This is a genomic window from Streptomyces filamentosus, assembly GCF_014654895.1.
Lineage (GTDB): Bacteria > Actinomycetota > Actinomycetes > Streptomycetales > Streptomycetaceae > Streptomyces > Streptomyces filamentosus.
The window spans coordinates 683898-739595 of the sequence record NZ_BNBE01000002.1 but is presented as its reverse complement, the minus strand read 5'-3'; the positions used below and the strand labels follow the sequence as shown (position 1 = coordinate 739595).

The following is a 55698-nucleotide window of genomic DNA, read 5'->3' as shown; positions in this document are numbered from 1 at the left end:
GGTCGGTCCGGTCTCCGCCTGGCGCACCTACCGCGGCGGCATGGACCTGCTCGCCACCCGCCTCGCCGTGGACCTGGACACCCGCTACGGCCGGCGCGTCGAGGAGGTCACCGACCACGGCGGCCACGCCAGGCTCACCGTCGACGGCACCACCCTCACCGCCCGGGCGGTCGTCCTCGCCGTGCCCGCCCCGGTCGCGCTCCGCCTCACCGACGGCGCCGACCCGGACGCCACCGGCTACCCCGCCGCCTCCACCTACCGGCCCATGTTCAAGGTCAGCTGCGCCCTCGACCGGCCGCTCGCCCCGCGCGGCGGCGCCTACGCCCTCCTCACCCCGGAGTGCGAGGAACCCCTGCTGTCCTGCCTCATCGCCGACCACCTCAAGTGCCCCGACCGGGCCCCCGCCGGACGCGGCCTGATCAGCCTGCTCGCCTCCCCGCGCCGCATCCCCGAACTCGCCGAGGCCGGCGAGGACGAGGCCGGCCGCCGGCTCGCCGCCGCAGCGGAACGCTACGTACCCGGCCTGGGCACGGCCCTCACCGCCACCCACGTGCACCACTGGCCCGAGGCCATGCCCGAGATCACCCCCCGTGCCCTCGCCCTGCGCGCTTCCTTCCTGCGCCGCCCCGCCCGCGCCGTCGAGTACGCGGGCGACTGGGTCGCCGCCCGGCCCTCCAGCGAGGGCGCCGCCCGCTCGGGAGCCTTCGCCGCCGCCCGCGTCCTCGCCCACCTCGCCCCGCACCGGGGCCGCACCGCCCGGCAGGAGACCGCCGCATGACCCCCCACGACCTCGGCGTCCTCTTCGACGAACTCGCCGACGCCGGCACCCCCACCCGCTTCCACCTCGACCGGCCCTTCGACCTGGCCCCCTCCGGGCCCGGCACCACCGCCACCGAGTGGACCGTGCCGGAACTCGCCCTGCTGGTCCGGGAGACCGCCGGGGCGCTCGCCGCCGCCGGCGCGGGACCCGGCGAACGCGTCGCGATCGCCAAGGCGAACCACTGGGACTACGACCTCATCGCCTGCGCCGCCGTCCGCACCGGCGCCGTCCCCGTGAAGCTCTCCGGCCACCTCCCGCCCGAGGCCCTGCGCGTCCTCCTCGACCGCTGCGCCCCCCGCGTCCTGGTCACCGACCGCGAGGTGCTCGGCCGCGACCCCGCGGCCGACCTCGCGGGGACGGCCCGCACCACCGTCGTCCTCGGCCCCGCCGGGGACCTCCCGCCCGGCACCGTCCACCTCGACGACCTGAGCGGCCACCCCGACCCCGGACCGCACCCCCGCGACGACGACGCGCCCCTGGTCGTCGTCCACACCAGCGGCACCACCGGCGTCCCGAAGCTCGTCTCGCACACCACCCGCACCCTGATCCACCACCTCGCCCGCTTCGAGACCAAGCCGGTGCCCCGCATCGGACTGCGCCGCGACGACACCCTCTTCAACGCCAGCTCCTACGCCCACGGCCGCACCATCTGCTGGACCGCCGTCGCCCCCGTCCGCGCGCCCCGGCACGTCACCCTCGACTCCCGGGGCCTGCCCGAGACCACCGACCTGCTGCTGCGCGCCCACCCGCCCACCGTCGTCGAGGCGCTGCCGTCCCGCTACGTACGGCTGCGCCCGCTGACCCGCCGCCTGGACAACCCCTTCCGGGACGTCCGGACCTACATCAGCACCTACGACGCCGTGCACCCCCCGGTCGTCCGCTCCTACCTCATGGCCACCTCCCACCGCAACCCGCTGTGGATGCAGGGCTGGGGCCAGAGCGAGACCGGGCCGCTCACCTTCGCCTTCCACACCCGGCGCTCCGTCGCCAGGGCCGCCGACGGCACCGCGACCACCGTCCGCGACCTCGGCCGCCCCGTCCCCCTGAAGACCCGCCTCAGGGCCGTCGACCCCGCCACCTTCCAGCCCGTGCCCGCGGGCACCCCCGGCCTCATCCTGTGCCGCACCAAGGCGCTCGCCCCGGACTACCCGGGGGAGCGGGAGCGCTGGACGGCCAAGCGGCACGGCGAGTGGTGGAACACCGGCGACATCGGGACGATCGCCCGCGACGGCAGCGTCCGGCTCCTCGACCGGGAGGTCGACCACCTCCCCGGCTTCAGCTGCCTGCGCGCCGAGGACATGCTGGAGGACCTGCTGCCCGAGGCCCTGGAGTGCGTCGTCCTCGCCCGGCCCGACGCCGCCCCGCTGCCCGTCGTGGTCACGGAGGACGGCACCCTGGACCCCGCGCGCTGGAAGCGGGCCGCCGAGGGCCTGTCGGCGCTCGACGAGCCCGTCGTGGTCGGCTGGGACGAGGTGCCGCGCACCGGCACCGGGAAGGTCCGCCGCGCCCCCCTGCTCGAACGGCTGACCGGCAGCACGGAAACCTGCGGCACCGGCCGCTGGACGTGACCGCGCCCCCGACCCCGCCGCAGGGGTACGTCTTCGACAACGACAGCCCGCACAGCGCCCGCCACCATGCCTCCCTCGAAGAGGCGCTCGACCCACTGACGCTCGGTCACCTCCGGGAGGCGGGCGTGGCCCCCGGCATGGACTGCCTGGAGGTCGGGGCCGGCGCGGGCAGCGTCGCGCGCGGCCTGCTCCGGCTGGTCGGCCCCGGCGGCACGGTCACCGCGACCGACGTCAAGCCGGGCCGGATCGCGCCGGAACCCGGCCTGACCGTCCTCGCCCACGACGTCGTCACCGACCCCCTGCCCGAGGCCGGGTACGACGTCGTGGTGGCCCGGCTCGTCCTCCAGCACCTGCCCGAACGGCAGGCGGTCCTGCGGCGGCTCGTCCGCGCCCTCAGGCCCGGCGGGCTGCTCCAGGTCGACGAGTTCGACGCCGGGCACGAGCCGTGCCTCCTCGTGCCCTCCCCGGCGGACGCCCGGCTGTACGAGCGCTTCACCGCGGCCAAGTCGGCGCTGATGCGCGCGGGCGGCGGCGACCCCACCTGGGGCCGCCGGGCGCCGGCGGCGCTGCGCGAGGCGGGCCTGACCGGCCTGCGGATCCGGCCGCACGTCCTGCTGCGCGCGCCCGGCACCCCCGCGCTCGGCCTCCAGCTCCACCACCTCGACCACCTCGCGCCCCGGCTCCTGGACGGCGGCTTCACCGCCGCCGAACTCGACCGGCTCCACGCGATGATGCGCGACCCGGAGTTCGCCGCCGCGACGGGCGTCCTCTACTCCGTGCAGGGCCGCCGCCCCCTCCGTACCCCCGCCGCCGACGGCACCCCCGCCGCGGCGCGCGCCACCCCCCGAGAGAACGACCCGAGTCCCGAGGCGACATGACCGACTCCACGCTCACGACGACCACCGCGCCCGCCGAGGAACGGCCCGCACCACCGCCCCCCGCCGACGGCAGGCTCACGACCTACGCGCGGCTCGGCAAGCTGGACGTCTACGACTACTACCTGGGCACCTTCATCGCCCTGTCCGCCGTGGTGCTGCCGCTCGGCTCGCTCACCGGCCGCACCGCCGCGCTCTTCGGCGTCTTCCTCGTCGGGCAGGTCCTCCTGCTCATGGCGATGACCGCCTTCGACGACGTCACGGGCTTCCGCGACGGCAGCGACATCACCAACTACGGCCCCGACCACCCGCTGCGCAACGTGCGGCGCAAGCCGCTGGTGTCCGGCGCGCTGACGGTGCCCGAGGCCCTGCGGTTCGCCTGGGCGAGCGCCGCCTCGGCGGCCCTGCTGTTCGCGGTGACCGCCGCCCTCGCCCCGCACCGCCCGGCCTGGACCGGGATCGGGCTGGTCGTCCTGTGGGTGGTGACCCTCCAGTACTCCTACGGCGTCAAGCTCAGCTACCACGGCTTCCAGGAGGTCTACCTCGTCGCCCTGGGCTTCGCCCTCGTCATCCTGCCGTACGGCATGGTCACCGGGCAGGCCACCGGCTTCCTCCTGGTCCAGGCCGTCCTCTTCGGCTTCGGGCCGCTGATGTTCGGCGTCTACTCCAACACCAACGACGTGGAGGGCGACCGCTCGGTGGGCCGCCCCACCGTCGCGGCGCTGACCTCGGAGCGCGGCAACGCCCGGTTCATCGGCGCGCTGTCCCTCGCCGAGTTCCTGACCATCGCCACCGCGAGCGCGGTGGGCGTCGCGCCGTGGTGGTTCGTCCTGCTGATGCTGCCGGCCTCCCTGCTGCGGATGCGGCAGTACCTGCTGGGCTTCCGCACCGGCGACATCATGCGGGCCCGGCGCACGGGCTTCGCCGTGCACCGGCTCGGCGTCGTCCTGATGATCGCGGGCAATCTGCTGGCGGCCGCCCTGGCGTGAGGGCGGGACGGTCCGGGCGGGCCGGGGAGCACGATGCCCCCGGCCCGTTTCCGTGCGTTTCCGGACGTTTTCGTGAGGTTCCGGCCGTCTTTCGTGTGGTCTCCCGTCCGCCTTCGTGCGGCTCCGTCCGGAGGGGGCGCCTCAGGGCTGCCGTGCGGAGTTGTCCGGGGCGACGTCCTGGACGTCGGCGGGGCGGGGGGCGAGGAGGGCGAGGAGGCCGGCGATCTCGTGGCCCGCTTCGGCGGGGTGCCGGAAGGGGGAGGCGGTGTCGATGCGGTACTGGTTGCGGCGGCCGTCGGCGGCCCGGGTGCGGGTGAGGTAACCGGCCGCCTCCAGGTCGGAGACGATGCCCTGCACGGTGCGCTCGGTGATGCCGCACTCCGCCGCGACGTCCCGCAGCCGCGCCCCGGGGTCGCGGGCGATCGAGAGCAGGACCCGCGCGTGATTGGTGAGGAGCGTCCACCCGGAGTGGTCGCCCCTGCGTGTGCGCATACCAGAGGCATCCCCCGTTCCGGTCCGATCATGCGCATTTCTTTTCGTGTAAATATTGACGCATATAGGGTGAAAGCGGACACTCATGGAGCAGGCTCTCCGACCCAGGAGGAGACCATGAACCCTTCCCCCGTGCTCCCCGGCCCCGAGGTCCGGACGAGGGTGCGGACGGAGCGGGACGGCGGGGGGACCGTCGTCCGCGCCGGCGGGGAGATCGCCCCGGACACCGCCGACGAACCGGAGGCGGTCCTCGCGCGGGCCCTGTCCGGAGGCGACGACGGCACCCCGCTCGCCCTGGACCCGTCCGAGGTCTCCCTCCGCGATTCCACGGGCCTCGACGCCCTGCTGCACCTGCGCCTGCACCCGCGCCTGCTCGCCCGGCGGCGCACCCCCTTCGCCGTCCCCTCGGCGAGCGCGCGGGTCATCCGGCCGCTCGGCCTCACCCGGACCGGTGGGCTCCTCGGCTTCCCCGTCCCGCCGGCCCGTCCCCCGGGACGGGACCCGTGAGGCCCGGCCCCGTCCAGCAGACCCGGAACGCCCCCTCGGGGGCCAGGTACGGATCCGGCGGAGGAAGTCCCATGTCCACCGACCACACCCCCCTCACCCCCGTGCGGTCCCGCCGCGTCCGCGGCGCCCGGTCGGGGGCCGAGATCCGGAGGCGGGCGCTCGGCGGCCTGTCGGCACCGGAGCGCCCGACCGCCGTCCCCACCGGCGAGGCCAGGACCCTCTCGGTGGCGCTCTTCGAACGGCTGCGCGCCCTCGACGAGGGGACCCCGGAGCACGCGTACGTCCGCAACACGCTGATCGAGATCAACCTCAGCCTCGTCCGGTTCGCCGCACGGCGCTTCCGGGGGCGGCCCGAACCCACCGAGGACATCGTCCAGGCCGGCACCATCGGGCTCATCAAGGCGATCGACCGCTTCGACCCCGGCCGGGGCGTCGACTTCTCCTCCTTCGCCCTGCCGACCGTCCTCGGAGAGATGAAACGCTTCTTCCGCGACACCGGCTGGGCCGTCCACGTCCCGCGCCGCATGCAGGAGCGCCGCATCGCCCTCGCCAGGGCCGCCGACGAGCTCGAACAGGACGTCGGCCACCGCCCCGGCCGGCCGGAGCTGGCGGAGCGCCTCCACCTCACCGAGGCCGAGGTGGCCGAGGCGGAGCGGGCGGCCCGGGCCCTCACGGCCCACTCCCTCGACACGCCGTCCGGCGAGGACGAGGAGTCCGACGGCCCGCGCGGCACGGACGACCGGCACATCGGCGTCGTCGAACCCGCCTACGAACTCATCGACGACCTGGAGTCCCTCCGGCCCCTGATGGACCGCCTCGGCGCGCGCGACCGCCGGATCCTCTCCCTGCGCTTCGGCCAGGACCTGACCCAGGGCGAGATCGGCCTCCGCATCGGCCTCTCCCAGATGCAGGTCTCCCGCATCCTCGCCCGCGTCCTCGGCGAGCTCAGGACGGGTCTGCTGGAGGACGGCGTCCCGGACGGGAACGGCGACGGCCGGCATCCGCGGTGAACCGCGGATGCCGGCCGGGACGGGACGGTCAGGCCGTCAGAGGCGCTGCCACAGGGCGGGGACGTTCGGGGGCTCCCAGCCCGGGTAGGCGGTGTGGCCCTGGAGGCAGCGGTAGCGGACGCCGTCGTACGTGACCACGTCCCCGGCGGCGTAGGTGCCGCCGAGCCGCCAGGTGGTCTCGCCGCCGCCGTCACCGGGGACGGTGAGGGTGTACGTGGTCTGGTGGACGGCCTCGCCGGTGCCGGTGAGGGCGAGGGTGTACGTGCCCGGGGCGGTGCCGGCGGCGACGGCGACCGTGGCCGTCGAGGACTGGCCGGAGGTGACCGACGCGGGGCTGAAGGACACGGTCACGCCCGACGGCAGGCCGGTGGCCGAGAGCCGGACGGTCTGGGCGCTGCCGCTGACGGTGGCGGTCGACACGGTGACCGCGGCGGACGAGCCGGGGGCGACCGTGCCGGCCGCGGGCGACGCGCTGACCGAGAAGTCGTTCACCGGGGTGGTCGTCTCGCCGACCGCCGTCTTCCAGATCGTGTGGGCGATGCCGTCCGCGCTGCGGTTCAGCGCGGTGGCGTTGACGTTGGCCGTGGTGTCGCAGGCCGAGTGGTAGCAGGGGTCGTACGAACGGCCCGCCGTGCCGCCCCACTTGGCGGCCTCGGCGGAGGACTTGGTCGCCGAGGCGCCGGTGGCGTAGCCCGAGGTGGGGATGCCGATCTGCTGGAAGGAGTAGTCGTCCGACCGGCCCTGGCCCTCGACGTTCTCCTGGGGGGCCAGGCCCAGCGAGTCCCAGTACGCCTTCATCGGGGCGGAGGCCGCCGAGTTCAGGTTGTTGATGAAGTAGCCGCCGTTGACCGAGGCGACCATGTCGAAGTTGTAGTACGCCCTGATCCGGGACCGCTCGGCGGAGGTGAGCGAACGGGCGTAGAAGTCGGAGCCGTTGAGGCCCTGCTCCTCGTCGGTCCACCAGGCGAACCGGACCCGGTTCTTCATGGTGGGGTCGGTCTTCGCCAGGGTGAGGGCGGCCTCCAGGAGCGCGGCGGAGCCGGAGCCGTTGTCGTTGATGCCGGCGCCGGCGGACACGCCGTCGAGGTGCGCGCCGAACATGTGGACGTTCGCCGCGTCGCCCTTGGGCCATTCGGCGATCAGGTTGTTGCCCGCGCCGACCGTGCAGCCGGAGGTGCAGGTCTGCTCGGTGACCGTGAAGCCGGCGGCCTGGAGCCTGCCCTTGACGTAGGCGAGCGAGGCCCGGTAACCGGCGGTGGTGGAACGGCGGTTGCCGCCGTTCTGCGCGGCGATCGTCGACAGCTGGGACAGGTGGGCCTGGACGGCGGCCACGTCGACGTCCGGCGGCGTGGTCGGGGTGCCGCCCCCGCCGACCCGCAGGGTGTACTGCGCGGTGTGGGTGTTGGCGCCGCCGCGGCCGGTGACGGTGATCGGGTACGTGCCCGCGGGGGTGCCGGCGGCCGTCGTGACGGTCATCGTGGCGGCCGAGCCGGAGGTGACCGTGGCCGGGCTGAAGGAGACGGTCGCCCCGGAGGGCGCGCCGGAGGCGCTGAGCGTCACCTGCTGGGCGCTGCCGGAGACGGTCGTGGTGCTGACCGTGGCGGTGGCGGTGGCGCCGGCCTGGACGTCGCCGGAGGCGGGGGAGAGGGCCAGGGAGAAGTCGGCCTGCTGCGAGGTGCAGGCCGGGTCGCCGGACTGCGCGGGCACGCTGATCGCGTCCCAGGCGGCCCGGGTGGCGGTGAAGAGGCCGCAGCTCGGGTCGAGGTTCTTCGCCGCCGTCAGGGTGGCGGTCCGGTAGCGCTTGTAGGTCATGCCGCTGGTCTTCAGCAGCATGGCGCCGTAGAAGACCTTCCCGGCGTTCTGGATGCCGATCCCGGTGACGGTGGAGCCGTTGCAGGTGGAGCTGGACGGCTTGCCGCCGCCCGGGTTCGAGCCCTCCGCCAGCAGGTAGAACCAGTGGTTGAGCGGGCCGGCGGCGGCGTGCTCCTCGGTGGTCGGGATGGAGGCCGAGTAACAGGCCGGGTCGCCGAGCGCCCCGGGGTTGTACATGTTGCGGATCGGGCCCCGGCCCTGGAGGTTGATCATCTCGCCGACGGTGTAGTCGGGGGTGTCGAAGGGCGCGGGCTGGTTGGCGTACGCCTCGGTGAGCGCGCCCATGATGTCGCCGGTGGCCTCGCCGAGACCGCTCTCGTTGTTGGCGCCGCCCGGCGTGTTGGAGTCCAGGCCGTGGCCGTACTCGTGGGCGACGACGTCCATGCCGGCGATCCACTTGTTGGCGGTGTTGCGGCCGATGGTGACGGTGGAGCCGTCCCAGTAGGCATTGAGCTCGTTGAGCCCCACGCGGGTCGGCCAGCTGCCGCCGCTGCCGTTGTGCCCGTTGCGGCCGAGCCACTCCTTGAGCATGTCCGACTGCTTCTGCGCCGCGTACATGACGTCGACGCAGCCGGTCTCGCGGCTGGTGGCGCTGCCCGTGCCCCAGTCGTCGGTGGCCTTGGTGAAGACGCCGCCGTTGTAGTCGGAGCACTGGAGGCCGGGCCGGGTGGTGTCGCGCAGGACGTACTGGCTGCCCGAGCGGGAGGTGTCGATGGCGAGCGGGCTCGGGCCGTTCCACTCGCTGCGGCCGGTGCCGGCCCGGACGTCGTCGTAGGAGTCGACGACCTCGCCGGTGAGCGCGTCGACGAAGACGTGCAGCCTGCTGGGCGCGTCCTCTGCGGTGCGGCCGGCGACCACGGTCTCCCAGGCGAGGACCGCCCGGTCCTCCTTGATCCGGACGACGAGGCGCGCCGGGTCGTTCTTCCCGGCCTTCGCCACCCGACCGCGGGCGGTGCGGACGGCCCGGCCGGCGGTGACCTCGGCGGTGGTGGTCACGGAGACGGGGGTCTCGGAGGCGGAGTGGACCGAGCGGACCCGGCCCTCGCCGTCGGCGAGGACCACCGCGTCGCCGCCCACCACGGGCAGGCCCCGGTAGGTGCGCTCGTACGCGACGGCGTACAGGTCGCCGGTCCAGGGGATGACCTGGTGCCGGTCGTACTGCTCGCCGGGGCCCTTGGTGAGGGCGTCGAGCCCACTGAGGGCCGCCCGGTCGGCGGCGACGACGGCCTTCGCGGCGGGGGTGGGCTGCGGGGTGCCGGTGGGGGGTGCGGTGACCGGCGCGGCCGTGGCGGCCGAGACCGGCGCCACCAGTCCGAGCGTCACGACCAGGGACACCCCGGCCACCGCCATCTTTCTCACCATCATGGCTCCTTGTGAGAGGTGATGAAGCCGCCCGGACTGTCGTGGCTATGACAAGCGCTTCTCCGGGTACGGACGCTCCCGTCGGGGGAACGCCGGTACGCCGGGCGCGTCGTGCCGCCGGGCTGGCCGCACCCTCACATCAGCCCGTGCCGGGGTCAACGCGTCCGGACGTGCCGTGCGGGGCTGGCAAATTCCGGCAAGCCGCGTCCCGCGCCCCGCACCCCGAGGTCGAGCAGCCGCTCGCGGTACTCGGCGACCCGGGGGACGTCCGGCCAGTCGCGCACCAGCCGGGCGTGCAGTCCGCCGAGCTCCGCGCGGACCAGGAGCTCGTCGGTGCCGGCCGCCTCGCCGAGCACCGGGGAGACGAGCGCGACCGCCGCCTCCGGGTCGCCGGCGCAGGCCCAGCCGTCGGCGAGCCGGAGCGTGAGCAGCAGATGGGTGTCGCGCATGAGCGGGGAGAGCCGGGCCCGGGAGCGGGCGACGGCCTCGACCGCCCGCCGTGCCGTCGTACGGTCCCCGGTCGCCGCCGCGAGGTCGCGCAGCGCCCCGCCGACGGCCGACTCCACGCGCATCTCGCCCTCGGCGCCGGTCAGCCAGGGGGCCTCCAGGGCGTCGTCCCGTCCCAGCCTGGCGAAGGCCCGCCGGGCCGAGGCGATGTGCCGCCGGCACGCGTCCGCGTCGTGGCGGAGCGCGTGGCCGCGCGCCTGGTAGAGGTGGGAGAGGGTTGCGATCCAGCGCCGCCGGGTGTCCACGGCGCCGATGGCCTCGGCATATCCGAGGGTCGGGCCGGGGTCGTCGTCGAGCCGGACCAGGGCGCAGATGTCGCTGAGGAGGGTGGCGCGGGCCGGGGTGTCGTGGGCGGCGTCCGCCCAGCGCAGGCCGTGGCCGAACCAGGCCATGCCGACGCTGCTCTGACCGCGCCGCATCCGCAGCCTTCCGGCGACCTGGGCGTACTGCGCGGCGATCCGCAGCTGGCCGTAGGGGGCGCGGCCGGTGGCGTCGACGGCGTCGGCCCAGCGGACCGTGGCGCGCAGCAGGCGTTCCGTGGTGGCCGTGCCGTCCAGGGCGGTCAGATGGAGGGCGCCCCGGATCACGCAGGCCAGGAACCCGGTGAGCGCGTGCAGCAACTCCGTCTCCACGGAGGCCAGTTCGACGTCGCGGGGAGCGGGGGCGGTCAGCCGGGCCAGCAGGTCCGCCGCGGCGTCGCGGTCCGGCGTCGCGCAGCCGGAACAGCCGTGCAGGGGGCAGGCGAGCCCTTCGGCGGGCAGTGCGGCGGGCCACGGCATGCCGTCCCACGCGGCTCGGGCGTCGCCGGTCTCCGTGCCCGGCGGCACGGCGAACAGGTCCGGCCCGGTGGGCAGTCCGCGCGGGCCCCGCGCCGGTCCGGGCGCCGGCCCGCACGGGTCGGCGAGCGCGGCCAGTTCGCCGCCGGCGCCGAGCGCCGCGTCGAGCCGGTGGACCAGGCCGGGCGGGGGCTCGCGGAGCCCCGCTTCGAGGCGGCTGATCTGGCTGTGGTGGTAGCCCACGGCCAGGCCCAACTGGCGCTGGGTGAGCCCGGACCGCCTGCGCCAGGACCGCAGGCCGTGCCCGAACTCCGCCCAGGACGCCCCGGGCCGTACCGAACCGTTCATGGTCCCTCCCCGGCGGAGGCGGTCGCCTCCGGCAGCGTGAAGCCCGGACTCCGTCCCAGACTGCCCGTCAGCACAGGGCAGACGGCGCGGAGCTGTCAATCGTGGTGGCCGAAAAATCGCCAAAATGGTCTGAACCAAGGGGCGTTGGTGGCTTCGGGGAGCGCGGCGAGTTGTGGTCGGGGGGCGGCGGGCCGCGGCCCGGGGGTGTGACGTGTCGTGGCCTGGGAGCGTGCGGGGTGGGTTCGCGAGGCGAGGGGCAATCGTTCGCGGGTGGCGGTGTCCGACCCCTTGACCGGATCCGGTGCGTCGCTAAGGTCTAGACCTGAGAGGGTGTGGCGCCCGGCCGCGTGCGGCCGGGTCCGGAGGCGCGTGGGCAACGGTGCCCGTTCGCGAGGTCGGAACCCCCGCCGTGCGGGCGGTCCGGCATCGTCGTGGCGCCGGATCCCGCTCCATGTCAGCAAGGCCCTCCCGGGCGAGGGACACGCCCCGGCGGGTCGACCGGACGGCATCACAGAGAGTGGAATGTCATGAACATGAAAAGGCGAACGGCCCTGATCATCGGGGCGCTGGTGTCCCCCGTGCTGGCCATCACCCTGCCGGCCGCCACGGCCGGCGCGCACGGCTGGGTCACCTCCCCGGCCAGCCGCCAGGACCAGTGCGCCGCGGGCACCGTCTCCTGCGGCCAGATCAAGTACGAACCGCAGAGCGTCGAGGGACCGCAGGGGCTGCGCAGTTGCAGCGGCGGCAACGCGGCCTTCGCCGAGCTCGACGACGACAGCAAGCCCTGGCGCGTCACCCCGATCGGCTCCACCTACACCTTCAACTGGCACCACACCGCGCGCCACGCCACCGCCAACTGGCAGTACTTCGTCGGCGACCGGCTGGTCGCCCAGTTCAGCGGCGGCGGCGCGCAGCCGGCCGCCGACGTCAGCCACACGGTGAACTTCGGCACCCTCACGGGACGGCAGAAGGTCCTGGCCGTCTGGAACGTCGCCGACACCACCAACGCCTTCTACTCCTGCATCGACGTCAACATCGGCGGTACGGGAGGCGGCGGGGGCGGCACCGGACCGGGCACCTGCGGCGTGACCGCCTGGGACCCCGCCCGCGTCTACACCGGGGGCGACACCGTCTCCTACGGCGGGCACACCTGGCGCGCCAAGTGGTGGGTGACCGGCGACAAGCCCGGCACCACCGGGGAGTGGGGCGTCTGGGAGGACCTGGGGGCCTGCGCGGTCTGACGCGCTCCCGCGTGCTGCGGGGCCGAACTCCGTCCGCCCGCTCGTTCCGGCTCGCCGGAGGACGGGCGGACGGATGCAGCCCCCCGTGTCAGGACCCCTCCGGGCGGAACGCGTAGGGGGTCACGAGCGCGGTGATCTCCTCGATCAGCTCCTCGCGCCGGACGGCGGGCCGGTCGAGGATCCAGCGCACGCTGAGCGCCTCCATCGCGGAGACCAGCACCCAGGCGCGGGTCGCCCCGTCCGGCCGGCCCGGCGCCCGCGCCGCGAGGTACGCCGCGCCCAGGTCGCGGACGCGCCGCCGGAGCCGGTGCAGGTGGTCCTCGTGGAAGCTCGGCGGCACCTCCTCGACCACGACGCGAAGGAGTCGCGAGTCCTGCTCCAGCGCGGACAGCAGCGCGTCGACCGCGTGGGGGACCAGGAGTTCGGGCGGCTCGGCGAGCCGGTCGGCGAGCGAGGCCGCCACGCGGTCCCCGGCCTCCGCCCAGTACCGCTCCATGAGCACGCCGAGGAGCTCTTCCTTGTCGCGGAAGTACTGGTAGAGGGAGCCCGGGCTGATGCCGGCCTCGGTGGCCACCCGGGTCGTCGCGAAGCGTGCGTAGCCGTCGCGCGCCAGGACCGTGCGCCCCGCCTCCACGATCCGCTCGACCATTTCCCGCGACCGCTCCTGACGGGGCGTCCTGCGCATACGCGAATTGTATGCGAACGATTATTCGCCTTACAACGGAATCATGACGCAGAGCAGCGAGTCCCCTGCCCTCGGTCCTTCCCCCACCCCCTCTTCCTCCGGTTCCTCCTCCGCTCCTTTCCCGAGCCGTTTCCGGGAGGCGGAGCGGCGCGGACGGGCGATCGCCCGCCCGCTCTTCCTCTTCGCCGACATCGGCAAGGACGTCGACGAGGCGCTCATGGAACGACTGGGCGCCGCCCTCCTCCAGGGCGACGAACTCGGCGCCGCCCTCGCCGGGGCGACACGGCTGCCCGCCGGGGACCCCGGCCGCGTCACGCGCTCCCTGATCGGCGAGGCGCTGCGCACGGCCCCCGGCGGACACCACGAACTTCCTCCCGCCTTACGGGATTTCATGGAACACGTCTCGACCGTCCCCGACTGGGTCGACTGGGAGCGGATCGAGCGGGGCGCGGCCGCCTACCGTTCTCTGGGCCGCAACAGCAGCGACGTCCTCCTGCTCCTCTCCCTCGTCGGCGGCTACCGCTTCGGCGGGCCGGCCGACCTGCTCGTGCTCACCGGCGGCCTGACCGGCGGGACGACCCTGCGGCGCCTCGGCGAGACGACCCTGTGGTCGCACGCCGTCACCCGTCCCGGCGGCCTCCGTCCCGGTGCCGAGGGCTGGCGCCTCACCGCCCACGTGCGCGCCATGCACGCCCTGGTCGACGCCCGCTTCGCACCCCGCTGGGACAGCGCGCGCTGGGGCCGTCCCGTCAACCAGGCCGACCAGGCCGCCACGCTCGGGCTCTTCGACGCGACGGTGATCGCCGGCTGCCGCGCGCTCGGCGTCCGGCTGACCCGGCGGCAGCGCGACGACCTCATGCACCTGTGGCGGTACGTCGGCCACCTGATGGGCGTCGCACCGGAGTGGCTCACCGACGACGAGAACGTCCGGCACCACTGGAACCACCACATCCTGCTCGCCGCCGCCGGACAGACCCAGGCGGGCCGCGACCTCGCCCGCCAGACCATGGACGCCCAGGCCCACCGCGACTTCGGCCACGCCGGCCCGGCCGTGGAGCGGCTCCGCCGGCGCTACGAGCACGCCCGCCAGCTGAGCCTCCTCACCGTCTTCATGGGTCCGGCGGGGATGCGCGACCTGGGCCTGCGGTCCCGGCTCCCGTGGGCGCTGCCGCTCGCCCTCGCCTCCAACACCGTCCGGTACCGGCTCCTCGGCGCGCTGCCCGGCGGACGGCGGCGGCTGGAGGAGCGGGGCGGACGGGCGCAGGAGCGGCAGCTCGCCTCCCTGTTCCCCCAGGGGTCCGGCGGCCCCGCCGGCGTGGCCGGCCTGCCGGAGGCCGGTTGAGGGAGCTCCTGCCGCCGCCCCGGTCTCAGGGCCGGTGTCGTACGAAGCCGAGGACGGCGTAGCCCTCGCCCGCGTGCGGCGCCCGGGTCCAGGAGCGGGTGGCGAAGGTGCGCAGACCGCCCAGGGTGAGCGCGAAACGGGGCAGCGAGAGCCCGAGTCCGGCGTGCAGGGCGCGCAGCAGCCGCCGTTCGACCTCCGTCTCGTCCAGCCCGTCCCCGTACTCCTCCCCGGTCCCGCCCCCGTCCCCGGAGCCGAGCAGCAGCGCCGGGTCCAGCGCCTCCGGTATCGCGCCGGAGCGCCGGACCTCCGTGCCCCGCACGGTGAACGCGTACAGTTCCTCGCCGTTCTCCGCCACCGACAGGTGGAACGCTGCCGGGGACCCGCCCCCGGAGACGTCCCCGGGCTCCCGCCACACCATCACCGCCCGGCCCGTCGCGGACGCGTCCACGGCGGGGGAGCGGAGCCGCTCGCCCGGGAGCCGGTGGGCGTGGCGGTCGAAGGCGAAGGCCCACCCCTCGTCGGTGACGCCGACGGCGACCACGGCGCGGTCCTCCCAGGGCTCCAGCCCTTCCCGCGCGCCGGGCCGGGAGCCGTACCCCCGGATCCAGGGGGCGTGCACGGGCTCGCCCGGCTCGGCGCCCTCCTCGCCGATCAGCGCGGACAGCCGGGCGGGGTCGAGGCCCTCGGCCCAGACGCAGCGGTAGCCGTCGATCGGCCGCCGCGTCCAGGGCGCCACCGGCTCCGTCAGCCAGACGAGACCCGGGGGGTCCAGATCGGGCGCCGGTACGGGTACGGGCCCCGTCCCGCCGGCCCGCGGGGTCGCCAGGAGCTCCCGCCCCCGCTCCGGGGTCACCAGCGGGCCCAGCACCGGGTCGGCGAGCAGCCCGAGCGGGGCGAGCAGGAGCGGACCGGGCGCCTCCCACCGCGGCAGCGCCTCCCGCAGCACCCGCCAGGCGGCGTCGGTCGCGCCCCGCAGCGCGGTCTCCCGGGCCTCGGCGACGGCCCGGCCCCAGGCACCGGGGGGCGCGTAGCGGTGGCTGCCGGCCCGCAGCGCGCCCAGCACGGCCTCGGCGTCCTCCCGGTCGGCGCCCCGGGCGACCGCCGTCGTGACCCAGCGCTCGTCCCCGTTCGGGCCTCCGTTCTGACGGACCGTCTGCACGGCTTCCAGTGGCAGGAGTTCGGGACCGTACGCCGGGTCGCCCACCAGGTGGCCGGGACCCCAGGAGGCGCCGGGCGCGAGCAGCTTCCGCACCTGGCCCAGGAGGAAGGCGCTTCCCGGCCGCCCGAAGCCGGCCGCCCCTTCGAGCAGGACGAGCGCCTCCTCGTACCGCCCGTCCAGGGTCAGCAGACGGCCCTCCTCCGCCTCGGCGTCCCGGGCCCTGGTGGTCGCGTTCACGAAGTCGCTCCGGTGCGCTCGGGAGCAGTGGAACTCCCGGTACATGGCCTCCATGTAGGCCCGGAACGACGGATGGCGGTCGGGGTACTCGCCGCTCCAGCCCTTGTACACGTAGAGCGCCCACTCGCCGTCCGCGTCGCTGTCGCCCGGATCGAGCAGGGCGTGAGACATGTCGGAGTCCGTCTCCAGGCGCAGCGCCCGCCGCCACATCCCGGCGAGCCGGACCTCCTCCTCGCCCGGATCGTCGCCCAGGTTCTCCTCGTACAGCGGGGCCATGCCGAACGGGTCCCGGAACCAGTCGACGTCCGCGGCGCCGCCCAACCGGTAGATCCCGGCCGACTGGCCCACGCGCCAGCCGTCGCTCGCCGCCAGGAACGCGCGGTACGAGGGCGGCAACCGCCGTCCCAGCCGCTCCTCGGCCGCGGCGACGGCCGCCTCGCCCCCGCCGGGGCGGCCCAGCGGGGCGAGCGCGGCCTCGTCGTCCGGGTCCTCGTCCTCGTCCGGAACCCACTCCTCCTGCCAACGCCGCAGGAACCCGTGCCAATCGAAGGAAACCTCGTTCATGCCCGGATGGTGCCACCCGGCACCGACAGGACCGCCCGCCGCCCCTCCCCGCCCGGAGTCGTACCGCCATCGGCCGATCGGCCGATCCCGGGTCGAGCGGGACGGCGGATACCGGGGGAGCGGGCCGCGGACGACCCTGGACACATGCCCATGATCGAAGTGCGGGACCTGCGCAAGGCGTACGGCGAGCGGAAGGCCGTCGACGGCGTCTCCTTCTCCGTGGAGGAGGGGGAGATCTTCGGGATCCTCGGCCCCAACGGCGCGGGGAAGACCACCACGGTCGAGTGCGTGGCCGGCCTCCGCGTCCCCGACGCGGGCCGGGTGCGGGTGGCGGGGCTCGACCCCGTCGCCGACCACGACCGGGTCACCCGGGTGCTCGGCGTCCAGCTCCAGCGGAGCGAGCTCCAGGCCAAGCTCACCGTCAGGGAGGCGCTGGAGCTGTACGCGACCTTCTACGAACGCCCCGCCGACCGGCGGGCGCTCGCCGGCCGACTCGGGCTCGACGCCCACCTCGACGCGCGCTTCGGCACGCTGTCCGGCGGGCAGAAGCAGCGGCTCCTCATCGCCCTCGCCCTCGTCGGCGACCCCCGCGCGGTCGTCCTCGACGAGCTCACCACCGGCCTCGACCCGCGGGCCCGCCGTGACACCTGGGACCTCGTCGAGTCCATCAGGGCGAACGGCGTCACCGTCCTCCTCGTCACCCACGTCATGGAGGAGGCCCAGCGCCTCTGCGACCGGATCGCGGTGATCGACGGGGGCCGGGTCACGGCCCTCGACACCCCCGCCGGGCTCATCGGGCGCACGGCCACGGCCCGGGTCATCTCCTTCGCCGCCGACAGCCCGCTGGACCCCGCCGACCTCGCGGCCCTGCCCGGCGCCGCGGAGGTGACCGGCCGCGACGGCCGCACGGTCGTCACCGGCACGGACGCCACCGTGGACGCCTTCGTGTCGCTGCTGGCCCGCCGCGCGGTCACCGCCCGGGGCCTGCGCATCACCGACGCCACCCTCGACGACGCCTACCTCGACCTCACCTCCTGACCCTCCCCGCGCGCCCCTCCCCGCGCCCCGCCCGCCCGGCCGCACGCCCTCACGACAGGAGCACAGCCCCCATGGCCAGCACCCCCGCACCGGCCTCCGCCGCGCGCGCGGTCCTCAGGACCGAGGCCCGCCTCTTCGCCCGCGAACCCGCCGCCCTGTTCTGGGTGATGGTCTCGCCGACCGTCCTCCTGGTGATTCTCGGCCTGATCCCGTCGATGCGGGAGGTCTCCGCCGGCCTCGGCGGACGCCGGGCGATCGACCTGTACGTCCCCGTCGCCGTCCTCTTCGCCCTGATCATGGCCGGACTCCAGGCCATGCCCCCGGTCCTCGCCGGCTACCGGGAGCGCGGCATCCTGCGCCGGATGTCGGCCACTCCGGTCCGCCCGGCCGCGCTGCTCACCGCCCAGTTCGTCCTGCACGCCGTCGCCGCCCTGCTCTCCGCCCTCCTGGTGACCGCGGTCGGCCGGACCGCCTTCGGCGTCGCACTCCCCGCCCACCTCCCCGGACACCTCGTGGCACTGGTCCTCGCCACCGCCGGGGGCCTCGCCCTCGGCGCGACGGTCTGCGCGGTCTCCCGCACTCAGAAGGCCGCCACCGCGGTCGGGACGGCGGTCTTCTTCCCGACCATGTTCACGGCGGGCGTCTGGGTGCCGGTCCAGGCCATGCCCGATACGCTGCGCCGGATCGTGGAGTACACCCCGTACGGTGCCGCCTCCCGAGCCCTCGACGAGGCCGCGCGCGGCGGATGGCCGGGTCCGGTCGCGCTCGGGGTGATGGTCCTGTGGACGGCCGTGCTGGCGGGGACGGCGGTCCGCCGGTTCCGCTGGGAGTGACGGAGCGGGGCGGAGCGGGTCGTGGCGGAGGATCAACGCGCGGAAGGAGCAAGGGTCGTGGCGACGGCGACGGTCGAGGAGCGCTGGCTGCAGTTCTACCGCTGGGGGCCGTACGGGTTCCTCGGCATCGGCACGGCGCTCGCGGGGATCACCGCGGGCGAGCTGATGACGCGGACCGACGTGGTCGTCGCGGGCGTCCTGGTCCTCGCCTCCCTGGCCCTCCAGCTGTGCTGGCACGCGCGGCGGACGGAGGGGGAGGGGGGTGGCCCGGAGAGTTGCGCGGAGGCCGGTTCCGGGGCGCCCGCGGCGATCCCGGGCGCTCCCGGGCCGGCCTCCGTCGCGTACTTCGCGCTGCGGACCGCCCTCGCCTTCGCGCTCACCGTCTGCAACCCCCTCTTCGCCGTCCACGCCTGCGTCGGGTACTTCGACGCCGTCGCGCTGCTGCCGCCCCGGCCGGTCCTCGTCCGGGGCGGGCTGCTCGCCGTCGCCCTCACCCTGGCCGGTTCCCAGGCGGGCGGGTTCCCGCCCGCCTCGGGTCTCCAATGGGTGGCTTTCGGCGGCCTGTTCGCCCTCAACGCGGGACTCGCCGTCGGCCTCGCCCACCTCGGGGCCAAGGAGGCGGAGAAGGCCGCCGAACGCTCCGCGACCATCGCCGAACTCGCCCGCGCCAACGCCCGCCTGGAGCAGGCGCTCGCCGAGAACGCCACCCTCCACGCCCAACTCGTCCTCCAGGCGAGGGAGGCGGGCGTCGCCGACGAGCGCCGCAGGCTCGCCGCCGAGATCCACGATACCCTCGCCCAGGGCCTGACCGGCATCATCGCCCAGCTCCAGGCCGCCGAGGCCGCCGACACCGGCCAGGCCCGCGTCCACCACCGCAGGGCCGCCGCCCTCGCCCGGCACAGCCTCGGCGAGGCCCGCCGCTCCGTGCAGGACCTCGGCCCCGTCGCCCTGGAGCACGACACCCTGCCCGAGGCCCTGGCCAAGACCGTCGAAGCCTGGGCCGAACGCACCGGCATCACCGCCGGGTTCACCCCCACCGGCACCGGCGCCCCCCTCCACGACGAGGTCGCCGCCACCCTGCTCCGCATCGCCCAGGAGGCGCTGGCCAACGCCGAGCGCCACTCCGGGGCCACCCGGGCCGGCGTCACCCTCTCCTACATGGACGACGAGGTCGTCCTCGACATCCGCGACGACGGACGCGGCTTCGACCCGGCCGCGCCGCCCGCCCGCGGCTCCCTCGGCGGCTTCGGGCTCGCCGGGATGCGGGCCCGCGCCGCCCGCCTCGCCGGAGCGGTCGAGGTCGAGTCGGCGCCGGGGGAGGGCACGGCGATCTCCGTTCGCGTACCGTTGGTGCCCCATGGCTGAGATCACCCTGCTCCTCGTCGACGACCACCCCGTCGTCCGCGACGGCCTGCGCGGCATGTTCGACAGCGACCCCGGGTTCCGCGTCCTCGGCGAGGCCGCGGGCGGCGTCGAGGGCGTCGAGCTGGCCCTCTCCCTCGATCCGGACGTCGTCCTCATGGACCTGCGGATGCCCGCGGGCGGCGGCGTCGACGCGATCGCCGCCCTCGCCCGGCACGGCGCCCGCTCCCGAGTCCTCGTGCTCACCACGTACGACACGGACGCCGACACCCTCCCCGCCATCGAGGCCGGCGCGACCGGCTACCTCCTCAAGGACGCGCCCCGCGACGAGCTGTTCGCCGCGGTGCGGGCCGCCGCCGAGGGGCGTACGGTGCTCTCCCCGGCCGTCGCGACCCGCCTCGTCAGCGCCGTGCGCCGCCCCGCCGGGCCCGTCGACGGCACCCTCTCGGCCCGCGAGCGCGAGATCCTCGTCCTGGTCGCCCGGGGCACCTCCAACCGCGAGATCGCCGCCGAACTCTTCATCAGCGAGGCCACGGTGAAGACCCACCTCACCCACATCTACGGCAAGCTCGCCGTCAAGGACCGCGCGGCGGCCGTCGCGGCGGGCTACGACCGCGGCATCCTCGGCCGCGCCTGACCCCCTCCCCGACGGCCCTGCCGCCACCGGACCCGCCGCCTCCCCGTTGCCCCTCGGCGGCGGCTGGGTATACCCGTCATGAACCGTCGCGGGGCGGCGGGGGAGGGGAGACCGTGGGGGAATTCCTGGTCCTGGTGGTCGTGCTGCTGGTCGTCTGGGGCATCGTCGACGGCTTCGGGGGCGGCGGGTCGGGCAAGAGCGGGGGCAGCGGCGGCAGCGGTTCCGGATCCGGCTCGGGCTCCGGCTCCGGAGGGGCCGGCGGCAGCGGCGGCTGCGGGGGCGGGTGCGGCGGCGGAGGAGGGTGCGGGGGCTGCGGCGGCTGCGGCTGAGACGCGCCCCGAGAGGACCCGCACGGATCCTCCCCGGGTCCTCGCGGTCAGCGCACCAGCTCCGCCGCCAGCAGGTCCATCAGCAGGCCGTCGTGCCAGGTGCCGTCCGCGCCCCGCTCGTACTGGCGCATCACGCCGACGGGCCGGAACCCGGCCTTCTCGTAGCAGCGGATCGCCGCCGCGTTGTCGGCCGCCGGATCGATGACCAGCCGGTGGTACCCCTCGTCGTCGACGAGGTGCCGGGCGAGGGTGCGGACGGCGTCGGTCCCCAGGCCCCGGCCGTGCACCGACGGGTCGAGGAACAGGTCGATCCCGGCGTGCTGGTACTCCGGGTCCTCCTCCGCGTACCACTGGATCATGCCGACGACCCGGCCCCCGTGCAGCACCGCCAGACAGCGGGTGCCGGGATCCGCCAGGTCGGCGGCGACCTCCCCGGCCAGGTCGTCCCCGCCGCGCCACCGCGCCCGCACCTCGGGCGTGGCCCGGACGGCGGCGAGGACGGGGACGTCGGCGGGGACGGCGGGACGCAGGACGACGGAGGCACCGCGCAGATCGGTCATGGGACCCAGCCTGCCCCAGGGCACCGCCCGCGGCCAGGGAAAAAGGGGCCGCGGGGCGCACGGGGGCAACGGGTCCGGGGGGCGTACGGGATCACGGCTACCGCCGCAGGATCCGCGGCGCGGAGGGGACCTCGTCCCGCTCCGGGGCCTGTCCCGTGACGACCTTCGGCAGGGCGGCCGGGTGCTCCTCGGCCAGCCAGCGGACCAGCTCCTCGCGCACGGCGCAGCGCACCGTCCACAGATCGTCGGGGTCCTTCGCCGTCACGAGCGCCCGGACGGTGATGCCGGTGGGCGAGGTGTCCGTGACGGAGAGGTCCCAGCCGCGCCCGTCCCACCCGGAGCACTCGTCCAGGAAGCCGCGCAGGTGCGCCCGCAGCAACGGCACCGGGGTGGCGTGGTCGCAGTGGAGGAAGACCGTCCCCGTCATCTCTGCGCCGCCGCGCGACCAGTTCTCGAACGGCCGGGAGGTGAAGTACGACACCGGCAGCGTGACGCGCCGCTCGTCCCAGGTCCGCACGGTGAGGAAGGTCAGCGTGACCTCCTCGACGAGGCCCCACTCGCCGTCCACGACGACGGTGTCCCCGATCCGCACCATGTCGCCGAAGGCGATCTGGAAGCCCGCGAAGAGGTTCCCGAGGGTCGACTGCGCCGCCACGCCGGCCACGATGCCGATGATCCCGGCGGAGGCGAGCAGCGAGGTGCCGAGCGCCCGGAACGACGGGAAGGTCACCAGGGCCACCGCGCAGGCGATCACGCCGATGACCACCGACACCACCCGGGTGAGCAGGGTGACCTGGGTCCGCACCCGGCGCACCCGTGCCCGGTCGTGCGAGCGCCCGGCGTAGCGTGCGTACGAGGACTCCACGACGGCCGAGACGACTCGCACCGTGAGCCACGCACCGCTGCCGATCAGGCACAACGTCCTTACCCGGTCGATGAGTTCGGCGTGGTCGCGGGCCGGGGCCCAGTCGGTGAAGCGCACCGCCCAGCCGAGCAGGACGGTGAACGAGAGCACGAAGAGAGGCGTGCGGCAGCGGCGCAGCAGCCCCCACAGGGGGGTGCCGGGACGCCGTGCGCCGACGCGGCGGACCACGAGGTCCGCCGTCTGCACGACGGCGTACGCGACCGGCGCCGATCCGCACAGGGCGATCACGAGCCGTAGCGAATTCTCCATGCCTTTCGCCTCACCGTCCTCGTCCCCGGCCAAACAATCCGGCGCCGCGACGCCCCGGACGCGGAAACGGCGGGCAGGGTTCGCCCTCTCCGGGACGATTCCCGGACCGTCCTCTCCTCCTCAGGTCGTACGGCGATCGGACCCTGGCGGAGGTTCCGCCGGGCGGCGTTTCGCGAAAGGGTGCTGCGGACCGAACTCTCCCGCACCGCAGAGGAATTGACTGACCGTGCGAAACCGCATAGCACCCGTCGTGGCGCTCGCCGCCGTCGCGGCGCTCGTGCCCGCCCTCACGCCCGCGGTCGCCGTCGCCGGCACCCGGGCCGAGGCCGCCCGTCCCCCCGTCACGATCCCGCCCCCCACCGCCGGCGCCAGGACCGCGAAGCCCGCCACCGAGGCCGCGGCCCTCGCCCCGTTCGCGCGGCAGAAGCCGCGGTGGAGCCGCTGCGACGCCCAGGCGCCGGCGGAGTTCGAGTGCGCGACCATCGAGGTCCCGCTCGACTACGCCCGCCCGGACGGCAGGAGGCTCGACCTCGCGATCTCCCGCGTCAAGGCCACCAGCCCCCGAGACCGGCACGGCGTCCTCCTCATCAACCCCGGCGGCCCCGGCGGCCAGGGGCTCGACATGCCCCTCTACATCGGGGCGCAGCTGCCGGACACGGTGAAGCGGCGGTACGACCTGATCGGCTTCGACCCGCGGGGCGTCGGACAGAGCTCGCCCGTGAGCTGCGGCCTGAACGCGGAGGAGATGGACTGGCAGCGCCCGTACAAGGCCGCGACGTGGGACAAGGACGTGCGCTGGGCGCGGACCGTGGCCGAGAAGTGCCGGGCCCGGAACGGCGCGGTCCTGCCGCACCTCACCACCCGCAACACCGCCCGTGACATGGACGTCGTCCGCGCCGTGCTCGGCGAGAAGAAGATCTCGTACCTGGGCTACTCCTACGGCACCTACCTCGGCGCCGTCTACACCCAGCTGTTCCCGCGCCGCGCCGACCGCTTCGTGCTGGACAGCGCCGTCGACCCGGCGCGGATCTGGCGGGGCATGTTCCAGGTGTGGGCGGAGGGCGCCGAGCCCGCGTTCACCCGCTGGACCCGCTGGACCGCCGAGCGGGACGCCGCCTACGGCCTCGGGGACACCCCGGACGAGGTCCGAACCGCCTTCTGGGACCTGGTGGCCCGCGCCGACCGCGACCCCGTCGACCTCGACGGCAGGCTCTGGACCGGCGACGCCATCCGCGCCGAACGCGCCCTGTTCTTCTACCCCGCGTACGCCGCCGACGCCGTCGCCCGGCTCAAGGCGGCGGCCGAGGGCAGGACCCCCGCACCCGCTCCGGCGACCGCCCCGGACCGCGCCCTCCTGCCGTCCTTCGCCCGGGCCGTTCCCGAGGACAACATGGACGCGAGCTTCTGGTCCGTCGTCTGCGGCGACACCCGCGCCTGGCCGCGCGACCCGGAGCAGTACCGGCGCGACGCGCTCCGCGACAAGGCGGCGTACCCGCTCTACGGCGACTTCGCGTCCCACATCAAGCCGTGCGCCTTCTGGGGGAACGGCTCCGAGCCCGCGACCCGGATCGGCAACACGGTCCGCGCGCTCGTCCTCCAGAACGAGTGGGACTCCCAGACGCCCCTGGTCAGCGGCCAGGGCCTGCGCCGCGTCATGAAGGGCGCCCGGATGGTCACCGTCCTCGACGGCGAGGGCCACGGCGTGTACGGCTCGGGCTCCTGCGCCGACGCGACCGCCACCGCCTACCTGACGACGGGCCGGCTGCCCGCCCTCGACACGACCTGCCGGACCGCCCCGGCCCGGGCCCGGGGCGACCTCCGGCTCCCGCCCCGGGCCCCCCAGGGCCTCCCGGACCCGCGTTCCCGCTTCTGAGCCCGTCCCGGCAGCACCGTCCTTGACGGGCCGCCACGAAATCCGTACCCCCGCACCTGGAACCCTTCGGGGCCGGCGACCCTCATGATCGTTGGGTGCGGGGGCACGGCCGGCAGCGACGGCGCGTGCGTCCCGGCCCCGCGGCCACGGACGTCGTGCGCCGCGCCGAACGAAGCGTGAGAAGCCGAGGAACCACCGTGCCCCTGACGTCCCCCCGACGCCGTCCGGCCCTGAGCGCCGCCGTCACCCTGGCCGCCGCGCTCGTGGCGGGCCTGGCCCCCGCCACCACCGCCCTCGCCGCCCCCGACGCGGCGGCGCGTCCCGCGGCGCCCGCGGCCGTCGCGGAGCCCGCCGTCCCCGCCCCGGACATGGACGGCGTCACCGCCGCCCTGAAGGCGGCCATGGCCGACGGCGCGCCGGGGGCCATGGCGCGGTTCTCCGGTCCCGACGGGGTCGAGAGCCGGACCGCCGGCGTCCGGGACCGCGTGTCCGGGGCGCCGATGGACATCCACGCCCGTTTCCGGATCGGCAGCGTCAGCAAGACGTTCTCCACCGTCGTCCTCCTCCAGCTGGTGCAGGAGGGCAGGCTGGAGCTCGACCAGCCCGTCAACCGGTACCTGCCGGGCCTGCTGCCCGACGACCGCATCACCGTCCGGCACCTCCTCACCCACCGCAGCGGCCTCGCGGACTACACCAACGCGATGTTCGCCGACACGGTGCCGGGCTTCGAGGCCGTGCGGAACCGGGTCTTCAGCTACCAGGAGCTCGTCGACCTCTCCCTGAGCGAGCCCCGCACCACCGAGCCCGGCGTCTCGTACCGCTACTCGAACGCCAACTTCGTCGTCGTCGGCATGCTCGTCGAGGAGCTCACCGGGCGGCCCGTCGCCGACGCCTACCGGCAGCGGATCTTCAAGCCGCTGAAGCTGCGCGACACCTCCTACGTCCACCCCGACACCCGCATCAAGGGCCTGCACGTGCGGGGCTACCTGCACCCGGACGCGGCCGGCGAGCCGCTGGTGGACTCCACCGAGCAGACCGTCTCCTGGGCGCGGTCCGCCGGAGCCGTCATCTCCAGCCCCGCCGACCTGAACACCTTCACCGGCGCCCTCATGCGCGGCCGGCTGCTCTCCCCGGCCATGATGGAGGCGATGACGACGGTCACCCCGACCGACGCCACCAACACCCGCTTCTACGGGCTCGGCCTGCGCAGGTACGACCTGTCCTGCGGCGCCCAGGTGTACGGCCACACCGGCACCGTGCAGGGCTACTACACGTACGCCTTCTCGACCCGCGACGGCCGCCGCAGCCTCTCCGCGCTCGCGAACACCTCGAACCACGGCGCCGCCAACACCGCCCTCGGCCGCACGCTGGAAGCGGCCTTCTGCGGCAAGCCCCCGGCCCCGACGTCGGCCCGCACCGCGACCGCCGCCCCGGCCGCCGGCACCTCGGCCTCGGCCACCTCGCTCCCGGCGGAGCGCGACCTCCCCGAGCGCCACTGACGTCCCGCGCCGCGGGGAGGGACCGGCTGCTCCCCGGCCCCTCCCCGCGGCGCACCCGTCTAGGAGTTGAGGACGCGGGCCTTCTCGGCGGCGAACTCCTCGTCGGTCAGGAGACCCTGGGCCTTCAGCTCGGCCAGCGCGGTGAGCTGGGAGACCCGGTCCGCGCCGCCACCGCCGCCGGCGGCGGGCGGCGCGGGCGCGGCGGGCGGCTGCTGGGCGGCCGACCGGGCCGCGGCCTGGTCGACCAGCGCCTGCTGCTGCGCCTCGGCGGCCCACTGCTGCTGGGCGTCCCGCTCGGCCGCCCTGCGCTGCATGCGGTTGGAGACGGCGGTCGCGGTGCCGGTGACGACGGCGGTGCGGGCGGCGACGCCCAGCAGACCGGGGCGTCCCACGCGTCGGCGGATCATGCTCCTACCTCCTCGTCGAGCGCGGCGACGGCCCTGACGACGTCGTCGTGCGGGATCCGTTCCATGAGGACGACCTGGCCGCCGGAGGCGCGGAGGGCGGTGGTCAGCCGGGCCGCCCAGGTGTTCTCCCAGGCGATGACGAGGGCGGAGGACTCCGGGGGCAGGGAGGCGGCCACCGCGTCGAGGTCGTGGTCGCTGAGCAGGTCGAACTCCTCGCCGGTGAGCTGCTCGAACCGGCCGGCGACCTCCGAGTCCGCGATCTCCACGAACGCGACCTCGCCGGCGGCGTCCTTCGTGACGAAGGCCAGGTCGAGGACGCGTACGGTCCCGTTCGCCTGGAGGTCGTGCAGAGCGGGGGCGACGTCGCCGTTGAACCGGTTGCCGTCGAACGCGATGACCGCGACGTCGACCGGCCCGGCCGTCTCGGCGTCGAGAGTGGCGGGCATGGGGGCTCCTTCGGGGATCCGGACAAAGGGAAAAGGGAAGAGGGGAGAGGCGGGGGAGGGGGAGACCGGTCAGGCGGGGAGTTTGGCCGTGGCCCGCTGGAACTCGGCCTCGGTCAGCGCGCCGCCGTCCCGCAGCCGCTCCAGCCTGGCGAGCTCGTCGGCACGGTCCCGTACCGGGGCCGCGGGGCCGGAGGGGGCCGTTCGAGTGGTCCTGCGGACGTAGTCCTGGAAGGCCGCCTCGGAGGCCCTGGCCCGTTCCGCGTCGCGCCGGGTCATGTCCGGGCCGCGGGCGACGACGTAGACGAGGACGCCCACGAAGGGCAGCAGGACGCACAGCAGCAGCCAGCCCGCCTTGCCCCAGCCGCTCAGCCCGTGGTCGCGGAAGACGTCATTGACGATCTTGACCAGCAGGAAGATCCACATGATCCACAGGAAGAACCAGAACATGCTCCAGAAGACGTCCAGCAGCGGATAGTCGTCCATCGAAGCCTCCGACCCACACCGTGACCACGCTTCCGTTTCGAGAAGTATTGATCCGTTCGGCCGGGTGTGCGAGTCGGGTCAGGCCGGGGCCGCCCCGGCCGGGGACGGCACGGCGCACGGGCGGAGCACCATCAGCGAGCCTTCCCGGGCCGCCACCATGGCGAAGGGGAAGCGGTCGATCTCCAGGCACAGCGCGACGTCATCGGGGTGGACCCCCTGGCGTACGCCCTCCGTCAGCTCGCAGGCCGCCCGGGAGGCGCCGCCCCGGCGCAGGAACTCCTCCGGACCGGTCTCCGCGCCGCCGTCCGCGGCCCTCAGGGCGATGTACTGGGCGCACGCCAGGTCCTCGTCGGCGCGTCCGTCCTCGCCGGTCACCACGAAGGTCACGTCCTCGCAGCCACGGGCCCGCAGGAGCCGGGCCGTGGCCTCCGCCACCACGAAGCCTGCGCACAGCACCAGCGACGCGTCCTTGACCGCGAGGGCGCCGACGGTCCCCGCCGTGGTCTTCTGCACGACGGTCCGCCCGCCGAGGTCGGCCGAGCGCAGCAGCCCGGGAGAGTTGACGGCGTCGAAGCCGGGCGCCGGGGGGCCGTCCTTGAGCGCCACCCAGTCCGGATGGCGGGCCTTGAGGGCCAGGGCCTCGTCCAGCGACCCGGCGAGCACGATCCGCTCCGCGCCCCGGGCGAAGGCCCACGCGGCCACGGTGTAGGCGCGCATCACGTCGACGACGACCGCCACGGACGGGACCGGGGCTCCGGCCAGTTCACCGATGCCGAGGAAACGGGACTCCATCCGGCCATGATCACGCACTCCCGACCCGAACTCTTATCGGGAGTGACGCACTTCACGCCACCGGCGTCCGGTTGTCCGCACCGCGTTCGTCGGCGCGGGTTTCCCGGGAAGTCACCGGCACGGACCCGGTTGTTGGCCGACCGCTGGCACGCTCGCGGACGGAAACGCCCCGATGCGAGGACTGCCATGCGACTGATACCCCCGTTCCGCCGTACCGCGGCACTCGGCACCGCCGTCGTCGCCGCGGTGGTGGCCGCGCCGACCGTGACGGTCGCGCACGCCGCCCCCGGAGCGCCGGGCACCCGGCCGTCGTTCTGCGGCCACGACAACCGGAACACGCCGTTCGCGCGGTACCTGTGTGCCGAGACCGGCGACCTGCTCGACGTCCGCATCGGCGACGTGCACCCGACGCAGCCCTCGCTGGGCTACGACGAGGTGTACTACAAGCTCGGCCGGTACACGCTCGGCAAGGACGCGGTCAACAAGAAGTTCGACGACTGGTGCGAGGCGGACGGCCGCGGCGAGGCGGCGTCGGCCGCGCCCGGCGCGCGCCTGGACGACCCGTCCTCCTTCACCTGCGAACTGCCGGTCGGCGCGGAGACCGCCGAGAGCATCGCGCCGATGAAGACCGTGGTGATCGGACCCGGCGGCGAGCCGTTCCTCACCGACGGCCACCACACCCTGACCTCGTTCTTCGAGACCCCGGACGGCGGCGCGGACCTGCACGTGCGCCTGCGGGTGCTGGCCAACTACAGCACCCTCACCCGCAAGGACTTCTGGGACCGGATGCGGGAGAACAAGTGGGTGTACCTGCGCGGCCCCGAGGGCGCCCCGGTCAAAGTGAACAAGCTGCCGACCGGTGTCGGCCTGGCGAACTTCGAGAACGACGAGTACCGCAGCCTGCTCTACTTCGGCCGTGACATCGGCTACGAGCAGAACGGCCTGCCGTTCCAGGAGTTCTACTGGGGCAGCTGGGTCCGCGACGCCCGCCCGGTCGACCTGGCCGCCTGGAACCGCGACGACCTCGGCAGCTACCTCGCCACCGTCGAGGACCTGACCCGGAAGATGACCGGGCTGCCCCGGGACGCCGTCGTCGACAGCGGCTTCACCGCCGCCGGCCTCGGCGCGCTGGAGCAGTGGAACGGCGGGAAGGCCGCCACCAAGGGCGAGTTCGACAAGCTGGGCAAGCCGTACGCCGACGCCAAGCCCGGCAAGCTGGCCTATGCGCTGGAGTACAAGCGGACCCACGGCCTGGGCTGATCCGGACCGCCGCGCGACGAAGGGGCCCCGGACCGCACGGTCCGGGGCCCCTTGTCGTCCGGGTGGGCGGGGGAGAGGGGCGGGGGAGAAACGTCAGAGCGCGGAGACGTAGTACCGCTCGACCGTCATGCGGGCGTTGCCGGCGGCGCCGACCCGGCTGCCGGCGGTCTCCCGGGCCAGGGCGTAGAAGGAGTCGACGTAATCGGGGTCGTCGGTCCACCACGAGGCGGGCACGGCGTCGATGACCGCGTCGACGAGCGGGATGCAGGCCCCCTGGTCGGTGATCGTCAGCAGGACCGCGGCGACGGCGCCGGGATCGAGCAGCCCGATGAGGGTGGAGACGTCGCCGGCTTCCCACGCCTGTTTGAAGTCCCTCACCAACCGGGCCCGTCGGGCTGTCGAAGGCGGTGGGGTCCGGGCGGCGTCGAGGCGGCGCCGGGCGTGGTCGAAAAGCTCGTCATGGTCGTGCGGCCCCTTCGGCCGGATCCTCTGCCACTCGTACGACGGGGCGGCGCCCCGGATGGTGAGGTGCGCCCGGTCTCGTGATCTGTCCGGCCTCGTGGTCCGTCCGCCTCGTGATTCGTCCGGCCCCACGGCCCGCCCGCCTCGCGATCCGCCCGCCCGCCTCACCATCCGCCCGGCCGTCCCGTCGTACCCGGTGACGGAACACCGCCGAAGGAGCACCGACGGCCATGGCCGACCGCGCGTCCGCATCCGAGATCAGGGCGTTCCCGGCGCGCCGCGCCGATGCCCAGCAGGCGAAGGACATCGACGGACTCATGTCCTGCTACGCCCCCGACGTCGTCTACTACGACGTCGTGCCCCCGCTGCGGTTCGCCGGGACCGCCGCCATCCGCGGCAACTTCCTGCGCTGGTTCGACGGGTACGCCGGCCCCGTCGGCCTGGAGACCCACGATCTCACCCTCGCGGCCGGCGACGACACCGCGTTCGCGCCATGCTCCATCTGGACTCGGGGGAGTGCAGGGGCGGGCACCCGAGGGCGATCCGGGTGCGGGAGAGCGTCTGCCTCCGGAGGACGGGCGGGCGTGGCGGATCACGCACGAGCACGTCTCGATCCCGATCGACCCGGCGACCATGCGGATCTGGGTCCCGTCCGACAAGGACCAGCCGGCCTGATCGCCGTCCGACGACTCCCCGACCGCCCTCCGATTCCCCTTCGGCTGCTCTCCGGTCCTCGTCCGACCGCTCAGGCCGCCGTCACGAACTCCGGGCCGGGACCCGCGACGGGGTCGGTCGCCTCGGCCCACAGCACGAGCAGGCGCCGGTACTCGGCGGTGCGCTCCTCACTGCGCGGCTCGTCCATCAGCTCCCGGATTCTCGCGTTGATCCAGGGGGCCGCGGGCGTGCGAAGGGACGGGTCGTGGGGCGTTGACATGCCTTCACTGTACGGGGGTCCACTGACAGCCGTGTCCGGCCGCGGGCCGCGTGCGCGGCGGTACGGCCTCCGGAGCGTCACCCGTGCCGGGGCCGAGCGGCCTTCCGGGACCGCGCGGCATGCCACTTTCGAGTGAATAAGTGTCGTGCGGACATCCGTCCGATCGGCCCCGGCGGACCGTCGTGCAACCCCCGTGCCCGCCTTCTGCCTCCCCTCCGTTCCCTCTCCGCCCCGCCGTGCGCGAGCGCTTTCCCACCCATTGATCCGATTTATGAACGGCATTCGTTCCTGAGTGCCAAGGAGGCGGGCGGCGACCCGTCCCCGTCGCCGCTTTCCGGATCGAACGCGGTGCCGAAATGTCGGGTGAGGGCGCGTACTTCCGCATCCCCGATGATGGAACCCGCCCGGGGCAACGGATCGAGCACGGAACGAGCAACGAGAAGGGACGCGCCATGGCGGTGGAGACCGGCACGCAGCAGGAGAGCGTCGCGGGACGGGTGTGGACGGTGCGGCTGGACCCCCACGGCCGTCTCTCCGACGGCGTGGTGCGGCTGTCCTGCTCCCGCCCGTCCTGTGCCGACCAGCGCATCCCGGGCGGCGCCGCGGCGGGACGCCGGGCCGCGATCGAACACGTCAACCTGCACCTGGCCGGTATCAGGGCGGGCGGCGGTCCCCGGAGCGGAGTGTGGTGCGCCTGCCGCGCCGTCGACTGCGCGTGGCACGCCCCCGCCGCCCCCGCCGGACGCCGCGAGGGGGCACGGCCGGCCGCGGGTGCGGTGCGGTGCGGGGGGCCGGTGGTGCTGACGGCGTACGCGGACCGCTCCGGGAGGCTGTGGCGGATCGCGGAGACCTGCGCGCGGTGCGCCGCCGCCACTCCCGGCTGCCGCGTCCTCGACACCGCCGCACCGGGCGGTGCGGGGGGTACGAGCGGTACGGCCGGGGGGACCCGTACGGCGCCCGGGCGGCAGGCCGGGAGCCGGGAGAACACGGGCACCCCGGCCGCCGCGCCCCGGCCGGTGACCAGCATGACGCCGACGTTCTCCGACCAGGCCCCGCCCCCGCCCCGGCCCTCCTCCTCGCCCCCGCCTTCGCCTCCTGCCGCCCCGCTCCCGCCCCCTCCTCCCGTTCCTTCCCCCGCCTCCGCCGTCTCCCCTCCTCCCTCTCCCTCTCCCGCGCCGGCTCCCGAGCCGGCACGGGCTCCGGAACCGGTGACGCCCCTTTCCCGCCCCCGCGTCTACACGCCGCGCCCCGGGCCCCTGCGGACGAAGCCCTGGGGGAGGATCGCACAGCGGGAGGTTCCGTACGGCCTCGGCCCCGAGACCTTGCGGACCGAACTCGTCGAGCTCGGCGACGCGTTCAGGGCGTACCAGCGCAGTGCCGAACCCGACCTCGTCGTCCTCGCCGAGCTCCACGACCGCAAGGCCAGGGCCTTCCGCCTGTGGGCCGACGCGAGCGACGACGACTCCCTGCGCCACGACGCCGCCCGCGCCGAGGAGGCCGCCAGGACCACCCGCGAGATGCAGGCCAACCGCACCGGCCAGCTCCTCGGCGACGGCTCCGTCGTGAAGCGGATGCTGACCCGGGGGCAGGGCGTGCTGGCCCGCGTCGTGGTGGAGCACGTCGCCGCCCACGCGCCGTGCCCGGAACCCGAGGCGCGGCTCGTGACGCTGATGCTCACCCTGCGGGCCGCGCAGGCGGGCACGGGGAACGTGACGGGCCAGGACCTCACGGGCTGGCTCCAGGACGACGCCGTACGCGTGCTCCGGCAGCTCGTCGACGCCGGCTGGCTGCACCTGCCCTGCACCCCCGACGAGGCCCTGGCCTCCCGTCCCGAGAACGCCACCCCCCTCACCGTCCCCGAACTGCTGCCCGACCGCCCCCGCGCGTTCCGCCTGGGCAAGGTCAACCGCTCGCGGCTCTCCGGCTGGGCCCAGAAAGTGGTGGGCGACCGGAAGCTCCGCAAGAAGAAGCTGGGCCCCGCCACCCGCCTGCTGGCCCTGTACACCGCCGCCCACGCCCGCCCGGACGGCCACCTCGGCCCCCAGGACGGGGCCGGCCTTCCCCTGGACCGGGCCGCCCTGTTCTGCGGCCTGCCCCCCGGGCGGATCGCCCAGCACGCCGAACTGCTCGTCACCGCCGACTGGCTGGCCGAGGCCGCCACCGCGGACGGCCGCCTGCACGGCCGCCTCGCCGACCGCGTCCTCTCGCTCGGAGGACGTCTGTGACCCGGCGGTGACGGCGACGCGGTCGCCGGGTCGCCACCGGAGTCTCCGGACGGGCCGGTGTGCCGCCCGCGGCCGGCTCCTCGGGGCCCGGGGGTCAGGGACCGGCCGGGTCGTCCGTGACGGGCAGGCACTCGGCGAGCAGGGCGACGACGTCACGCCAGGCGCGCCGGGCCTGCCGGGGGTGGTGGCCGACGCCGGGAGGCGTGGGATGGTCGACCGGCGGGTGGTGGAAGGCGTGCAGGGCCCCTCCGTAGACCACGAGGCGCCAGTCGACGCCCGCGGCCCGCATCTCCGCGACGAACGCGTCCCGCTGCGCGGGCGGCATGATCGGGTCCTCCGACCCGACCCCGGCCCACACCGGGCAGCGGATCCGCGCCGCCTCGCCCGGACGGCCCGTGGTCAGCCCGTTGACCGTCCCGATCGCGCGCAGGTCGACGCCGTCGCGGCCGAGTTCCAGCGCGATCGCGCCCCCGGTGCCGTAGCCGACGGCGGCGGTCCGGTCGAGGTCGGCCCGGGGTTCGGCGCGCAGCACGTCGAGCGCGGCGTGACCGATCCCCCGCATCCGGTCCGGGTCGGCGAGCAGCGGCATGCAGCGGGCCAGCATCTCCTCCGGGTCGTCCAGGTAGCGCCCTCCGTGCAGGTCGAAGGCCAGCGCCACGTAACCCAGTTCGGCCAGCGCCTCGGCCCGGCGGCGCTCGACGTCACTGAGCCCCACTCCCTCGGGCCCGATCAGGACCGCGGGCCGGCGCTCGGTGCCGGCCGGGAGGGCCAGGTGTCCGGTCATCGTCAGGCCGTCGGCCGGATACGCGACCGTACGGGTGGTGACTGTAGGTGTGGTGACTGTCGTCATGTCATCGGACGGTACGGACCGGTGCGCCCGCGCGGGCCGGTGTTCACCGACGGCAGACGATCGGCGCACCGCCTGCGCCTGCGCCTGCGCACGGGCTTCGGTGGAAGGCTTCCGCGGCCGGGCTTCCTCGGGAACGTCCGTGTTGCGAGGTCACCGGGAGTCGAAGTACCTGCCGAGGAGTTGGGGGAGGTAGTCGGCCGTCGGCCCCAGGTCCGTGGCCTCGTCCGGTGAGGTGACGAAGGCGAGCGCGTCGAGCTCCGGCGGTGTTTCCGGGGCGGGGGCGGTCCGCGTCCCGGCGAGGGTCGCGTGGCGGCGCCGGACGAGAGCCTCGGCGGCGGCGGGGCACGCGAAGTGGAAGCCGAGGCTTCCGAACCGCCTGCTCCGCGTCAGGGCCCACAGCCGCAACTCCCCGGCGGGGAGCCGCGTCCCGGTCTCCTCCAGCAGTTCGCGGACGGCGTGGCGGCGCAGCCCGGCGATGTCCAGGTCCTCCCCCGGGGGCGGCGGTTCGACCGTCCCGCCGGGGAGCGTCCAGCAGCCGGGGTGCGCCGTGCCGGGAGAGCCGCGGCCGATCAGGATGCCGCCCTCCGTGGGGACGAGCGCGGTGACGTACAGGGAGCCGGGGACCCGACCGGGCGGGCGGAGGCGCCGGAGGGCCCGCATCCGGTACGTCGCCGGGGCCCACCGCACCACCAGCTCCCCGGCGCGGGGGCGGTCCACCCCGAGGGCGGCGGCGATCGGGCCGTCGAACGCGGCGGGGTTGCCCGCCCGGGTCTCCTGCCAGAGCCGGTCCACCTCGACCCGCTCCCGAGGGGTGAGGGCCGGCGGCGGATGCGCGGCGAACGTGATCCCGGCGGTGTCGAGGAACTCGACGGGGAGAAGTCCGGTCATGGGGGCACCTCCTGGAGGGGACGGACCGGCCACCGTCCGGCGGACGGCGGCGCCGGAACTGCGTGGCCGCCGGCGGCGTCGCCCCCGTACAGTGCCGAAAGCATGACGACACTCGCATCCTTCACCTTCGTGCGCCACATGGACGGGCTCCGCTACGACTTCGAGCGCGTCGGCGAGCGCGACGGCCGCCCCGCCTACCGTCGAACGGACGGGGAGGTGTGGTGCGTCTGGTCGCCGGCCGACGGCTGGCACTGCGAGATCGCCGACGGCCTCGTCACCGCCCACCCCCTCGACGGCCGCGCCGACGAACCCGAACCCCAGGCCACCGTCTGGCGCAGCTTCAAAGACGACCGCTCCTACCTCTACGACCTCCGTCCCCTCGGCTCCGGGCGGACCCCCGGGCCGGCGGGGGACGCGGGGGCGTAGTCGAACCAGTCGAAGCGCACGGTGCCGGTGGCGGCGTACAGGCAGACCACGCGGCCGGTGAAGCCCCCGGCGACCTCGGTGGACAGGTAGCGGCCGTCCAGGGAGGCGAGTTCGGTCGCCGTGCCGTCCGTCGTCTCGACGCCGAGGACGAGGGAGTCGGGGCCGGTGCGCGGGTCGCCGGGGAGCGGCGGTTCCCCGGTGCGGACGGTGAGGACGACGGGGCCCGGGGGGAGCGGGAGTTCGGCCGCGACCGTACGCAGGGAGCCGACCCGGGCGATCACGCGGACGGTTCCGCCGGCGGTGGCCTCGACGGCGTAGTGGTGCCGGTCGTCGAGGCGGACCGCGAGGCCCCCGGAGCCCTCGGCGGGGTCGAGGAGGGTGCGGGCGCGGAAGGAGTGGTGCTGCTGGCGGCGGCCGAGGAGGACGGCGTCGAGGTCGTCCAGGGAGCCGCCGCGCGCCCGCAGGGTCAGCCAGCCGGGGCGCTCCTCCGTGGTGACGTGCCCGGACGGCCGGTCCCGCAGCGAGAGCCAGGCCGGGGCGAGTTCGGGGGCGTCGAAGTCGTCCCGGACCGCCGGGGCCGGGACGGGGTGCAGGGGCCACGGCAACCCCGTCGGCTCGGGACCGAGTTCGCCGACCACGGGCCAGCCGTCCTCCCAGGTGACGGGGGCGAGGAAGGTCTCCCGGCCCAGGACGTGCCAGCCGGGCGTGCCGCCCCGGGGGCGGACGCCGAGGAGCACCATCCACCAGGAGCCGTCCGGGGCCTGCACGAGGTCGGCGTGGCCGGTGTTCTGGACCGGGTGGCCGGTGCCGCGGTGGGTGAGGATCGGATTGGCGGGGCACGGCTCGAAGGGGCCGTCGGGCGCGGGGCCGCGGGCGATGGACACGCCGTGACCGCGCTCGGTGCCGCCCTCGGCGATCATCAGGTACCAGTGCCCGCCGATGCGGTAGAGGTGCGGGGCCTCGGGCGCGCTCGCCCCCGGGGTGCCGGACCACACGGGCCGGGGCTCGCCGAGGGCGCGGCCGGTCGCCGGGTCGATCCGCACCTGCGAGACGCCGGCGACCGTGCACCAGCAGGTGCCGTCCTCGTCCCAGGCCAGGTCCGGGTCGATGCCGGGGACGCCGGGGAGGCGGACCGGGTCGGACCAGGGGCCGGCCGGGTCGGTGGCGGTGAGGAGGAGGTTGCCCTCGCCGGGGGTGACGTTGGTGACGGCCAGCCAGAACCGTCCGTCGTGGTGGCGCAGGGTCGGCGCGTACAGCCCGCCCGACGAGGGGGTGTCCGGCGGCAGCCGGAGCTGCCCGGGCCGGTCCAGGGCGCTGCCGATCTGCGTCCAGTGCACCAGGTCCCGGCTGTGGAAGAGCGGAACGCCGGGGAAGTACTCGAAGCTGGAGCAGGCGAGGTAGTAGTCCTCCCCGACCCGGCAGACGCTGGGGTCCGGGTGGAAGCCGGGGAGGACGGGATGGGCGGGGCGCGCGGGCGCGTGCTCGTCGGACACCTCGGCGGTTCCTTTCGGAGGGGGGAGGTGAAGCGCTTCGACGTTGACACGCGCCCGGCGGCCGGTCAAGAGATGATCTCCCGGAAACCCCTTGCGGGAAGGGCGAGTTGGAGCGGGCTGTACCCCTGTCCCGCCGGAGGAGGCGAAGCGCTTCGTCTCACGGCTCCGCGCGCTCGCCCGTTCCTTCGTGCGGGGCGTACGGCGCCGTCACGTGCCGCTCGGTTCTCGTACGCGGCGGGCGAGCGCGTGGACGAGCGGGGCGAGTCGGCGGTACGGGTCGCGGGACGAGGCCGCCCACTCCGCCTCCAGGGCCGCGGCGTACTCCTCCGGGCCGGGCGCCCAGTCCTCGCGGTGGTCGTTGAGGACGCGTACGCCCTGCCAGGGCAGGGGGCGCAGCCCGTTCTCCGCGGCGAGCCGGTCGAGGTCCCCGGCGCTGTCGCCGCGGGTGCGGAGGCCGAGGCGGCCGGTGCTCGTGTCCGTGCCGGAGGCGATGAGGCCGAGCGCCGCCGCGTGGTCGCCGCGCAGGGCCTCGCGGAAGCCGATCGCGCGGCGGTTCTTCGTCAGGACGCTGAGCAGGCCCTGCTCCGCCACGAGCCCGGCCAGCCGGGCGACCGCCTCGTCCGGCCGGTCCAGGTACATCAGGACGCCGTGGCAGCACACCGCGTCGAACGGCTCGTCGGTGCCCAGTTCCTCGGCCGTCAGGACCTCGACGTCCGCGCGGAGGAAACGCACCCGCGCCTCCGGTCCCGCGTCGGCGGCCAGACGGCGGGCCGCGGCCGCGAGCATGCCGGCGGAGGCGTCCACGGCGGTCACCTCGTGCCCGGCCGCGGCGAGCCGCAGCGTCGTCTCGCCGTCCCCGCACCCGGCGTCCAGGACCCGGACCGGACGCTCCGGGAGCTCCGCCCCCAGCCGCCGGTGCACGAGGTCGTGCCGCAGCCGGCCCCGCGCGCTGCGCCCGTACGCGTCGTAGGCGGCGCCGACGGCCGCGAAGTCGGGCACGGGGGCCGTCGGTCCGGCGGTGGTGCCGGGCGCGCCCCTCTCGGCCGTGCCGGTCGTCTCGTCCGTCATCGGGCCGCTCCTTCGGTGCTGCTGGGGTCGGGGCTGGGGTCGGTGAGGGCCGGGCCGCCCCCGGACGGCTGGTATCCGGCCGCCTGGAGGGTGAACATGTGCGCGTACAGGCCGTCGTGCGCCATGAGTTCCTCGTGGGAGCCCTCCTCGACGATCCGGCCTGCGTCGAAGACGTAGATCCGGTCGCAGCCGACGACACTGGCGAGCCGGTGGGAGATGAGGACGGTGATCCGGTCCTCGCGCGGCCGGTCGCGCAGGACCGCCTCGTACACGGCGTGCTCGGACGGCGGGTCCATGCTCGCGGTCGGTTCGTCGAGGAGCAGCAGCGGAGCGTCGTTGTACAGGCCGCGGGCGACGGCGATCTTGGCCCACTGGCCGCCGGAGAGGTCCTGGCCGCCGCGGAACCGCTTGGACAGCGGCGTGCCCCACTGCTCCGGAAGCCGCGCGACGACCTGGTCGGCGCCGGAGGCCCGGACGGCGGCCAGGGCCCGCTCCGGGTCGGCCTCGGTGAGGCTTCCGGTGGCCGCGGTGACGTTGGCCAGGGCGCTGAAGGGGAACCGTACGGGCTCCTGGAGGACGAACGCGACCTGCCGCTGGAGGGACGCGGCGTCCATCTCCCGCACGTCGAGGCCGTCCCAGCGGATGGTGCCCTCCTGCGCCTCGTACAGGCCGGCCAGGAGCTTCGACGCCGTCGTCTTGCCGCCGCCGTTCGAACCGACGAAGGCGACCGTCTCGCCCGCCCTGAGCGTCATCGACACCCCCGACAGGGCCGGTTCCGTCTTTCCCCGGTAGGTGAACGACACGTCCTCCAGCCGGATCGCCCCGACGTGCTCGGGCGCCGGCACCTCGCCGGTGCGCATCTGGAGGCCCCGGCACCGTTCCAGTACGGCTTCCAGGTCCGACACCCACAGGGCGTGCTCGTACACCAGGTGGGCGACCTCCACCAGCCGGGTCAGCGCGGTCTGCCCGGTCTGGACGGCGAGGACCGCGCCCGCGCCGGCCGCGAGGGGGAGCCAGCCGGCCACCAGCATGGCGGCGAGCGCGCCGTAGGTGACGCCGGTGCCCAGACCGCCGAGCCCCCGGCCGGCCAGGTGCAGCCAGGCCGCCTGCGTGCGGAGCCGGGTGTCCTCCGCGGCGATCCGGGTGATCAGCCGGTCGTGCTCGTCCAGCAGGGCCGTCTGCACGGTGTCGGAGCGCACCTCGGCGGCGGCGTCCTGGTCGAGCAGCAGCCAGGTGAAGACCCGGACCCGGCGCTGGAGGGCGTTCCACCGCTTGAAGGAGTGGAAACGGGCCCGGGCGCTGCGGACCGCCGCCGCGCCGACCGGCAGCACGGACAGCAGCATCAGCGGCAGCAGGGCGGGGTGCAGGAGGCCGAGGACGCCGGCGGTGCCGGCCAGGCCGAGGGCGGCGGAGGCGAGCGAGACGACCTGGCCGACCAGCTCGCGGGCGTAGAACAGCCCGCGGTCGTGGGCGCGGAACACCTCGTCGTGCCAGTCGGCGTCCTCCACCGCCTCCAGCCGCACGTGCGCCGTCAGCCGGAAGAGCTCCTTCTCCAGCGCGGTCCTGACCTTCGGGGTGACCCGGGCCTGCGCCGCCGCGACCCCCGCCTCCATCACAGCCCGCAGGGCGAGGAAGAGGACGACGAGCAGGATCCGCGGGACGGCGGCCCCGACCCGGTCGGGCGTCGGCCCCTGGGCGAACAGCTCCCGCAGCACCGCCACCGAGGCGACGAGCCCGAAGGCGGTCATGGCGGCGGACGCGAGCTGGCACACCACGACGGCGAGGGTGGCGCGCGCGTCGGCCCGCCAGGCGAGCAGCCCGATCCGGCGGGTGATCCGAGGCAGCCGGCCGAGGATCTCCCGGACGCCGGCCTGCGCGGCGGCCCCGTCGTGGACGGACCAGTACGCCTCCTCCATCTCCTCGGCGATGTCCCCGTCCTCCGATCCGGTGGACAGGCGCCGGGGCGGCAGATCGAGCGTCGCGGTGCGGGGCGGGGGGACCGCCCCGCCGGAAGCGGTGGGAAGAGGATGCAACAGGGCCTCCAGGGAGGTGAGTTGGGGGTTTCGGGGTGTCGGTCGGTTCAACGAGGGGGAAGGCCGCGGCGAGAACATGTGATTCGGACGGCGTTCGAACCCAGGCGGCAGGCGGAAGCGTGTTCGTGTCGTGTGCATCGATCCGTGCGGGGCGGGGACCGGCACGGACACGGGGCGTGGCCGAATCGCCGAGGGCCGAGGAGAGCCGCCCGGTGACGGACGGGCGGACACGGTGGACGCGCTGGACTCGGGTGTACCGGCGGCCGCCGGGCGCGCGCGGGGATCATGGATGATGGGAGGCGGCGGCCGGAGGGGGCGCCGGACGGTCGTGCGTCCGGCGCGGACGGGACCGGGTCCGGGAACAGGACCGGTAACAGGCCCGGGAACAGGGCCAAGAGCGGTGGGGAAGCGGAACGTGACGGACGACGGACAGGGACCGGCCGAGGCGCGGCGGGCGCACGGGCAGGACACCTGCGCGGCGCACCCCGGGACGGACGGAGGGCGGCCGTCCGCGCCGGCGGCCCACGCGGCCGCCGTCTTCCGCGCGGCCGGCGCCCGGGACGTCCTCGAACTCGGCTCGGGCCACGGGCGCGACGCCCTGTACTTCGCACGGGAGGGGTTCGCCGTCCGGGCCACCTGCTTCTCCGCCACCGGCCCGGAGCGGCTGCGCGCGGCGGCCGTGCGGCAGGGCGTGGACGGGCGGGTGACGGCCGAGGCGTACGACGTACGGGACCCGCTGCCGCTGCCGGACGACTCCGTCGACGCGGTCTTCGCCCACATGCCGCCGGCCACGGCCCTGTCCACCGGGGAGATCCGAGCCCTGGCCGGCGAGGTCCGCCGCGTCCTGCGGCCGGGCGGCACCTTCGTCCACACCGTGCGGCACACCGGCGACGCCCACGGCGGCGGCGGGATCCCGCACGGCGGCGACAGCCGCGAACACGGCGGTTCCGCCGCGCGGTTCCTCCCCCGCGACCTGGCCGACGCCCTCGCGGAGGGCTGGACCCTCGACGAGGTCCACGCCTTCGAGGAGGGCGACCCGCCCCGCCGCCTGTGGCGCGTCACCCAGAGCCTGCCGCCGGTCGCCGCCGCTCCGGACATCACCGTCGACGGCACGGGACTGCTCTGCGTCACCCTCCTGCTGCGCCTGCGCAAGCAGATCGACGACGCGGCCCCGGGCACCGTCGTGCACGTCGTCGCGACCGACCCGGCCGCCCCGCTCGACCTGCCCGCCTGGTGCCACATGACCGGACACGACTACCTCGGGCCGGTCCCCGGCGAACGGCCGGTGTACGCGCTCCGGCTGACCGCCGGCGCCGTGGCCACCCGGCCGGACGCCCCGTGGCACCCCGCCGGTCCGCAGGAGGCGGCGGACGGCCCCCGGGAGACGCCGAGGCGCCCCGGACCGCGGCGGTCCGGGGCGCCTTCCGGGACCGTACCCGACCGGTGACGGCAAGACCGTCGGTCGAGGGGCGGCCGGTGGGCGGGGCGGTCGGTCAGGCGGAGAAGGAGCCCGCGCCACCCGGCACGTGGGTGCCGTACCCGGGCTGGACGACCAGCGAGGGGCCGAGACAGAACGGGTTGCCGTAGACCCGCACCGGGCCGTCGGTCTGGTTCGTCAGGACGTGCGCGACCGTGGGCAGCTGCCGGCAGCCGGCCGGGTCCCGGTAGACGTCCAGCGGCTGCGCCTCCGTGGAGAACACGACGACGTCGCCGGAGGCGGCGGCCTGGGCGGGCGCGGCCAGGCCCAGCATCGAACCCGCCGCGATCAGGGAGACAAGTACCGCTCGTGTACGCATGACCGTCCTCACCACAGATGCTCCCGCGTCGGCGCGGGCTCGCTCCACAGCTATCGCGACGCCCCTTCCAAGATCCACTCCGACGGGGCGGTTTCACTCTCCAGGACCACCGTGACCATCCCGTACGCGCCACCCCGATGAGTTTCGGTCGCGGGAGCCGTCTTCCTTTCGTACGCCCGCACAGCCACGACCCGAGGAGACCGAAGAGATGCCCTACGCCGACGTCGACGGAGTGTCCCTGTACTTCGAGGAGCACGCCTCCGCCACCGGCCCCGGGGCGGACGGGGCGCCGCTCGTCCTCCTGCACGGCGGGTTCGGCGCCGGGGAGATGTTCGCGCCGCTGCTGGCCGCGGGGGTCGGCGAGGGCCGGCGGGTGATCACCGTGGACCTGCGAGGACACGGACGGACGCCGGACGTCGCCGGCCTGCCGATGACGGTGGAGGCGCTGGCCGACGACGTGGCAGGACTCCTCCGGCACCTCGGCGGGGAGGCGGCGGACGTCCTCGGCTACTCGCTCGGCGCGGGCACCGCCATGCGCCTGGCGATCCAGCACCCCGGCCTGGTGCGGCGGCTCGTCGTGGTGTCGATGCCGGCGCGGCGCACGGGCTGGTTCCCCGAGGTGACCGCGCAGATGGACATGATGGACGAGGGCGCGGCGGAGGCGATGAAGCAATCGCCCATGTACGAGCTGTACGCGCGGATCGCGCCCCGCGTCGAGGACTGGCCGACGCTGGTCGGGAAGGTCGCCGCGATGAACCGGCGGGACTTCGACTGGAGCGCGGAGATCACGGGCGTCACCGCGCCCGTGCTGCTCGTCTTCGGCGACGGGGACGCCGTCCGTCCCGCGCACATGGTCGAGTTCTTCGGCCTCCTCGGCGGCGGTCTGAAGGACCCGGGATGGGACGGCGGCGACCGCCCCGCCGCACGCCTGGCGGTCCTCCCCGGCGCCACGCACTACGACCTGATGCTCTCCCCGCTGCTGCCGCCCGCCGTACGGGCGTTCCTCGACGACGGGCCGGCCGGCCGGGGAGAGCCGGGACACGGCCGGTAGGGGTGGCCCCACCCCGGATGGGCCCGGACGCCGGATGGGGTGACGGGGCGTCGGGCGGAAGGCTGGGGGCATGACAACACGCCCCGCGCACAAGCCCCTTGCCGCTTCCGTCCTGCCCGTCTCCCTCGCCGTCTCCGTCGTCGCGGGGACCGGTCTCGTCGCCTCCGGCGGCACCGCCGCCGCCACCGAGACCGCCCCCCGCCCCCGTACGACCGCCACCGCTGTCGCCTCCGCCGGTGGCGCGCTCCAGTGGGGCGACTGTCCCGCCTCCGTGAAGCCGGCCGACGGGCAGCGGTGCGCACGCCTCTCCGTGCCGCTCGACCACGTCGACCCCACCGGGCCCCGCATCGAACTCGCCGTCTCCCGGCTGGCCGCCGGACGGCCCGGGGCACGCCGCGGGACCCTGCTCGTCATCCCGGGCGGGCCCGGCAGCCCCGGCCTGCAACGGCTCGCGCAGAAGGGGCCCGCGCTCGCGGAGGAGACCGGCGGGGCGTACGACCTGGTGGCCTTCGACCCGCGCGGGGTCGGCGGGTCCGCGAAGGCCCGGTGCGGGCTCGCCGAGGAGGACCGGTGGATGGTGACCCTGCGGTCCTGGCCCGCCGCGGACGGCTCGACCGGCGCCAACGCCGACCGGGCACGGCGCGTCGCCGACGCCTGCGCCCGGAACGGCGGGGCGATGCTGCGGAGCCTCACCACCGCCGACCAGGTCCGGGACATGGAGCTCCTGCGGCAGGCGCTCGGCGAGGAGAAGCTGTCGGCGTGGGCCAACTCGTACGGCACCTACGTCGCCGCCCGGTACGCGCAGGAGCACCCCGGGCGCACCGACCGCTGGGTCCTGGACAGCAGCGCCGACCCGGACCCGCGCCGGGTCGCGTACGGCTGGCTCGCCGACATGGCGAAGGGCGCCGACGACCGCTTCCCGGACTTCGCCGCCTGGGCCGCCCACCCGGACCGGGAGGCGGAGGGACTGCGCCTCGCCGACCGCCCCGCGGACGTGCGGACCCTCGTGCTCGGCCTCGCCGCGCGGCTCGACCGGGAGCCCCGCGCCACCGCCGTGCCCGGCGCCCCGCTCACCGGCGCCGCCTTCCGGCAGGCGCTCCAGTCCGCCCTCTACTCCGACGCGGCCTTCCCGGCCTTCGCCCGGCTCGCCGGCCAGGCCCTCGACCCGGCGGCCGTGCCCGTGCTGCCGCCCGAGCTCTCCGGGGCGATGCCGGACGAGGCCGCGGCCGTCACCGTGGGCGTGGTGTGCAACGACGTCGACTGGCCCCGTTCCGTCCCCGCGTACGCCCGGGCGGTCGCCGCCGACCGGATCCGGCACCCCCTCACCGGCGGCATGCCCGTCAACGTCACCCCCTGCGCCTTCTGGAAGGGCGGCGCCGTGGAGAAACCGGTCCGGCTCACCGGGAACGGCCCCTCGAACATCCTGATGATCCAGAACCTGCGGGACCCGTCCACCCCGCACTCCTCCGGCCTGAAGATGCGCGAGGCGCTCGGCCCCCGCGCCCGGATGGTCTCCGTCGACCGCGGCGGCCACGGCTCGTACCTGGTCGCCGCCGGCGGCACGGGCAACGCCTGCGGCGACCGGACCGTCACCCGCTTCCTCCTGACCGGGGAACGGCCCGCCACCGACGTGCTGTGCCGGTGACCTTCGGGGAACTCCGGTGGCCCCCGTGACCTGGGCGAACGGGTGTCCGGGCGGCAACCGGACAGGCCCCACGGCGTTCTCGCCATCCTTTCCCGTCCGGCTGCGGACCGACCGCGTGGCCCGGTGCACTGGTCCCATGCTGACGATCAACGTGGCGGTGCTGCTCGCGGTCATCGTGGTGATGAGGCTGCGGCGCAGGACCCAGGCCAGGAGCCGGGCCGAGGAGCGCAACACCGCCCTCCTCGTCCTGGTGCTGGGGATCCTGATCGCGCCCACTCCCGTGGGCCAGAGCGTCTTCGACGGGATCGGCCGACTCGTCCGGGGCGTTTCGGGGATCGGCCTGTGAGCCCGCGGTCCGGGCCGCGCCGGCGTCGGCCGGCCGCGCGGCGGACGGCGCGGGCTCCTGGCGGGGAGTGGGGCGGGATCCTGGTGGGCGGTGTGGTGGCGGTCGGGGTGCTGCGGTGGCTGGTCGCGCATCCTTGGGTGCTGGTGGTATGCGGATTGGTGCTGGCGACGGGTGCTGCCGGGTGGGTGTACCGACGGCGGGAGGCCGCCCGGTGGGAGCGGGTACGGGAACGGGGGCTGCGGTACGCGATGCCGCAGATCGACGCCCTGCACCACCGGCAGTTCGAGGACGCCGTGAGGGACCTGATGCGGCGCGACGGCTGCGCGCGGGCAGACCGGGTCGGCGGAGCCGGTGACAACGGGGCCGATGTGAAGGCCATGGACCCCTTCGGACGCCTGTGGGTCATCCAGTGCAAGCACCGCAGGGCCGGGGCGGACGGCGCCGCGGTCGGGACGCCGGACCTGCACGTCCTCAACGGCACCGGCCGCCCCGTCCACCACGGCGACGTCGTCGTGCTGGTCACCAACGGCCGGTTCACGGCCAACGCCGTCGACTTCGCCCGCTCCCAGAGGCTCCACCTGGTGGACCGGCACCTCCTCGCCGCGTGGGCTGCCGGATCCACTCCGCTGTGGGAGCTACTGGGAGGACTGCCCTCCCCGCGCCGCCCCTCCCCGGGCTCCTGAGGGGCGGCGCGTCGTCAGGGCGTGGGGGCCGGATCGAGCGTGAACTCCGGGTGGAGGCGGCGGTGGTGGTCGACGGGGCGGGGCGGGCCGGTGAGGGTGACGTGGGCGGTCAGGAGGGGGGTGGTGCTGGAGGGGCCGAGGCGCAGTTCCAGGGCGCCGGGTTCCACCGTGCGGAGGCCGTCGCGGCCGGTGAAGGAGGCCAGGTCGGCGGGGACGGTGACGTGCAGGCGGCGTTCTTCCCCGGGGGCCAGGTCCAGGCGCGCGTAGCCGATGAGGCGCTGGAGGGGCTGGACGACGGAGGCGACCGGGTCGTGCAGGTACAGCTGGACGACTTCGGTGCCGGGGCGGGCCCCGGTGTTGCGGACGGTGAGGGACAGGTGGAAGGTGCCGTCCGTGGGGGCCGTGGGGGACTCCACGGCGAGGCCGGACCAGGCGAAGCTCGTGTAGGTCAGGCCGTGGCCGAAGCCGAAGGCGGGCGTGGGGTCGATGCTGGAGACCTCGCCGGCGTGGCCGAGGCGGGCGGCCAGATAGGTGGACGGCTGGGCGCCGGGGTGCCGGGGCACGCTGACGGGGAGGCGGCCGCTCGGCTCGGTCCGGCCGCTGAGGACCGAGGCGATGGCGCCGGTACCGGCCTCGCCGGGGAAGAAGGACTGCACGACGGCCGCCGCCTCGTCGGCCGCGCGGCCCAGGGCGTACGGCCGGCCGGAGAGCAGCACGGCGACGACCGGGGTGCCGGTGTCGAGGAGGGCGTCGAGGAGCTGCTGCTGGGCGCCGGGCAGGACGAGGGACCCGGCGTCGCAGCCCTCGCCGCTGGTGCCGCGGCCGAAGAGCCCGGCGCGGTCGCCGAGCGCGGCGACGACGAGGTCGGCGCCGCGGGCGAGCGCCAGGGCCTCGGCGAAGCCGTCGGTCGCCGCGTCGTCGATGCCCGTGCCGGCCGCCACGGTGATGCCGGCGGCGGGGAACTCCGCCCGGAGCGCCTCGTGGAGGGTGGGCAGCTCGATGCCGGGGGCGACGTCCGGGTGCTGGCCGCCGACGTGGACGGGGAAGGAGTAGCAGCCGAGGACGGCGGTGGGGGCCTCGGCGGTGGGGCCGATCAGCGCGATCCGGCGGGGGGCCGCGTCGAGCGGCAGGACGCCGTCGTTGCGCAGGAGGACGACGGCCCGTTCGGCGACGCGCGCCGCCAGCGCGCGGTTGCGGTCCGGGTCCAGGGTGACCGTGCCGCGCAGCGCCTCGGCGGCGGCCGTGGTGTCCACGCCCTCCAGGACGGCGGGCACGGGACTCCAGTCGGGGTCGAGCAGGCCGAGCTCCGCCTTCTGGACGAGGACCCGGCGCACCGCGCGGTCCACGAGCTCCTCGGGCACGGCGCCCTTCTCGACGGCGTCGAGGAGGGGCGCGCCGAAGGTCTTCACCGTGGGCAGCTCGACGTCCACGCCGGCGGCGAGGGCGGTCGCGGCGGCCTCGCCGAAGGTCCCGGCGACCCCGTGCAGGGTCTTCAGGAACGCGATGCCGAAGTAGTCGGCGACGACCGTGCCGGCGAAGCCCCAGGTGTCGCGGAGCAGCCCGGTGAGGAGGGCGTCGTCGGCGGCGGACGGGATGCCGTCGGTGTCGGTGTAGGCGTGCATCACCGACCGGACCCCGCTCTCCCGGACGGCCATCTCGAACGGCGGCAGGATCACGTCGGCGAGCTCCCGGCGGCCCATGCCGACCGGGGCCAGGTTGCGGCCCGCCCGGGAGGCGGAGTAGCCCGCGAAGTGCTTGAGGGTGGCGACGATCCCGGCGGACTCCAGGCCCCGCACATAGGCGGTGGCGACGGTGCCGACGAGGTACGGGTCCTCGCCGATGGTCTCCTCGACGCGGCCCCACCGGGCGTCGCGCACGACGTCGAGGACCGGCGCGAGACCCTGGTGGACGCCGACCGCGCGCATGTCGCGGCCGATGGCGCGGGCCATCTCCCGGATCAGCTCCGGGTCGAAGGTCGCGCCCCAGGACAGGGGGACCGGGTAGGCGGTGGCGCCCCAGGCGGCGAAGCCCGCGAGGCACTCCTCGTGGGCCACGGCGGGGATGCCGAAGCGGTTCGCGGCGGCGATCCTCGCCTGGGTGCGCATCAGGGACAGTGCGCCGAGGGCCGGGTCGACGGGGACCGTGCCGAAGGGGCGGGTCAGCTGGCCGAGGCCGTCGGGGAGCAGGGCGTCGAGGTCGACGGCCTCCTCCATGTCGTGCTGGTGCGGGGCGACTTCGGCGCCCTCGTCGGAGGCGCCGACCCAGACGCCGAAGAGTTGGGCGATCTTCTCCCGGAGCGTCATCTCGCGGAGCAGCGCGTCGGCGCGGCTCCCGGGGTCCAACGCGGTGTCGCGCCAGCGGGGGAGCGGGGAGGGGGGCAGCGGGGCCACGTGGTCGGTCACTTTCCTCCGACTCCCATCAGCCCCTGGACCAGGGCACGACGGGCGAACAGATAGACGAGCAGGACGGGGAGCATGGAGAGGACGACGGCCGCGAGCAGGCCCGGGATGTCGACGCCGTGCTCGGTCTGGAAGTCGTACAGGCCCATGGTGATGACCTTGTTCTCCGAGGACTGGGTGAGCACGAGGGGGAACAGGAAGCCGTTCCACGCCTGGAGGGAGGAGAAGACGACGACGGTCGAGAGGCCGCCCTTGGACAGCGGCAGCACCAGCTGGCGGAAGATCCGCCAGGTGGAGGCGCCGTCGACGGTCATCGCCTCGTACAGCTCGGGCGTGATGTCGCGCATGACGCCGGTGAGGATCAGGACGCAGACCGGCATGGCGAAGGCGGCGGTCGGCAGGATGACGCCGATCAGGTTGTCGTAGAGCCCGGCCTCGTTGATGAGGTAGAACATCGGGACGATCACGGCCTGGGAGGGGATGGCCAGTCCGAGCAGGAAGAGCCGGAAGACCCTCCCGGTGGCCTTGCCGTCGCTGCGGACGATGGCGTACGCGAGCGGCGGCACGAGGAGCAGCACGAGGCCGACCACGGCGACGGTGACGACGACGGTGTTGAGGAAGTACTGCGCGAAGCCGTCGTTCAGGTCGTTGATGTAGTTGTCGAGCGTGAGGTTCTCCGGGAGCCCGAGGGGCCCGTTCGCGGCGTAGTCCGCCCGGGTCTGGAAGGTGGCGACCAGCATGACGTACAGCGGCAGGCCGACGACGAACAGCCACACCAGCGAGCCGAATCCGGCGAGGTGGTTGGGGCGCCTTCTCATCACACGCCCTCCATGGTGCTGCGCATCTTGTCGTAGCCGCTCAGGCGGACCATGACCAGGGAGACGAGGCTGGCGACGAGGACGAGCAGCAGGGCGATGGCGGAGGCCATGCCGAAGTCGAAGCTCTTGAACGCCTTCTGGTACATGTAGTAGGCGCTGTTCGTGGTGTCGGTGCCCGGTCCGCCCTGGGTGAGGATCAGCACGGTGTCGAAGGTGGTCAGGCCGCCGACGACCATGAGGATCGTCGAGGTCACGACGGTGTTGCGGAGCTGCGGCAGGGTGATGTGGAAGAACTGCCGCACCCGGCCGGCGCCGTCGATCTGGGCCGCTTGGTAGAGGACCTGGGGGATGGCCCGGGTGGCGCCCTGGTAGAGCAGGGTGTGGAGGGGCGTGAACTGCCAGGTGCTGACGAGGACGAGGACGCCGAGGGCGCTGGTCTGCACGCCGAAGAGGTTGCCGTCGCCGAACAGCCACGTGGCCTGGGAGGGGATGCCGAAGTTGGGATCGAGGAGGGCCCGCCACAGGACGGACACGGCGGTGATGGAGAGCAGCAGCGGGACGAAGTAGATCGCGGAGAGGACGGCCCGGTTGCGCTGGTGGCCGGCGGCCCAGACGCCGAGCAGGATGCTGAGGGGGGTCTGGACGAGGACGCCGAGGACGGTGAGGACGAGGCTCAGCCAGAGGCTCTTCACCATGACGGGGTCGTCGAGCAGCTTGTTCCAGTTCTCCAGGCCGGCGAACTCGGGGGAGCCGAGGCCGTTCCAGCGGGTGAAGGAGAGCACGACGACCAGGAGGAGCGGGACGAGGGCGAACAGGCCGAAGAAGACGGCGGCGGGCGCCGCCCAGGCGAAGCCCGGGCGGCCCGCTCCGGTCCCGGGGCGGGCGGGCCGCCTCCGGTTCCGGGTCGTCTCCTCGCTGTCCACGGCGGGTGCTGTGGCAGTGGTCATGTCAGGCGTTCCGGTGGTCAGGCCGCGGGCAGGCTCTGCATGGCGGCGATGAAGGCGTCGGTGTCCATCTGTCCGTTGAAGAACTGCTGGACGGCCTGGTGGATCGTGGTGGTGGCGGCCGGGGGGAACGCCTGGTCCCAGGAGAGCTGGAAGGAGGGGGCCTTCTTCACCAGGTCGTACTGGTACTTCGAGTACTCCGGGTTGGCGGCCTTGTCGAGGAACTTCGGGGTGTTGGCGGTGGTCGGCAGGTTGCCGACGGAGAGCTGGGCCTGGACGAACTCGTCGGAGTACATGAGCTTCAGGAACTCCGCGACGGCCTCGGGGTGCTTGGTGTTCTTGAGGACGGAGTAGAAGTTGTTGGTGTTGCCGGCGACGTTGGCGGGGTCGCCCTTGCCGCCCTCGACGGCCGGGAAGGCGCCGTAGCCCAGGTCGCTCTTCACGAAGTCGGGGTAGGCGTCCTGGAGGGTGGAGTACTCCCAGGAGCCCATGAGCTCGAAGGCGGCCTTGCCGGTGGCGAGCAGGGCGGGCGAGCCGCCGTCGGTGAACTTCACCGAGTCGTAGTTGGTGCCGAAGGCCCCCGCGTCGATCAGCTCCTTGAGCCTGCCGAGCGCCTTCTTGCTGTCGGCGCTCGCCCAGGCGTTCTTGTCGCCCTTGACGGCCTGCTCGAAGAGCTCGGGACCGGCGACCCGGTCGTAGAGGTACTGGAACCACATCTGGGTCGGCCACTTGTCGCCGCCGCCCAGGGCGATCGGGGTGATGCCCTTGGCCTTGAGGGTCTTCACCGCGGTCAGGAGCTCGTCCCAGGTGCGCGGGGCGGTGACGCCCGCGTCGTTCAGCACCTTCTTGTTGCTGAAGAGCAGGACGGGCTGGGTGCCGCGCATGGGCACGCCGTACGGCTTGCCGTCGACGACCGCGGTGTTGAAGACCGACGGCAGGAAGTCGGACTCGAGCCGGGGGTCCTTCGCGATGAAGTCGTCGAGCGGCATCAGCAGGCCGGCGTCGACATAGGGCTTGATGCTTCCGCCGCCCCAGTTGAAGAACACGTCCGGCGCCTGCTTGCCGCTGATGATCGTCTGCAGCTTCGACTGGTAGTCGGCGCCGGGGATGGTGTCGAGGACCGCCTTGACCTTGGAGGTCTTGTTGAAGGTGTCGACCAGTTTCTTCTCGACCTTGTTGGTGGCGTCGCCGTAGACCAGGACGTGGATGGTGCCCGAGTCGCCGTCGGCGGAGTCGGCGGAGCCGCCGCAGGCGGCGAGGGACAGGGTCAGGACCAGCGACGCTCCGCCGGCGGCGACCGTTCTCAGGAGCTGGGAGTGTCGGATCATCGCCTCGCCCTTCATTTTTTCGAAAATGTTTCGGTGAAGTCATCGAAACTTGACGAGTCGGGACGCTAGGCTTCGGTCGGCGAGACGGTCAACCCCCCGGTCGTGCGTTACCGAAGCGTGATCCCCGGCGGGCGGAGAGCGTGGTCCCCGCAGGGCGGAGAACGCGATCTCCGGAGGGCGGAAGGAGAGGCGGGGGCGTGGGGAAGAGGCTGCTCTATGCTGCTCGGATGCGAGATGACGAGGAGGGCCGGCGGATCACGCTGGCGGAGGTGGCGCAGCAGGCCGGGGTGTCGCTCTCGACAGTTTCGAAGGTCCTCAACGGCCGCCAGGACGTCTCGCCGGGCACCCGCGAAAGGGTCGAGGCCCTCCTGGAGGCGCACTCCTACCGGCGGACCACCCGCGCCGCCCGCGAGGCGCCGCTCATCGAGCTCGTCTTCCACGAACTCGACAGCGTCTGGTCCATGGAGCTGATCCGGGGCGTGGAGAACCTCGCCAAGACCCGTCGGGCGAGCGTCGTGCTGACCGAGAGCGGCACCCGGCACGCCCCGGCGGCCGACTGGATCGAGGGCGTCCTCCAGCGCCGCCCGATCGGCGTCGTCCTCGTCTTCTCCTCGCTCCCCGACGCCGTCAAACAGCGGCTCGCCGCCCGCTCGATCCCCTTCGTGATCATCGACCCGGCGGGCGACCCCGAACCCGACGTGCCCTCCGTGGGCTCGGCCAACTGGGCCGGCGGCGTCGCCGCCACCCGCCACCTCGTCGACCTCGGCCACCGCCGCATCGCCATCATCACGGGCCCCGAGGACGTCCTCTGCTCGCTCGCCCGTCTCGACGGCTACCGCTCGGCCCTGAACATGGCCGGCCTCGAAGCCGACCCCGGCCTCGTCCGCTTCGGCGACTTCCACGTCGACGGCGGATACGCGCGCGCCCTGGAACTGCTGCGCCTGCCGGACCGCCCCACCGCGATCTTCGCCGGCAGCGACCTCCAGGCGCTCGGCGTCCTGGAGGCGGCCCGCGTCTGCGGACTGCGCGTCCCCGAGGACCTGTCCGTGGTCGGGTACGACGACGTGATGCCCGCCCGCTGGTCGAGCCCCGCCCTCACCACCGTCCACCAGCCGCTCCGCCAGATGGGCGAGGAGGCCGTGCAGATGCTGCTGCGCCTGCGGTCCGGGGAGCCCGCGGTGACCCGCCTGGAGCTCGCGACCAGCCTCGTCGTCAGGAACAGCACGGCCCCGCCGCCGGCCGGTCCGCAGGCCCCCGCGGAGCCGCCCGCCCCGGTCGGCTAACGCTCCGAAAGACTTTCGGAGACGCCCTTCTCCCGCCCGCCGCCCAGGCTCGCGCGGAGCAGGGACGCCTCCTCGTCGAGGTGGTGGAGGAGCGCTTCGAGGGCGGGGGTACGGGTGCGGTGGGCGGCCTCGGTGACGCCCACCGTGCGCCCCACGGAGGGCAGTTCGACCGGAAGCGCGGCGAGCTGCTCGTCGTCCCGCAGCACCAGCTCCGGCAGCAGCGCCACCATGTCGGTCTGGAGCAGCAGCGCCCGCATCGTCAGGATCGACGTGCACTCGACCCGGTCGGCGGGCAGCGAGAGCCCCCGCTCGACGAAGAGGGCGCCGAGCTCCTGGCGGAGGGCGGTCTGCTCGACCGGCAGGATCCACGGATGGGCGAGGGCGTCCGTCAGCGAGATCCCGCCACGATCGCTTCCCCCGGCCCCTTCGCCGTCCGTCGGTGCGATCCGGTCGGGCCTGCTTCCCCCGGCCCCTTCGCCGTCCGTCGGTGCGATCCCGCCGGGCCCGCTCTCCCCGGGCCCTTCGCCGTCCGTCGGCGGTATCCCGTCGGGCCCGCTCCCCTCGGACCCTTCGCCGCCCTTGCCCCCGCCCGGCCCTTCGCCGTCCGCCGGAGAGGCCCCGTCGCGCCCGCCCCCGGTGAGCAGCGGGTGCCCGGCGCGGACCGCGAGCCGGATGGGCTCGCGGTAGAGCGTCCGCTGCCGCACCTTCTCGCCCTCGCCCTCGCCGGGCGCGGTCCCCATCCGGCCGACGATCACGTCGAGTTCGCCGCCGAGCAGTGCGGGATGGAGGACGTCGGGGGTGCCCTCGCGGACCACGACCGTGAGACGGGGCCGCTCCCGCTTGAGCCGGGCCACCGCCCGGGGCAGCAGCACGTTCGCCCCGGCCAGCAGGGTGCCCACGGTCACCGTGCCTTCCCGGCCCTGCCGCAGCCCGGTGAGGTGCTCCTCGGCCCGCCGGACCTCGGCGACCACCGCGCGGGCGTGGCCGACGAGCGCCTCCCCGTACACGGTGGGACGCATCCCGCGCGGGACCCGGACGAAGAGCGGCAGCTCCGCGACGGCCTCCAGCTCCCGCAGGGTCCGGGTCGCGGCGGGCTGGGTGAGGTGGAGCGACTCGGCCGCCCGGACGACGCTCCCGCACTCATATACCGCGATCAGCAGGGTCAGGTGCCGGAACTTCAGCCGGCCGTCCAGCAGGTCCATCGCGGGGGCTCCTCGGATCGGGATCGCCGTACCAGCAGTGCCATACCGGAATCGCTATGGGTCACGCACCGATCGGCATTGGATCGGCATAGCTGGGCGGGCGCACTATACCGGCACGCCCCGGGGACGAGTTTCGGACAGTCCCGGGCCCGGCAATGGAGGTCTGCAAGGTGAGTTCACCCGTGCGGCATTACGTAGGAGGCGGGTTCGACGCGTCCGGCGTGCCGTTCCCGCTCGTCGACCCGGTCACCGGGCGCACCGCCGGCGACGTGCCGGAGGCGCCCCGGGAGCTGGTCGACCGGGCGGTGGGCGCGGCCCGCGAGGCGCTGCGCGGGCCGTGGGCCGCGTGGAGCCCGGCGGAGCGGTCGCGGCTGCTGCACCGGATCGCGGACGGCATCGAGCGCCGCTCCGAGGAGTTCGTCGCCGCCGAGTGCGCCGACACCGGCAAGCCCCGCGCGCTCGCCTCGACGGTCGACGTCCCGCGCGCGGTCGCCAACTTCCGCGCCTACGCGGACCTCCTCGCCGGCCGGAGCGAGCGGTCCTGGCACACCCCGACCCCCGACGGGCGCGGCGCGCTGAACTACACCGTCCACAAGCCGCTCGGCGTCGTCGCCGTGATCTCGCCGTGGAACCTCCCGCTGCTCCTCCTCACCTGGAAGGTCGCGCCCGCCCTGGCCACCGGCAACACCGTCGTCGCCAAGCCCTCCGAACTCACCCCCGGCACCGCCTGCCTGCTGGCCGAGGTGATGGCCGAGGCGGAGGTCCCGGCGGGCGTCTTCAACCTCGTGCACGGCCGGGGCGCCGACGCGGCCGGCCAGTGGCTGACCGAACACCCCGGCGTGGACGCCGTCGCCTTCACCGGCGAGTCCCGCACCGGCTCGACGATCATGCGGGCGGCGGCGGCCCGCCTCGCCCCGGTCTCCTTCGAACTGGGCGGCAAGAACGCCGGACTCGTCTTCGCCGACGCCGACCTGGACGAGGCGGTGGCGGGCACCCTCCGCTCCTCCTTCACCCACAGCGGCCAGGTCTGCCTCTGCACCGAGCGCGTGTACGTGGAGCGGCCGGTGTTCGACGCCTTCGCCACCGCGCTCGCCGCCGGGGCGAAGGAACTCGCCGGCTACGGGCCGATGATCTCCGCCGCCCACCGCGACAAGGTCCGGGGCCACCTCGAACGGGCCGCCGCCGACGGCGAGGTGCTGGCCGGCGGCGGCACCCCCCGCTTCGGCGACGACCGCGACGGCGGCTTCTGGATCGAGCCCACCGTCCTCGCCGGACTGCCCGAGGACCACCCGGCCGTCCGTGACGAGATCTTCGGCCCGGTCGTCCACCTCGCCCCCTTCGACACCGAGGAGGAGGCCCTCGCCCTCGCCAACGCGAGCCCGTACGGCCTCGCCGCCACCGTGTGGACCGGCGACGTCCGCCGCGCCCACCGGGTCGCCCCCGCCCTCGACGTCGGCGTCGCCTGGGTCAACACCTGGAACCTGCGCGACCTGCGCACCCCCTTCGGCGGGGTCAAGGCGTCCGGCATCGGACGCGAGGGCGGCGACCACTCCCTGGACTTCTTCTCCGAACCCATGAACGTGTGCGTGAAACTGTGACCGAGCATCCGAACACCCCCGCGGTGGAGGCCGCCGCCGAACGCCTCGACCGGGCGCACCGCACCGGGGTGCCCTGCCCGCCGGTACGGGACCTCCTGCCGCCCGGCGACCTGGCCGCCGCCCACGCCGTCCGCTCCCTCCTGACCGGCCGCCGCCTCGCCGCCGGCCGCCGGATCACCGGCTGGAAGACCGCCCCGGCCCCGCCCGGCCCCGGAACACCCAGCCCCCGAACACCCGGCATCGACGCACTCGGCTTCGGGGCGCTCCTGGACGACACCGCCGTCCTCGACGGCGACGAGATCCCCTGGGGGACGGTCCTCCAGCCGAGGGCGGGGGCCGGGGTGGCCCTGGTACTGGAACACGACCTCGGCCACGAGCGGCACACCGTGGCCGACGTGATCCGGGCGACGGCCTTCGCGCTGCCCGCCGTCGAGGTGGCCGGCAGCCGGATCCGCGACTGGGACGTCACCGCCGTCGACACCGTCGCCGACAACGCCTCCGGCGGCGCCTACGTCCTCGGCACCCGGCCCGTGCTCCTGCGCGACCTCGACCTGCGGACCGCCGGCACGGTCCTGGAACGCCGGGGCGAGCCCGTCTCCACCGGCACGGGCGCCGCCGCCCGCCACGGCCACCCGCTGCACGCCGCCGCGCGGCTGGCCGACGCCCTCGTCCGGCTCGGCCGGCCGCCGCGCGCCGGGGACGTCCTGCTCACCGGGGCGCTCGGCCCGCTCACCGACGTCGCGCCCGGCGACGTGCTGGAAGCCCGCGTCGACGGACTCGGTTCGGTGCGCGCCGCCTTCGGACGCACCACCGAGACGGCGGAAGGAGACCCCCGATGAACCCGACCGCGCTCGCCGAGGCCCTCGACACGGCCGCCCGCGAAGCCCGCCCGCTGCCCGGCGGCGGCAGCGGCCTCACCGGCACCGCGGAGGCGTACGCCGTGCAGGAGGCGCTCGTCGCCCGGCGGCTCGCCCGCGGCGAACGGCCCACCGGCGTCAAACTCGGCTTCACCAGCCTCGCCAAGATGCGGCAGATGGGCGTGGCCGACCTGATCCACGGCCGGCTCACCGACCGGATGGAGATCCCCGACGGCGGACGGTACGACGTCTCCGGGCTCATCCACCCCCGGATCGAACCCGAGGTGGCCTTCCTCCTCGGCGCGGAACTCGCCCCCGGCGG

The 55698-nt window shown here is 74.8% G+C and carries 51 protein-coding genes and 1 pseudogene (2 of these 52 running past the window's edge); 28 read left to right on the top strand and 24 right to left on the bottom strand.

Going from position 1 to position 55698, the window contains the following annotated elements; translation table 11 throughout:
- The 4 genes in view from IE326_RS22280 to IE326_RS22265 are tightly spaced (each overlapping or abutting the next) and all read left to right on the top strand, a layout consistent with a single transcriptional unit that may run on beyond the window.
- Positions 1–778: the 3' portion of a protoporphyrinogen/coproporphyrinogen oxidase gene (locus IE326_RS22280; RefSeq protein ID WP_190042760.1), read on the top strand. It extends 575 nt beyond the left edge of the window; 778 of the gene's 1353 nt are visible here — the last part of the coding sequence; its start codon lies beyond the left edge, outside the window; its stop codon occupies positions 776–778.
- A complete protein-coding gene (locus tag IE326_RS22275) occupies positions 775–2388 on the top strand; it encodes a class I adenylate-forming enzyme family protein (RefSeq protein WP_190042759.1) in 1614 nt (537 codons plus the stop codon). The genes IE326_RS22280 and IE326_RS22275 overlap by 4 nt, the downstream gene beginning before the upstream one ends.
- Positions 2385–3266, top strand: a complete 882-nt coding sequence (locus IE326_RS22270) for a methyltransferase (RefSeq protein ID WP_190042758.1) — start codon at positions 2385–2387, stop codon at positions 3264–3266. The genes IE326_RS22275 and IE326_RS22270 overlap by 4 nt, the downstream gene beginning before the upstream one ends.
- Positions 3263–4252 carry a UbiA family prenyltransferase gene (locus IE326_RS22265; protein ID WP_190042757.1) on the top strand — a complete coding sequence of 330 codons (990 nt, stop codon included), beginning with the start codon at positions 3263–3265 and terminating at the stop codon, positions 4250–4252. The genes IE326_RS22270 and IE326_RS22265 overlap by 4 nt, the downstream gene beginning before the upstream one ends.
- A 141-nt stretch (positions 4253–4393) precedes the next feature.
- On the opposite strand, the gene IE326_RS22260 is transcribed toward IE326_RS22265, so the two are convergent.
- A complete protein-coding gene (locus tag IE326_RS22260; protein WP_190042756.1) occupies positions 4394–4744 on the bottom strand; it encodes a helix-turn-helix transcriptional regulator in 351 nt (116 codons plus the stop codon).
- A gap of 117 nt (positions 4745–4861) precedes the next feature.
- On the opposite strand from IE326_RS22260, the gene IE326_RS22255 reads away from it, so the two are divergent.
- Together IE326_RS22255 and IE326_RS22250 are read left to right on the top strand one after the other, a co-directional pair.
- On the top strand, positions 4862–5251 hold the full coding sequence (locus IE326_RS22255) for an STAS domain-containing protein (RefSeq protein ID WP_190042755.1): 390 nt from the start codon (positions 4862–4864) through the stop codon (positions 5249–5251).
- A 71-nt stretch (positions 5252–5322) separates the two neighbouring features.
- Positions 5323–6261 (top strand): SigB/SigF/SigG family RNA polymerase sigma factor, encoded by a 939-nt coding sequence (locus tag IE326_RS22250; RefSeq protein WP_190042754.1) that lies wholly within the window; start codon positions 5323–5325, stop codon positions 6259–6261.
- A 36-nt stretch (positions 6262–6297) separates the two neighbouring features.
- Here the strand turns inward: IE326_RS22250 and IE326_RS22245 are convergent, their stop codons facing one another.
- Both IE326_RS22245 and IE326_RS22240 read right to left on the bottom strand, forming a co-directional pair.
- Positions 6298–9495, bottom strand: coding sequence for a M28 family peptidase (locus IE326_RS22245; protein ID WP_190043465.1), 3198 nt, complete (start codon positions 9493–9495; stop codon positions 6298–6300).
- Positions 9496–9650: 155 nt separating this feature from the next.
- Positions 9651–11126 carry a helix-turn-helix domain-containing protein gene (locus IE326_RS22240; protein WP_190042753.1) on the bottom strand — a complete coding sequence of 492 codons (1476 nt, stop codon included), beginning with the start codon at positions 11124–11126 and terminating at the stop codon, positions 9651–9653.
- Positions 11127–11653: 527 nt separating this feature from the next.
- Here IE326_RS22240 and IE326_RS22235 point away from each other — a divergent pair.
- Positions 11654–12367, top strand: a complete 714-nt coding sequence (locus tag IE326_RS22235; protein WP_150226510.1) for a lytic polysaccharide monooxygenase — start codon at positions 11654–11656, stop codon at positions 12365–12367.
- An 88-nt stretch (positions 12368–12455) separates the two neighbouring features.
- On the opposite strand, the gene IE326_RS22230 is transcribed toward IE326_RS22235, so the two are convergent.
- Positions 12456–13052, bottom strand: coding sequence for a TetR/AcrR family transcriptional regulator (locus IE326_RS22230; protein ID WP_229915567.1), 597 nt, complete (start codon positions 13050–13052; stop codon positions 12456–12458).
- Positions 13053–13095: 43 nt separating this feature from the next.
- On the opposite strand from IE326_RS22230, the gene IE326_RS22225 reads away from it, so the two are divergent.
- The gene (locus IE326_RS22225; RefSeq protein ID WP_190042752.1) at positions 13096–14394 is read left to right on the top strand and encodes an oxygenase MpaB family protein; all 1299 of its coding nucleotides are present in this window, start codon (positions 13096–13098) and stop codon (positions 14392–14394) included.
- 25 nt (positions 14395–14419) lie between these two features.
- Here the strand turns inward: IE326_RS22225 and IE326_RS22220 are convergent, their stop codons facing one another.
- A complete protein-coding gene (locus IE326_RS22220) occupies positions 14420–16354 on the bottom strand; it encodes an SMI1/KNR4 family protein (RefSeq protein WP_190042751.1) in 1935 nt (644 codons plus the stop codon).
- Between the two features lie 144 nt (positions 16355–16498).
- Here IE326_RS22220 and IE326_RS22215 point away from each other — a divergent pair, with 144 nt between their 5' ends.
- From IE326_RS22215 to IE326_RS22195, 5 genes are all read left to right on the top strand, one after another.
- Complete coding sequence (locus IE326_RS22215; protein WP_190042750.1) at positions 16499–17392, top strand: ABC transporter ATP-binding protein; 894 nt, start codon at positions 16499–16501, stop codon at positions 17390–17392.
- 71 nt (positions 17393–17463) lie between these two features.
- Complete coding sequence (locus IE326_RS22210) at positions 17464–18225, top strand: ABC transporter permease (protein WP_150226506.1); 762 nt, start codon at positions 17464–17466, stop codon at positions 18223–18225.
- 57 nt (positions 18226–18282) lie between these two features.
- Positions 18283–19590, top strand: a complete 1308-nt coding sequence (locus IE326_RS22205; RefSeq protein WP_229915566.1) for a sensor histidine kinase — start codon at positions 18283–18285, stop codon at positions 19588–19590.
- Positions 19583–20224 carry a response regulator gene (locus IE326_RS22200; RefSeq protein ID WP_190042748.1) on the top strand — a complete coding sequence of 214 codons (642 nt, stop codon included), beginning with the start codon at positions 19583–19585 and terminating at the stop codon, positions 20222–20224. Before IE326_RS22205 ends, IE326_RS22200 begins: the two co-directional genes overlap by 8 nt.
- A 113-nt stretch (positions 20225–20337) precedes the next feature.
- Entirely contained in the window at positions 20338–20553 is a 216-nt protein-coding gene (locus IE326_RS22195; RefSeq protein WP_190042747.1) for a hypothetical protein, read from the top strand.
- Positions 20554–20600: 47 nt separating this feature from the next.
- On the opposite strand, the gene IE326_RS22190 is transcribed toward IE326_RS22195, so the two are convergent.
- Positions 20601–21113: a GNAT family N-acetyltransferase gene (locus IE326_RS22190; protein WP_190042746.1), complete on the bottom strand. Its 513-nt coding sequence runs from the start codon at positions 21111–21113 to the stop codon at positions 20601–20603.
- Positions 21114–21210: 97 nt separating this feature from the next.
- The gene (locus IE326_RS22185) at positions 21211–22287 is read right to left on the bottom strand and encodes a mechanosensitive ion channel family protein (RefSeq protein WP_190042745.1); all 1077 of its coding nucleotides are present in this window, start codon (positions 22285–22287) and stop codon (positions 21211–21213) included.
- 226 nt (positions 22288–22513) lie between these two features.
- Here IE326_RS22185 and IE326_RS22180 point away from each other — a divergent pair, with 226 nt between their 5' ends.
- Positions 22514–24160, top strand: coding sequence for an alpha/beta hydrolase (locus tag IE326_RS22180; protein ID WP_190042744.1), 1647 nt, complete (start codon positions 22514–22516; stop codon positions 24158–24160).
- A 197-nt stretch (positions 24161–24357) separates the two neighbouring features.
- The gene (locus tag IE326_RS22175; RefSeq protein ID WP_190042743.1) at positions 24358–25659 is read left to right on the top strand and encodes a serine hydrolase domain-containing protein; all 1302 of its coding nucleotides are present in this window, start codon (positions 24358–24360) and stop codon (positions 25657–25659) included.
- Positions 25660–25718: 59 nt separating this feature from the next.
- Here the strand turns inward: IE326_RS22175 and IE326_RS22170 are convergent, their stop codons facing one another.
- The 4 genes from IE326_RS22170 to IE326_RS22155 form a co-directional block, all read right to left on the bottom strand.
- The gene (locus IE326_RS22170) at positions 25719–26066 is read right to left on the bottom strand and encodes an SHOCT domain-containing protein (protein ID WP_190042742.1); all 348 of its coding nucleotides are present in this window, start codon (positions 26064–26066) and stop codon (positions 25719–25721) included.
- Positions 26063–26512, bottom strand: coding sequence for a DUF6325 family protein (locus IE326_RS22165; protein WP_150226497.1), 450 nt, complete (start codon positions 26510–26512; stop codon positions 26063–26065). The genes IE326_RS22170 and IE326_RS22165 overlap by 4 nt, the downstream gene beginning before the upstream one ends.
- A 69-nt stretch (positions 26513–26581) precedes the next feature.
- Positions 26582–26995, bottom strand: a complete 414-nt coding sequence (locus IE326_RS22160; RefSeq protein ID WP_150226496.1) for an SHOCT domain-containing protein — start codon at positions 26993–26995, stop codon at positions 26582–26584.
- A gap of 78 nt (positions 26996–27073) precedes the next feature.
- Positions 27074–27787: a 2-phosphosulfolactate phosphatase gene (locus IE326_RS22155; RefSeq protein ID WP_190042741.1), complete on the bottom strand. Its 714-nt coding sequence runs from the start codon at positions 27785–27787 to the stop codon at positions 27074–27076.
- 186 nt (positions 27788–27973) lie between these two features.
- Between IE326_RS22155 and IE326_RS22150 the strand changes: the two genes are divergently transcribed.
- Complete coding sequence (locus tag IE326_RS22150) at positions 27974–29047, top strand: ParB/Srx family N-terminal domain-containing protein (protein WP_190042740.1); 1074 nt, start codon at positions 27974–27976, stop codon at positions 29045–29047.
- 93 nt (positions 29048–29140) lie between these two features.
- On the opposite strand, the gene IE326_RS40895 is transcribed toward IE326_RS22150, so the two are convergent.
- Positions 29141–29425 (bottom strand): DUF3103 family protein, encoded by a 285-nt coding sequence (locus tag IE326_RS40895; RefSeq protein ID WP_373310249.1) that lies wholly within the window; start codon positions 29423–29425, stop codon positions 29141–29143.
- A gap of 314 nt (positions 29426–29739) precedes the next feature.
- Between IE326_RS40895 and IE326_RS41900 the strand changes: the two are divergent.
- Positions 29740–29958 (top strand): annotated as a pseudogene (locus IE326_RS41900) (YybH family protein); the annotation flags it as partial.
- A gap of 296 nt (positions 29959–30254) precedes the next feature.
- Here IE326_RS41900 and IE326_RS22135 read toward each other — a convergent pair.
- A complete protein-coding gene (locus IE326_RS22135) occupies positions 30255–30443 on the bottom strand; it encodes a hypothetical protein (RefSeq protein WP_150226492.1) in 189 nt (62 codons plus the stop codon).
- A 452-nt stretch (positions 30444–30895) separates the two neighbouring features.
- Between IE326_RS22135 and IE326_RS22130 the strand changes: the two genes are divergently transcribed.
- Positions 30896–32668 (top strand): hypothetical protein, encoded by a 1773-nt coding sequence (locus tag IE326_RS22130; protein ID WP_190042738.1) that lies wholly within the window; start codon positions 30896–30898, stop codon positions 32666–32668.
- Positions 32669–32762: 94 nt separating this feature from the next.
- On the opposite strand, the gene IE326_RS22125 is transcribed toward IE326_RS22130, so the two are convergent.
- Together IE326_RS22125 and IE326_RS22120 are read right to left on the bottom strand one after the other, a co-directional pair.
- Complete coding sequence (locus IE326_RS22125; protein WP_190042737.1) at positions 32763–33518, bottom strand: dienelactone hydrolase family protein; 756 nt, start codon at positions 33516–33518, stop codon at positions 32763–32765.
- 150 nt (positions 33519–33668) lie between these two features.
- Positions 33669–34406 (bottom strand): NUDIX hydrolase, encoded by a 738-nt coding sequence (locus IE326_RS22120; RefSeq protein WP_190042736.1) that lies wholly within the window; start codon positions 34404–34406, stop codon positions 33669–33671.
- Positions 34407–34508: 102 nt separating this feature from the next.
- Between IE326_RS22120 and IE326_RS22115 the strand changes: the two genes are divergently transcribed.
- The gene (locus IE326_RS22115) at positions 34509–34832 is read left to right on the top strand and encodes a hypothetical protein (protein ID WP_190042735.1); all 324 of its coding nucleotides are present in this window, start codon (positions 34509–34511) and stop codon (positions 34830–34832) included.
- Here the strand turns inward: IE326_RS22115 and IE326_RS22110 are convergent.
- The 3 genes from IE326_RS22110 to IE326_RS22100 all read right to left on the bottom strand — a co-directional run bounded on the left by IE326_RS22110 (position 34769) and on the right by IE326_RS22100 (position 39426).
- Positions 34769–36325: a glycoside hydrolase family 43 protein gene (locus IE326_RS22110; protein ID WP_190042734.1), complete on the bottom strand. Its 1557-nt coding sequence runs from the start codon at positions 36323–36325 to the stop codon at positions 34769–34771. The genes IE326_RS22115 and IE326_RS22110 overlap by 64 nt on opposite strands.
- 207 nt (positions 36326–36532) lie before the next feature.
- Complete coding sequence (locus IE326_RS22105; protein WP_190042733.1) at positions 36533–37393, bottom strand: class I SAM-dependent methyltransferase; 861 nt, start codon at positions 37391–37393, stop codon at positions 36533–36535.
- The gene (locus tag IE326_RS22100) at positions 37390–39426 is read right to left on the bottom strand and encodes an ABC transporter ATP-binding protein (protein WP_229915565.1); all 2037 of its coding nucleotides are present in this window, start codon (positions 39424–39426) and stop codon (positions 37390–37392) included. Before IE326_RS22100 ends, IE326_RS22105 begins: the two co-directional genes overlap by 4 nt.
- A gap of 415 nt (positions 39427–39841) precedes the next feature.
- On the opposite strand from IE326_RS22100, the gene IE326_RS40890 reads away from it, so the two are divergent.
- On the top strand, positions 39842–40873 hold the full coding sequence (locus tag IE326_RS40890) for a methyltransferase domain-containing protein (protein ID WP_229915564.1): 1032 nt from the start codon (positions 39842–39844) through the stop codon (positions 40871–40873).
- Positions 40874–40919: 46 nt separating this feature from the next.
- Here the strand turns inward: IE326_RS40890 and IE326_RS22085 are convergent, their stop codons facing one another.
- Positions 40920–41222: a hypothetical protein gene (locus IE326_RS22085; protein WP_150226485.1), complete on the bottom strand. Its 303-nt coding sequence runs from the start codon at positions 41220–41222 to the stop codon at positions 40920–40922.
- A 208-nt stretch (positions 41223–41430) separates the two neighbouring features.
- Between IE326_RS22085 and IE326_RS22080 the strand changes: the two genes are divergently transcribed.
- The 4 genes from IE326_RS22080 to IE326_RS22065 all read left to right on the top strand — a co-directional run bounded on the left by IE326_RS22080 (position 41431) and on the right by IE326_RS22065 (position 44947).
- Entirely contained in the window at positions 41431–42273 is an 843-nt protein-coding gene (locus IE326_RS22080) for an alpha/beta fold hydrolase (RefSeq protein ID WP_190042731.1), read from the top strand.
- A 70-nt stretch (positions 42274–42343) separates the two neighbouring features.
- The gene (locus IE326_RS22075; protein WP_190042730.1) at positions 42344–43918 is read left to right on the top strand and encodes an alpha/beta hydrolase; all 1575 of its coding nucleotides are present in this window, start codon (positions 42344–42346) and stop codon (positions 43916–43918) included.
- Positions 43919–44054: 136 nt separating this feature from the next.
- Positions 44055–44264 carry a hypothetical protein gene (locus IE326_RS22070; RefSeq protein WP_190042729.1) on the top strand — a complete coding sequence of 70 codons (210 nt, stop codon included), beginning with the start codon at positions 44055–44057 and terminating at the stop codon, positions 44262–44264.
- Positions 44261–44947: a restriction endonuclease gene (locus IE326_RS22065; protein ID WP_373310248.1), complete on the top strand. Its 687-nt coding sequence runs from the start codon at positions 44261–44263 to the stop codon at positions 44945–44947. The genes IE326_RS22070 and IE326_RS22065 overlap by 4 nt, the downstream gene beginning before the upstream one ends.
- A 14-nt stretch (positions 44948–44961) precedes the next feature.
- On the opposite strand, the gene IE326_RS22060 is transcribed toward IE326_RS22065, so the two are convergent.
- The 4 genes from IE326_RS22060 to IE326_RS22045 are packed head-to-tail and all read right to left on the bottom strand — an operon-like array spanning position 44962 to position 50436.
- On the bottom strand, positions 44962–47349 hold the full coding sequence (locus IE326_RS22060) for a beta-xylosidase/alpha-l-arabinosidase (RefSeq protein ID WP_444545378.1): 2388 nt from the start codon (positions 47347–47349) through the stop codon (positions 44962–44964).
- Positions 47346–48164, bottom strand: a complete 819-nt coding sequence (locus IE326_RS22055; RefSeq protein ID WP_150226482.1) for a carbohydrate ABC transporter permease — start codon at positions 48162–48164, stop codon at positions 47346–47348. Before IE326_RS22055 ends, IE326_RS22060 begins: the two co-directional genes overlap by 4 nt.
- Positions 48164–49111 carry a carbohydrate ABC transporter permease gene (locus IE326_RS22050; protein WP_150226481.1) on the bottom strand — a complete coding sequence of 316 codons (948 nt, stop codon included), beginning with the start codon at positions 49109–49111 and terminating at the stop codon, positions 48164–48166. Before IE326_RS22050 ends, IE326_RS22055 begins: the two co-directional genes overlap by 1 nt.
- A gap of 17 nt (positions 49112–49128) precedes the next feature.
- Positions 49129–50436 (bottom strand): ABC transporter substrate-binding protein, encoded by a 1308-nt coding sequence (locus IE326_RS22045; protein WP_150226480.1) that lies wholly within the window; start codon positions 50434–50436, stop codon positions 49129–49131.
- A 227-nt stretch (positions 50437–50663) separates the two neighbouring features.
- On the opposite strand from IE326_RS22045, the gene IE326_RS22040 reads away from it, so the two are divergent.
- Complete coding sequence (locus IE326_RS22040; protein ID WP_190042728.1) at positions 50664–51719, top strand: LacI family DNA-binding transcriptional regulator; 1056 nt, start codon at positions 50664–50666, stop codon at positions 51717–51719.
- Here the strand turns inward: IE326_RS22040 and IE326_RS40885 are convergent.
- Entirely contained in the window at positions 51716–52921 is a 1206-nt protein-coding gene (locus tag IE326_RS40885; protein WP_229915563.1) for a LysR substrate-binding domain-containing protein, read from the bottom strand. The two genes, IE326_RS22040 and IE326_RS40885, sit on opposite strands and share 4 nt — an antisense overlap.
- 182 nt (positions 52922–53103) lie before the next feature.
- On the opposite strand from IE326_RS40885, the gene IE326_RS22025 reads away from it, so the two are divergent.
- The 3 genes in view from IE326_RS22025 to IE326_RS22015 are tightly spaced (each overlapping or abutting the next) and all read left to right on the top strand, a layout consistent with a single transcriptional unit that may run on beyond the window.
- On the top strand, positions 53104–54519 hold the full coding sequence (locus IE326_RS22025) for a 2-hydroxymuconic semialdehyde dehydrogenase (RefSeq protein WP_444545377.1): 1416 nt from the start codon (positions 53104–53106) through the stop codon (positions 54517–54519).
- Positions 54516–55358, top strand: a complete 843-nt coding sequence (locus IE326_RS22020; RefSeq protein WP_229915562.1) for a 2-keto-4-pentenoate hydratase — start codon at positions 54516–54518, stop codon at positions 55356–55358. The genes IE326_RS22025 and IE326_RS22020 overlap by 4 nt, the downstream gene beginning before the upstream one ends.
- On the top strand, positions 55355–55698 hold the 5' portion of the coding sequence (locus IE326_RS22015; RefSeq protein ID WP_150226477.1) for a 2-keto-4-pentenoate hydratase. 418 nt of this gene lie beyond the right edge of the window; only the first 344 of its 762 coding nucleotides appear in the window; it begins with the start codon at positions 55355–55357; its stop codon lies off the right edge, out of view. Before IE326_RS22020 ends, IE326_RS22015 begins: the two co-directional genes overlap by 4 nt.

Excerpts from the sequence above, each read along its gene's own strand:
- IE326_RS22220 (WP_190042751.1), bottom strand. The coding sequence starts at position 16,354 with ATGAACGAGGTTTCCTTCGATTGGCACGGGTTCCTGCGGCGTTGGCAG.
- IE326_RS22215 (WP_190042750.1), top strand. The coding sequence starts at position 16,499 with ATGCCCATGATCGAAGTGCGGGACCTGCGCAAGGCGTACGGCGAGCGG.
- IE326_RS22230 (WP_229915567.1), bottom strand. The coding sequence starts at position 13,052 with ATGCGCAGGACGCCCCGTCAGGAGCGGTCGCGGGAAATGGTCGAGCGG.
- IE326_RS22075 (WP_190042730.1), top strand. The coding sequence starts at position 42,344 with ATGACAACACGCCCCGCGCACAAGCCCCTTGCCGCTTCCGTCCTGCCC.
- IE326_RS22260 (WP_190042756.1), bottom strand. The coding sequence starts at position 4,744 with ATGCGCACACGCAGGGGCGACCACTCCGGGTGGACGCTCCTCACCAAT.
- IE326_RS22275 (WP_190042759.1), top strand. The coding sequence starts at position 775 with ATGACCCCCCACGACCTCGGCGTCCTCTTCGACGAACTCGCCGACGCC.
- IE326_RS40885 (WP_229915563.1), bottom strand. The coding sequence starts at position 52,921 with ATGGACCTGCTGGACGGCCGGCTGAAGTTCCGGCACCTGACCCTGCTG.
- IE326_RS22125 (WP_190042737.1), bottom strand. The coding sequence starts at position 33,518 with ATGACGACAGTCACCACACCTACAGTCACCACCCGTACGGTCGCGTAT.
- IE326_RS22210 (WP_150226506.1), top strand. The coding sequence starts at position 17,464 with ATGGCCAGCACCCCCGCACCGGCCTCCGCCGCGCGCGCGGTCCTCAGG.
- IE326_RS22130 (WP_190042738.1), top strand. The coding sequence starts at position 30,896 with ATGGCGGTGGAGACCGGCACGCAGCAGGAGAGCGTCGCGGGACGGGTG.
- IE326_RS22160 (WP_150226496.1), bottom strand. The coding sequence starts at position 26,995 with ATGGACGACTATCCGCTGCTGGACGTCTTCTGGAGCATGTTCTGGTTC.
- IE326_RS22155 (WP_190042741.1), bottom strand. The coding sequence starts at position 27,787 with ATGGAGTCCCGTTTCCTCGGCATCGGTGAACTGGCCGGAGCCCCGGTC.
- IE326_RS22120 (WP_190042736.1), bottom strand. The coding sequence starts at position 34,406 with ATGACCGGACTTCTCCCCGTCGAGTTCCTCGACACCGCCGGGATCACG.
- IE326_RS22115 (WP_190042735.1), top strand. The coding sequence starts at position 34,509 with ATGACGACACTCGCATCCTTCACCTTCGTGCGCCACATGGACGGGCTC.
- IE326_RS22080 (WP_190042731.1), top strand. The coding sequence starts at position 41,431 with ATGCCCTACGCCGACGTCGACGGAGTGTCCCTGTACTTCGAGGAGCAC.
- IE326_RS22240 (WP_190042753.1), bottom strand. The coding sequence starts at position 11,126 with ATGAACGGTTCGGTACGGCCCGGGGCGTCCTGGGCGGAGTTCGGGCAC.
- IE326_RS22150 (WP_190042740.1), top strand. The coding sequence starts at position 27,974 with ATGCGACTGATACCCCCGTTCCGCCGTACCGCGGCACTCGGCACCGCC.
- IE326_RS22250 (WP_190042754.1), top strand. The coding sequence starts at position 5,323 with ATGTCCACCGACCACACCCCCCTCACCCCCGTGCGGTCCCGCCGCGTC.
- IE326_RS22135 (WP_150226492.1), bottom strand. The coding sequence starts at position 30,443 with ATGTCAACGCCCCACGACCCGTCCCTTCGCACGCCCGCGGCCCCCTGG.
- IE326_RS22255 (WP_190042755.1), top strand. The coding sequence starts at position 4,862 with ATGAACCCTTCCCCCGTGCTCCCCGGCCCCGAGGTCCGGACGAGGGTG.
- IE326_RS22185 (WP_190042745.1), bottom strand. The coding sequence starts at position 22,287 with ATGGAGAATTCGCTACGGCTCGTGATCGCCCTGTGCGGATCGGCGCCG.
- IE326_RS22225 (WP_190042752.1), top strand. The coding sequence starts at position 13,096 with ATGACGCAGAGCAGCGAGTCCCCTGCCCTCGGTCCTTCCCCCACCCCC.
- IE326_RS22085 (WP_150226485.1), bottom strand. The coding sequence starts at position 41,222 with ATGCGTACACGAGCGGTACTTGTCTCCCTGATCGCGGCGGGTTCGATG.
- IE326_RS22165 (WP_150226497.1), bottom strand. The coding sequence starts at position 26,512 with ATGCCCGCCACTCTCGACGCCGAGACGGCCGGGCCGGTCGACGTCGCG.
- IE326_RS22045 (WP_150226480.1), bottom strand. The coding sequence starts at position 50,436 with ATGATCCGACACTCCCAGCTCCTGAGAACGGTCGCCGCCGGCGGAGCG.
- IE326_RS22105 (WP_190042733.1), bottom strand. The coding sequence starts at position 37,393 with ATGACGGACGAGACGACCGGCACGGCCGAGAGGGGCGCGCCCGGCACC.
- IE326_RS22265 (WP_190042757.1), top strand. The coding sequence starts at position 3,263 with ATGACCGACTCCACGCTCACGACGACCACCGCGCCCGCCGAGGAACGG.
- IE326_RS22235 (WP_150226510.1), top strand. The coding sequence starts at position 11,654 with ATGAACATGAAAAGGCGAACGGCCCTGATCATCGGGGCGCTGGTGTCC.
- IE326_RS22190 (WP_190042746.1), bottom strand. The coding sequence starts at position 21,113 with ATGACCGATCTGCGCGGTGCCTCCGTCGTCCTGCGTCCCGCCGTCCCC.
- IE326_RS22170 (WP_190042742.1), bottom strand. The coding sequence starts at position 26,066 with ATGATCCGCCGACGCGTGGGACGCCCCGGTCTGCTGGGCGTCGCCGCC.
- IE326_RS22050 (WP_150226481.1), bottom strand. The coding sequence starts at position 49,111 with ATGACCACTGCCACAGCACCCGCCGTGGACAGCGAGGAGACGACCCGG.
- IE326_RS22040 (WP_190042728.1), top strand. The coding sequence starts at position 50,664 with ATGCGAGATGACGAGGAGGGCCGGCGGATCACGCTGGCGGAGGTGGCG.
- IE326_RS22200 (WP_190042748.1), top strand. The coding sequence starts at position 19,583 with ATGGCTGAGATCACCCTGCTCCTCGTCGACGACCACCCCGTCGTCCGC.
- IE326_RS22055 (WP_150226482.1), bottom strand. The coding sequence starts at position 48,164 with ATGAGAAGGCGCCCCAACCACCTCGCCGGATTCGGCTCGCTGGTGTGG.
- IE326_RS22070 (WP_190042729.1), top strand. The coding sequence starts at position 44,055 with ATGCTGACGATCAACGTGGCGGTGCTGCTCGCGGTCATCGTGGTGATG.
- IE326_RS22245 (WP_190043465.1), bottom strand. The coding sequence starts at position 9,495 with ATGGTGAGAAAGATGGCGGTGGCCGGGGTGTCCCTGGTCGTGACGCTC.